Here is a 57,671-nt window from a genome sequence, read left to right as displayed (position 1 = left end):
TCTGTTCAAACCGATTATCAACCTCTTTAATGGCGAGTTGAGCAACGAAAAGCGTACTGAAAAAAATAGTGGTCAAACTGATAAAAGCCGTTATGAAACCAACTTGGTAAGGCGAATTGAAAAACACATTTTCACTAACTGAAAAACGGGCATTTTGTCCGCCAAAAACTCCGAAAGAAAAAATCAATAGTAGTACAACATAAAAACCCCATCTTTTGAAATACCCCTGAAGGTCGAACCGGAAAACTGTTTTCATAACACAAATGATTTTTGGTTAAGCGCAGTAAAATAAACATCTTCCAGCGTTGGATTTACTTTCAGAAAGTCAGCTGGCTGCTGCTCAGAAAACACGTGAATATTCATTTTTCCGGCCGTAAACTGGGAAGAAATCACAGAATATTCGCTTTTGTAATGAGTCAGCTCCTCTTTCTGGATCTGCTTTCTCCAGATTTTAGCTTCTAAAGATTGAATTAAATCTGTTGGATTACCGAGAAGAAGTACTTTACCTCCATCCATAATTGCCATTTTTGAACATAAATTACGGACATCTTCTACCAAATGCGTGGATAAAATAACAATCCGGTCTTCGCCTATTTCGCTTAAAAGACTGTTGAATCGGTTGCGTTCTTCCGGATCAAGACCTGCGGTTGGTTCATCCACGATAATGATTTTCGGATTCCCCAATAACGTCTGAGCCACACCAAACCGTTGACGCATACCGCCTGAGAAAGTGTGAACTTCTTTTTTTCGCTGGGAGAACAAATTCACTTTTTCAAGCAACGACAGTACTTGCTCTTTCCGCTCTTTTGAATCACTTACTCCTTTCAAAACCGCCAAATGATTCAACAAATCGTAGGCGGACACTTTAGGATAGACACCAAAATCCTGCGGTAAAAAACCCAATTGTTTCTTAATGAAGTCCGGACGCTCCAAAACATTGACATCATTGAAGAAAATCTCGCCGCTATCAGCAGATTGTAAACCGACAATAGTGCGCATCAATGATGATTTTCCTGCTCCGTTTGGGCCTAATAACCCAAACATTCCATTTCCGATTTCAAGCGAAATGCCTTCAATGGCTTTTACTCCGTTTCCATAGGTTTTTTGGAGATTTTTAATGATTAAACTGTTCATTTTTGATTGATTTTTTTCCGCTGCGCTCCAAACAGTTCGGCTGCGCCTCGGGTTTGATGATTACTGATTAATTTTCATGAATTCCAATTGGAAAAATTTGGGCAAAAAAATCCTTGTCGGTTAAAAAACCGATATTTTATATTTTACTAAAATGACTGAATTTATTCGCTGACGTATTCTAAAACATCCCCTGGCTGACAATCCAACGCTTTACAAATCGCTTCGAGGGTTTCAAACCGGATACCTTTCGCTTTTCCCGTTTTCAGGATTGACAAATTTGCCGGGGTAATACCCAGAATTTCCGCCAATTCCTTGGACTGCATTTTGCGCTTAGCCAGCATCACATCCACATTTACTATAATTGGCATACTTCTAAATATATAAATCCTGTTCGTTTTGAAGACTTACCCCCTGTTGAAAAATAGCAGCCATAAAAAAGATAAAGACTCCCATAATCGCATGAGCCACAATCATGGCAAAAAAAGGAAAATCTTCAATACTGATAACAGACCAAAGTACAGCAGCGATTGGATACAACAACAAATTGAACTGATAAAACTGCTTCAAGTTTTTCAATCCGTCTTTGGTAAACAAACGTTCCTGTTTAAAGGTTTTAAAAACATTGCCCAACACCCAAAAGAACAAACCATATAAAGCCAAACCTAAAACCATTTCCGAAACATATTCCAATGTAAATTCTGAACCTAAAAGAAAATGCTGATTGGTAAACGGAAAGTTTATTGCAAAACGATTTTCCTCCATTATTTCAAAAAACGGACCTCCAAAAACGCAATTAATCAAAGTATAAAACGCCGTTAACAAATAAGCAACAGCTACAATTTTTACCACTATATGCAAATAAGAAGCTATAATTCTAACTAATTTCATATATCCGAAATTTAAATTCTACAAAGCAAATGTAATAATTAATTATCGTTATACAATAATTTATTATCATATTTTTATAATTACAGGATCTTCATTATTTTCTGCATAAAAATTTTTTAGCAAAAAAGCTTGTGTATTCGAAAATCATTTCTATAACTTTGCATCAAACAAAAACACAAAATGAACAACATTTTAAACAATACTTGGTGGTGGATTAACTTACGTCGAAAATCGTGAGCGAATCCTCCTATCTGTATTTTTAAAAACTACATAGATAAAAGGCTTGTCAATCACGACAAGCCTTTTTTTATTCCCAAAACTGAAGCTTTATGAAAAAATATAAATTACATACTCACTACAAACAAATCCTTGCCGATACCATTACACCGGTGAGCGTTTATCTGAAAATCAGAGACAAATTTCCGAATAGCCTTTTGCTGGAAAGCAATGATTACCAAGGCAACAACAATAGTTTTTCGTATATCTGCTGCAACCCTATTTCCAGCATCAAAGTGGAAAGCGAGGAAATCACAATGACTTTTCCTGATGGCACATTAATCAATAAAAACATTGAAAATCAGAAAAATGTAATCGAAGGTATTGAAAAATTCGTATCATGCTTTGAGTCCGAAAAAAATGATTTCAAATTCATCACCAACGGATTATTCGGATTTACGAGCTATGATGCGGTACGTTATTTTGAAAAAGCAAGCATTGAAAAGAAAGCTGCTGATTTACAAATTCCCGACTTGTACTATGCGGTGTATCAAAATATCATCGCCATCAATCACTTTAAAAACGAAGCCTATATTTTCTGTCACAGTATTGAAAATCAAAACAATATTGCCGAAATCGAACAACTGATTCAGTCGAAAAATTTTACTTCCTATTCGTTTTCAAAAGAAGGTAATTCGGTTTCCAATCTATCCGATGACGATTTCAAAGCCAATGTAGTTTTAGCCAAAAAACACTGTTACCGTGGTGATGTGTTTCAATTGGTTTTGTCCAGACGGTTTACTCAGGGGTTCAAAGGAGACGAATTCAATGTTTATCGTGCTTTACGAAGCATCAATCCATCGCCTTATCTGTTCTTTTTCGATTACGGAAATTTCAAAATCATGGGTTCCTCTCCTGAAGCACAATTGGTTGTCAAGAACCGAAAAGCAGAAATCCATCCGATTGCCGGAACGTTCAAACGAACAGGCAATGATGAACAAGACGCGCTTTTGGCCAAACAATTATCTGAAGACCCAAAAGAAAATAGTGAACACGTGATGCTAGTGGATTTGGCGAGAAACGATTTAAGCAGAAACGGTTACAATGTTGAAGTTGAAAAATACAGGGAAGTTCAGTTTTTTTCGCATGTAATTCATCTGGTTTCGAAAGTTAGCGGACAAATGCACGAAAAGGCTTCCACCATGCAAGTTGTTAGCGATACATTTCCAGCCGGAACTTTGTCTGGCGCCCCGAAACACAAAGCCTTACAACTGATTGAAACCATTGAAAACACTAATCGGAATTTCTATGGAGGCGCCATTGGATTTATGGATTTTGATGGTAACTTTAACCACGCCATTATGATTCGGACATTTTTAAGCAAAAATCATCAGCTGCATTATCAGGCTGGGGCCGGAATTGTAGCAAATTCAGATGAAGAAAGCGAAATGCAGGAAGTCTACAATAAATTAGGAGCACTAAACAGAGCGTTAGATTTAGCCGAAAAAATATAGCTTTCAATCACAGTTAACAGAAAAACAAAACTTAGCAACTCAGGTGCTCAGCAACTTAGCAACTTTAAAAACATGAAAAAGATAGTAGTCATAGACAATTACGATAGTTTCACTTATAATTTAGTGCATTATCTGGAAGATTTAAATTGCAAAGTAACCGTTTTCCGAAATGATGAATTCTATATTGATGAGCTCAAAGACTTCGATAAAATCCTCCTTTCTCCTGGGCCAGGAATCCCTGATGAAGCCGGATTATTAAAAAAAGTCATCAAAACCTATGCGCCTACCAAAAGCATTCTCGGCGTTTGCCTTGGCCAACAAGCGATTGGGGAAGTTTTTGGAGGAAGCCTGACTAACCTTGAAAAAGTCTATCATGGTGTTTCCACCAAAGTTAAGATTACCGTTCCCGATGAGATTCTTTATCAAGGTTTACCTAATGAAATTGAAGTTGGACGCTACCATTCCTGGGTAGTAAATTCAGGCGATTTCCCTGATGTCCTTGAAGTCACTTCAACCGATGAAAACGGAGAAATCATGTCGCTCCGTCACAAAACCTACGATGTCCGTGGGGTACAATACCATCCGGAAAGCGTTCTTACTCCCGACGGAAAGAAGATTCTTGAGAATTGGGTGAATAGCTAACTAGCAACTCTTTTATCGAAAATATCAATCAGTTTTAAGTTGAAAAAACTTAAGACCTGGCACAACTCATACCTAATTCAGACACCATGAAAACAATACTAAACAGACTTATACAACACGAAACGCTTACCAAAGAAGAAGCTAAAACCGTACTCAAAAACATCTCCAATGGATTGTACAACCCTAGCCAGATTGCCAGTTTCCTGACCGTTTACATGATGCGAAGCATTACCATTGAGGAATTGTCCGGATTTCGAGAAGCCCTACTAGAACTCTGCGTCGCCATTGATTTAAGCGACTATGATACCATAGATTTATGCGGAACCGGTGGCGACGGAAAAAACACATTCAACATATCAACTTTGGCTTCGTTTGTAACTGCCGGAGCAGGAATTCAGGTTGCCAAACATGGTAATTATGGGGTTTCTTCCATTTCAGGATCGAGCAATGTCATGGAAAACTTAGGTGTGAAATTCAGTAATGAAGAGAACTTTTTAAAGAAATGTATCGAGGAAGCCGGAATCTGTGTGCTGCATGCCCCGCTCTTCCATCCCGCTATGAAAAATGTTGCACCGATTCGTAAGGAACTGGCCGTAAAAACGTTCTTTAACATGTTGGGCCCGATGGTAAATCCGAGTTTTCCTAAGCATCAGATGGTAGGCGTTTTCAGTCTGGAATTGGCACGAATGTATGCTTATTTGTATCAGAATACCGAAACAAACTTCACGATTCTGCACAGTCTGGATGGCTATGACGAAATCTCGCTAACAGGAAATACCAAAATCATTTCCAAAAACACAGAGCAAATCTTGAAACCTGAAGATTTTCAAACAAAAAAACTCTATGAAACCGAAATTATAGGCGGAATAACCGTTGAAAAATCGGCTGAAATCTTCCTAAACATATTAAAAGGAAGCGGAACGGAAGCCCAAAACAATGTAGTATGTGCCAATGCTGGAATGGCCATCGCTACAGTAAAATATTGTTCCATTTCAGAAGGATTTGAATTGGCTAAAGAAAGCTTACTGAGCGGAAAAGCACTAGAAAAACTCAAAAAACTACAGCTTTTGAGCAATTTATAATTCATAACTTATAATTCATAACTTATAATTCATAACTTATAATTCATAACTCAAATGACCATTCTAGATAAAATCATATCCGATAAAAAAAGAGAAGTCACACTCAAAAAACAACTTATTCCGGTTTCACAACTTGAGAATTCAGCTTTATTTGGAAGCCAAACCCATTCGTTAAGCAAGAATTTACGAAACAATTTGGTGGGAATCATAGCAGAACACAAACGTCGTTCCCCTTCTAAATCATTAATGAACAACAATTTTTCAGTTGAAGAAGTGGCAATTGGTTACCAAAATGCCGGAGTTTCAGGGATTTCTGTCTTGACCGATGGTAAATATTTCGGGGGGTCTCTGGATGATTTATTGTTTGCCAGAGCTTCCGTAAATATTCCATTGCTAAGAAAAGAATTCATCATCGACGAATACCAGATTCTGGAAGCCAAAGCCCACGGCGCCGATGTTATCTTACTGATTGCTGCTATTTTAACTCGTACAGAAATCAAACAGCTTTCAGAATTCGCACATTCCTTAGGCCTCGAAGTATTATTGGAAGTACATAATCGCAAAGAATTGGACAAAGCCGTTATGCCAAGCCTAGACATGATCGGCGTAAATAACCGCAACCTGAAAACCTTTGAAGTCGGTTTGGAATACAGCAAAGAGCTAGCACAACATATTCCGGATGAATTCATAAAAGTTTCCGAGAGCGGCATCAGTTCTACAGAAGCAATCATAGAATTGCAACAATTTGGTTATCAGGGATTTTTAATCGGCGAACATTTCATGAAAACTGAGAATCCGGGAATAGCTGCAAAATCTTTTATCAACGCTTTACTTATAAAACCATGAAAACAAAAATCTGCGGAATGAAATATTCGTCTAATATTGAGGAAGTTGCAAAATTACAACCTGATTACCTGGGCTTCATCTTCTATGAGAAATCACCAAGGTTTTTCAATAAAGAAATCCCGATCTTGCCCAAATCGACACAAAAAGTAGGCGTTTTTGTTGATGCTTATTTGGATGATATACTAGACAAAATACGACGATATAATTTACAGCTCGTTCAGTTACATGGCAATGAATCACCTGAATTCTGTTATCTGCTGAAACATATAAATATCAAAGTGATCAAGGCATTTTCAATTGATGACAACTTTGATTTTCAAACCATTACACCCTACGAAAATGTTTGTGATTATTTCTTATTCGATACTAAAGGGCAATATCATGGCGGCAACGGAACAACTTTTAACTGGCAGATTCTGAAAAACTATCCTTCTCAAAAGCCTTTCTTTTTAAGCGGAGGTATTGGTTTGGAAGAAGTTAAAACCATACAACAAATGAATTTACCCATTCACGCAATTGATGTCAACAGCAAATTTGAAATCGAACCCGGATTAAAAAACACACAACTTTTAAAACAATTACAACATGTCATATCAAGTTAACGAAAAAGGATTTTACGGCGAATTCGGAGGTGCATTTATCCCCGAAATGCTTTATCCGAACGTAGAAGCATTGCGTCAAAATTACCTTGAAATCATTCAGACAGAAAGCTTTCAAACCGAGTTCCAACAATTACTGAAAGATTATGTCGGACGCCCTACGCCGCTCTATTTTGCCGAGCGTTTGTCTCAAAAATATAATACCAAAATCTACCTAAAACGTGAAGATTTGTGTCATACTGGTGCGCATAAAATCAACAATACCATTGGGCAGATCCTATTGGCCAAACGATTGGGCAAAACCCGAATCATCGCCGAAACTGGTGCCGGCCAACATGGAGTAGCCACCGCAACGGTCTGTGCACTAATGGGCTTACAATGCATAGTGTATATGGGAGAAATCGACATCCAACGACAAGCGCCAAACGTGGCCCGAATGAAAATGCTCGGTGCAGAAGTTCGTTCAGCCAATTCAGGCTCGAAAACCCTGAAAGACGCTACCAATGAAGCGATTAGGGATTGGATCAATAACCCGATAGATACTTTCTACATCATCGGTTCTGTAGTGGGTCCGCATCCTTATCCGGACATGGTGTCACGTTTTCAAAGCATTATTTCTCAGGAGATTAAGAAGCAATTATCGGAAAAAGAAGGCCGTAAAAACCCTGATTATGTCATCGCTTGCGTTGGTGGCGGAAGTAACGCTGCCGGGGCATTTTATCATTTTCTGGAGGAAGAAAACGTGCAACTCATTGCAGTCGAAGCAGCCGGAAAGGGGCTTGATTCAGGAGAAAGTGCAGCTACTTCAGTATTGGGAAAAATAGGGATTATCCATGGAAGCAAGACCTTATTGATGCAATCGGAAGACGGTCAAATCACAGAGCCTTACTCGATTTCCGCGGGATTGGATTACCCAGGTGTCGGACCATTACATGCGCATCTGCATACATCAAAAAGGGCTGAATTTGCTGCTATTACAGACGATGAAGCAATGCAAGCTGGTCTAAATCTCTGTAAAACAGAAGGCATCATTCCGGCTATCGAAAGTTCGCATGCTTTGGCGGTTTTAGACCAGAAAACATTTGACAAAAACGACATCGTAATCATCAATTTATCGGGCCGGGGCGACAAGGATTTGAATACCTATATCGACTATTTTAACTATTAATTTGGGCGTTACCACAAGGGTCGGGCTGTACACTATATCTTTTTTGTGCCTGAAAAAGCCACAAAAAAGGATGTCGTTCCCATCCCTAACGCAGGTAAAAAACACTAAAAAATGAACAGAATAAACATCAAATTACAAGAGAAAAAGAAGCTGCTTTCCATCTATTTTACAGCCGGATTCCCTAACCTCAACGATACGGTTTCAATTATTGAGGAACTCGAAAAAAGTGGTGTGGACATGATTGAAATCGGCTTGCCTTTCAGTGATCCGTTGGCAGACGGACCGACAATTCAGGATAGTTCAACCATCGCTTTGGAGAACGGAATGACCACAAAATTGCTTTTCGAACAGCTCAAAAACATCCGAAAAACAGTCAAAATTCCGCTCCTTATTATGGGTTATTTCAACCCGATTTTGCAGTTTGGAGTAGAAGAATTTTGTCAAAAATGTGCCGAAATTGGCATCGACGGACTGATCATTCCAGACCTTCCTTTGGAGGTTTTCGAGGATGAATTTAAGGTGATTTTTGAGCACCATAATCTCAAAAACATCTTCTTGATCACACCTCAAACATCAGAAGAAAGGATACGGAAAATTGATAATTTGTCCGATAGTTTTATCTATATGGTAAGCAGTTCAAACACTACCGGAAGCCAAAATTCGTTTGGAAAAACACAGCAAAACTACTTCGATAAAGTCGCGAAAATGAACCTAAAAAATCCGCAAATTGTCGGCTTCGGAATCTCAAATAAAGAAACGTTTTCAGAGGCAACCAAGCATCAAAAAGGAGCCATTATCGGAAGCTCATTCGTAAATTACCTTAAAAACAACGAAATAAGAAGTATTGAAAAATATATTAAACCTTTAATTCAATAAAATTCACACAAACAACTGGTTATTAATAATTTAAATAATCACTATAGATTTTGTTTATATACAAAAAAACCACTTTTTAAAGGCTTAAAAAGTGGTTTTTCGTTCCCCACGATCTATTAAGATCATCAATTTTTCATTTGATAAAACTAAACAAATTATTGACTCAAAAAAGGATTCATACCACTTAATTTTCACTCGCCTACTCCATCTGAAAATCATCAAAAATCAATCAAATCCACATTGTTAAAAAAAATGTTAAAATTAATTTAAACAAACGTTTAATTTAAACAAGTGTTTAATTTTGCATCCGATTCCAAAATCAAATTAAAATGACTGATTTTAACGACAAGCAAATTGAAATTTTACAGGCGGCTGAAAAGCTTTTTGCCGAACAAGGTTTTGACGGAACTTCGGTACGCGATATTGCCAAAGTTGCTAACGTCAATATCGCGATGATCTCCTACTATTTCGGTTCTAAAGAAAAGTTGCTCGAAGCGTTAATTATTTACCGCATTTCGGATATGCGTCTGCAGATGGAAAATTTGTATCGCGAAGACCTCACCCCTTTAGAAAAAATTGATCGCTTAATCGAATTATACATCAAGCGCATCAATCGAAATAAAAGCATGTATCAGATTATCCACTTTGAAATTTCATCCGGAAAAAGAATCATCAATTGCGATGCTTTCAATGAAATAAAAAAACACAATCTGGAGATTTTGAAAAATATTATTGCTGAAGGTCAGGACAAAGGTTTTTTCCGGAAAGATGTCAATACCATTTTGATTCCTACTACCATCATGGGAACATATTTTCATTTCCAGATGAACAAACCCTATTTTAAAGACATTCTGAATTTAAATACGCCGGAAGATATCGACAACTACGTTAACACAGAACTTACACGTCATATCAAACAAACAATTAAAGCTCTACTTACCTATGAAAATTAACTTTATCAAGCTGGGAATTTTCTTCCTGCTTGGCATATCTTCAGCATTAGCGCAGGAGAAAAAAAACATGACTCTTGAAGAAGCTATTCAAATGGCGACAACACAGAGCACTGAAGCCAAGTTGTCAGACACCAAAGTGGCAACAAAAGAATTCGAAATGCAGACGGTTAAAAACAAGCAATATCCCGATGTAAAAATCAACGGGCAATACCAACGCCTTACCAATGCGGATGTGGATTTCAAATTAGGAAACCAATCGCAAGGCGGAAGTACTCCAGATGTGCACCAGCTTATTTTAGGCAACGCGATGGCAACTGTTCCGGTATTTGCCGGTTTTAAAATCCAAAACAGCATCAAAGCCTCACAAAGTCTGTATGAAGCGGAGCAATTCTATTCTAAACAAACTAAAGAAGATGTCGCGCTACAGGCTGTAAAACTTTACGTAACGTTATACAAAGCTCAGGAAAATGAAAAACTGATTCAGGAAAACATCAAAAGAGCCGAACAGCGTGTGGTCGATTTCAAAGCGATGGAAGAAAACGGACTGATTGCCCGAAACGACTTGTTGAGAGCACAATTACAGGTTTCCAATTATCAGATTGCCCTTGAAGAAGCCAGAAAAAATATGAGTACCATAAATTACCAATTGGCAACTCTTTTGAAATTACCCGAAGGAACGATCATAAATCCCGATTCTGACACTTTTAAGAAAGAAACTGGTTTTGATACGCCTTCAGACGATATTTCCGGCAGAAACGATTTAAATGCAATCCGTTTGCAGCAAAAGGCCGCGGAAACCAACGTAAAAATAGCAAAAGGGAACTACTACCCTGCTTTAACCCTTATGGGAGGTTACATTGGTTTTGATTTGCAGAACACTGTAACCGTTACCAATGCAATGAACTTTGGTGCGGGGCTTTCTTATGATTTGTCTTCCGTTTTCAAAAACGGAAAAGATGTCAAAGCCGCTAAAAGCAAAGCAAAAGAAACAGAACAATCATTGGACATAATGACCGATCAGGCAAAAATACAGATTCAGCAGGCCAATGAAAATTACGTTCTGGCCCAGAAGCAAAACAAAGTTTACGAAGAAGCCGTTGCACAGGCCGCTGAAAATTTCAGAATTGTAAAAGACAAACACGACAACGGTTTGGCCGACACAGACGAATTATTGGAAGCAGACGTACAGCAGTTGCTTTCAAAAATCAACGAATCCTCTTCAAGAGCCGATATCGTTGAGAAATATTATGAAATCTTAGCGGCTTCCGGCAAATTAACCTCATCAACAGTATTACCAACCAAAAACTAAATTAACATCACTCATCATGGAAAATAAACCAGCAAATAAAAAATTCATTCTAATAATTGGCTCTTTAGTTCTTCTGGGGGGTGTATACGGAACTTTCAAATACATGCACGGTCAGGCACACGAAGAAACCGATGACGCTCAGATCGAACAGAACATGAATCCGATCATCCCGCGTGTGGCAGGTTATGTATCAAAAGTTTACATCAAAGACAACGACTTCGTGAAAAAAGGCGATACGCTTTTGGTAATCGACGACAAGGACTTTTTAGTTAAAGTGGAGGAAGCAAAAGCAGCGTTGGCCGTAGCAGAAAATTCACTTGAAGTTTCAAAAGCCGATGTAGGAGCCACAGCCGCAAACATTTCAATTTCAGAAGCTACGATTCAGTCCAACCTGGGAAGCATCGAAGCAGCTAAAATACGTTTAGGAAGAGCTAACAACGATTTTGAACGCTATTCGAATCTCTATAAAAACCATTCCATTACAAAACAGCAATACGAGCAGGCTTTAGCAGCTAAACAAGAAGCTGAAAAACAGGTTGAAATTCTGCAACAGCAACGCAATGCAAGTTCTCACCAGCGTGAAGCCGTGGTTTCAAAAACTAATGTAGCCAGTAAGCAAATAGGCGTAGCAAATGCCAACATAAAACGTGCGCAATCTGTTTTAGATGCTGCTGTACTCAACTTAGGTTATACCGTTATTACAGCTTCTGTAGACGGTCAGGTTTCAAGTGTAGATGTACAGGCTGGCCAAATGATACAACCGGGACAGTCGTTATTTTATATTGTAAACAATGCAGACACTTGGGTAATCGCCAATTTCAAAGAGACACAATTGAACAAAATGCGCATAGGACAAAAAGTTACATTCAAAGTAGATGCTTACCCTGACACTGAATTCGAAGGTGAAGTAAACTCGTTCTCTCCAGCAACCGGATCACGTTTCTCTATCTTGCCTCCGGACAACGCAACGGGCAACTTTGTTAAAACGATTCAACGCCTACCGGTTAAAATAAAATTATCCGCAAATAATGATGCGGAAAAAGTAAAATTACTACGCCCGGGAATGAATGTGGAAGTAGATGTTCACGTAAAATAATATGACAACACAAGCAGAAGATTTAGTAGAATACGGCTTTCGCAGGGTCATCATCACAATTACGGCAGTACTTTGTGCACTGCTGGAAATTGTAGATACTACTATCGTAAACGTAGCCCTAAACGACATGAAAGGTAGTTTGGGAGCCACTCTGACCGATGTTGCCTGGGTAATTACCGCTTATGCCATTGCCAATGTAATCATCATTCCGATGACCAGTTGGCTCTCCCAACAATTCGGAAGAAGAAATTACTTTGCGGCTTCCATTATCATATTTACCGTTTCCTCTTTCCTTTGCGGAAATGCGTCCAACATTTGGGAATTGGTATTTTTCCGATTCATTCAGGGAATGGGCGGTGGTGCACTTTTGGTAACGGCTCAAACCATTATTACCGAAAGTTATCCGGCAGCCAAACGCGGAATGGCACAGGCAATTTACGGAATGGGAGTAATTGTGGGACCCACTTTAGGTCCGCCTCTTGGAGGATATCTTGTGGATAATTTCTCGTGGCCTTATATTTTCTACATCAATATCCCACTGGGAATAATTGCGACCATTTTGACGCTTTACTTTGTGAAGAGTCCGAAATACGGCGAAAAACTAAAAGCTAATCAGGTGGATTGGTGGGGAATCGTGTTTCTGGCGTCCTTTATCGGATCGCTGCAATTTGTTTTGGAGCACGGGCAACAGGACGACTGGTTTGAAGACATTACAATCATCATCCTTTCAGTTGTTTCGTTTTTTGGGTTAATTTTATTCATCTGGCGACAGCTCACTTATAAATACCCAATTGTAAACCTGCGCGTGCTTCAGGATCGAAATCTGCGCATCGGAACCATAATGTGTTTTATTTTGGGTTTCGGATTGTATGGCTCAACGTTCATTATCCCGATTTACACGCAGGCTATTTTGGGATGGACAGCCACTGATGCAGGATTATTGCTGATTCCGAGTTCAATCATGACTGGGATTATGATGCCGATTATCGGGAAAATGATTCAAAAAGGAGTTCCGCAAGCCTATCTGGTAGCTATCGGGTTTATGATTTTCTTCGGATTTACTTTTTGGATGTACAGCATAATGACTCCGGACACAGGAACGGAACATATGTTCTGGCCGTTAATTTTGCGCGGTATGGGACTCGGTCTCCTCTTTGTGCCTATTACCACTTTGGCCTTGTCAACGTTACATGGCAGACAAATTGGAGAAGGTGCCGCTTTTACAGGGATGATGCGACAATTGGGAGGTTCCTTCGGGATTGCCATTATTACAACATTTATTTCCCGTTTCACGCAAGGACACCGTGTTAACCTCATCGCCCATCTGGATTCAACAAAATTTGAAGTACAGCAACGCATTCAACAACTGCAAATGGGTTTCATGTCTAAAGGCTTCAGCGCAAGCGAATCGCTGGACAAAGCTCATAAAGCCATTGAAATGTCGGTAATGAAACAAAGTACTGTACTCTCGTACATGGATGTCTTTCTCTATTTAGGCATCATGTTCCTTATCTGTATCCCGTTTGTGCTCTTAATCAAACGAGGAGCCGGAAAAGTAGACATGTCGAATGTTCATTAATTTAAACATAGTAGTTATTTGATTAGGAAACTCTGAACAGTAATTGTTCAGAGTTTTTTTATTGTTTTTTCGCTTAGTCGTTTTTTTTTTCACTTAATCGATTTGCAAAAAAAATAACTATAATTTAAGCTAATTTTAAAACTCAATTAAAACTCATTTCGTTGTTATTCAGATAGTTACATATTATTAATCAAAACTACATTCATCATGGGCATCTTTACTAACGGAGACAGAAGAATTCTAAAAGAATTTTTAATGAAAAGTGAACATAATTGTCACGATATCGAGAAGGAAATTGATGAGTTTCTAGTAGACTTACAAGCGGAATATGATGAAAACAGTTATATAATGAATGAATTTTCTGAGTTCGTAAACGAACTTCGCGAAAAACTTCATCCTTCCGATGCGAATAAACTGATGGAATTCTCCTCAAGATTGACAAGAGTTAAACATTGTGCCCGCAAAGGTGTTGAAGCTCTACGTGAGATATCTCGCGATCAGCGCAAAATGACACGCGACACGTTCCGCGATTATGAAGAATATTTACATTTAGGATATTAACGCGTAAAAACCAGAGTATTGCCCTTGCTCAGGTTTTCGTCGAACTTATAACCCTCATAATTGAAATCCTTCAAATCCTGGAGGGTTTCTGCATTTGTATCAATAATGTAACGCACCATCATTCCTCTGGCCTTCTTGGCGAAGAAACTTATCATTTTAAGTTTTCCGTCTTTGTAATCTTTGAACTCAGGGGTAATTACAGGCACTTTCAATGCTTTTACATCTACAGCCGAAAAATACTCATTGCTGGCAAGATTAAGGAATAAATCTTCCTTTTTAAGCTCCTTATTCAGCTCTTTAGTGATTTTCGTTTTCCAGAATTCATAAAGGTTTTTGTTTTTACCGATTGGCATATGAGTACCCATTTCCAGACGGTAGGGCTGGATTAAATCCAATGGTTTCAGAAGGCCATACAAACCGGAGAGAATTCGTAGTTTATCCTGCAAAACGTCTAATTTTTCAACCGGTAGGTTATAAGCATCCAAACCGTGATAAACATCTCCATTAAATGCATAAACTGCAGGACGCGCATTTTCGGGAGTAAAAGGAGTAGCCCACTCCTGATTGCGCTGCCAGTTCAGATCGGCCAGCTTATCCGAAATATCCATTAATTCCATCAGCTGTTTGGGCTTCTTTTTCTTCAACACTTTATGGACCGAATTAGCCTCTTTTAAAAAGCAGGCTTCGGTAAATTGAGGTGTTGGCAGTTCTTTTTCAAAATCCAATGACTTAGCCGGGGAAATAACGATTTTCATTCTTTGTTTTTTAATGGTTTTCAAAAGTACAAATTCCAATCATAAATCCATATACGACTGAATTGATTGTACCGATTTGAATATTGATAAAAATGATTTCGTTTGTAAAACATCACATCCAATTCGCATATAACTCACTGAATTTATTTACAAAAAAATTCTTTTATTGCAAACATTAGTCGTAAATTTATAGGTTGATTGCAAACAAAATCAACAACGCAATAATGGACAAATTTTAGCACAAAAAATTATGACAACTATTCAAATCATAGGAATCATCTTTGTGATCCTCCTTCTTTCAGGATTTCGCATAGCACAGGAATATCAGCGAGGCATTGTTTTCAGGCTCGGGCGGTTTTATAAGGTAAAAGGCCCGGGACTATACTATAACATTCCTTTAATAGACTGGCAACAACGAGTTGACATCAGAACAAAAACCGTCGATCTTGAGCAACAGGAAACCATTACAAAAGACAGCGTAACCATAAAAGTAAACGCGGTGCTCTGGTTCAAAATCACCAATCCGGAAGATGCCATCATCAAAGTCGCCGATTTCAATAAAGCCGTTTATCAGTTTTCAGTAACTGCATTACGAAATATCATCGGACAACACTCGTTGGATGAAGTATTAAGGGAAAGGGAAAAAATAAACGGAACGCTGCAACGGATTGTGGATTCGGCAACGGAACCCTGGGGAATTAAAATTGAAATGGTGGAAATGAAAGACGTGGAAATCCCCGAAGGCATGCAAAGAGCCATGGCACGTGAAGCAGAAGCCATTCGGGAAAAAAGAGCCCGAATTGTCAAAGCCGAAGCCGAACTCGACGCTTCCATCAAACTCACGCAAGGAGCAACAAAAATGGCGGAAAGTCCCATAGCTCTGGAATTAAGAAGAATGCAGATGCTATCCGAAATCGGTATCGATAATAACACCACTACCATTGTTTTGATCCCTTCCGATTTTACCAATGCGGCGAAGAACTTTACGGAAGTCATCTCCAAAAAGAAATCAGAGGATAAAAAACGAAAAGGAAAATAGATTGTTTGGATTCCAATCCTAAATCTGCAGAACAGTATTAATGAAGAAGCTAGTTCCCGAATTCAATCTTTGAAAATTTTGATTTTAAGCACCGGTAATTCAATTTCCCTGATATTTTGATTGTTGATAGTATATTTTACTTCTTTTCGCAATTATAACCTAAGTTTAATTCTTAACTTTATTGGTTCAAAACGCAGTCTTTACAATAGATGCTACAAAACATAAACCCCATTTAATTAAACCATTCTTTGCCTGCAGATGCTACGAGTAATTATCAATTGTAAATCAATTATAATAACTGCTGAAAAACAAAGATGGAAAAATGAAAACAACACAAAAAATTGCTGCTTTGATACTGTTTTGCATCTGCAGCGTCGTTATGAATCTACAGGCACAGGATCATATGATGTCCGATCATATCATGGTAATGCCTAAAGATATTAAATGGACTGATGGCCCGGCCGGATTACCGCCAGGCAGTAAAATTGCCGTATTAGAAGGTGATCCAAGCGCTGTTGGCTTGTTCACAATACGCGTTAAATTACCATCTAATTATAAAATAAAACCACATACACATCCGGCAGATGAGCATATTACCGTCATCCAAGGAACTTTTAATATGGGTCTGGGTGCAACGTATGATGAAAAAGCCGCAAAAACAATGCCTGTGGGAGCATTTGCTGTAATGAAAGTTGGTACAGTTCACTATGCATTTACTAAAGGCGATGTCATTGTACAGATTCACGGCATGGGACCATGGGGAATAACCTATGTCAATCCTGCCGATGATCCGCGGTTAGCTAAGAAATAAACAAATACAAAAACCCTGAGTAAGTGCTCAGGGTTCTTTTTATATTAAAAACTGAAACAGTTTAAAATTATATACCGGCGATTTGCTTCAACTCCCCTACAAATCGTTCCGCTAAAACATCGGCAGCGTTTTGTGTCGGAGCTTCCGTGTAAATTCGGATAATCGGTTCAGTATTTGATTTTCTTAAATGAACCCATTCCGTTGGGAAATCGATTTTCACTCCGTCTATCGTTGAAATATTTTCCGAAGCGTATTTTTCAGTCATCGTTTTCAAAACTGCATCCACATCAATCTGCGGAGTCAACTCGATTTTGTTTTTACTCATGAAATACTGAGGATATGCCGCACGCATTTCGGCAACGGTTTGTGTCTGGTTAGCCAAATGAGTCAAGAACAAAGCTACACCAACTAAAGCATCGCGTCCGTAATGGATTTCCGGATAGATGATACCGCCATTCCCTTCTCCCCCGATAATCGCATTGGATGATTTCATCAGTTCCACCACATTCACCTCACCTACCGCACTCGCCTGATAGCTTCCGTTGTGTTTTTCGGTAATATCTCGTAAAGCTCGTGAAGAAGACATATTAGAAACCGTATTTCCCGGAGTTTTACTCAATACATAATCGGCAACAGCCACCAAAGTATATTCTTCCCCAAACATTTCGCCATCGTTTGAAATGAAGGCCAAACGGTCTACATCCGGATCTACTACAATTCCAAAATCGGCTTTTTCTTCCACAACCAATTTACAAATATCACCAAGATGTTCTTTCAAAGGTTCCGGATTGTGAGGGAAATGACCGTTTGGTTCGCAGTATAATTTTACTACTTCCACGCCCATTTGCTCCAATAGCTTCGGAATAATGATTCCTCCCGAAGAATTCACGCCGTCAACAACAACTTTGAATTTTCTTTTCGCTACAGCATCCACATCCACTAAAGGCAAATTCAACACCTCATCAATATGAATGTCCATATAAGCATCATTTTCAGTTACTGTTCCTAAACTGTCCACATCCGAAAAATCAAAAGCTTCAGCTTCGGCAATTTCAAGGATTTTAGTGCCATCAGCACCGCTTAAAAACTCACCTTTTGCGTTTAATAACTTCAAAGCATTCCACTGTTTCGGATTATGCGATGCCGTTAAAATAATTCCGCCATCAGCTTTTTCCAAAGGAACAGCCACTTCTACTGTCGGTGTTGTTGACAAACCTAAATCGATTACGTCAATCCCAAGCCCAACAAGCGTATTTACCACAAGATTGTGAATCATCGGTCCGGAAATACGGGCATCACGGCCAATAACCACGGTCAATCTCTCTTTATTTATATTTTGCTTCAGAAAAGTGCCGTAAGCCGATGCGAATTTAACGGCATCAACCGGCGTCAGATTATCGCCCACTTTACCACCGATGGTTCCGCGGATTCCAGAAATGGATTTTATTAAAGTCATATAAAGGGTTATTCTAAATTTTAAATGTTAAATTTTAAATGCAGTGACAAATATAGCGAATTGTGGTTTTGAGAAAATCAATTAAAATTTAAAAATCATCATTTAAAATTATTATATTAGTAATATGAACTTTTTAGCACATATCTATCTTTCCGGCGAAAACGATTTAATAAAAATCGGAAATTTCATGGCGGACGGTATTCGTGGGCATGACTATGAGCAGTTTCCACTGGATGTACAAAAAGGAATTTTACTGCACCGCGCCATTGACACATTTACAGATGCCCATCCTATTTTCAGGCAGAGTAAACACAGATTACATGATGCTTACGGACATTATTCCGGTGTGATTATGGATATTTTCTATGATCATTTCCTGGCAAAAAACTGGGCCCAATATTCCGATGAAAACCTGGAAGAGTACGCCAATCGTTTTTATAATTCGCTCAGGGAAAATTACGACTGGCTTACTTCAAAAACCCAAAGTATGATGCCGTCGATGATTGGCAGGAACTGGCTGGCAAGTTATGCCACTGTGGAAGGAATCGGAATGATCCTTTTTCAGATGGACCATCGCACCAAAAACCGGGTTTCCATGCAAAACGCCATAAAAGAACTTGAACAATACTATCCTCAATTCGAATCTGAATTCACTGCTTTTTTTGAAGATTTACGCGTTCATGTACAACAAAAACTATCCATTTTATAATGTATTTTGTTAGTGAACTCGAAACAGCTTTCCAACAAAATGCCTCAACTGAAACGGCGGGCCCAATGGAAGCTTACATGAAAAACAATTTCCCTTTCTTCGGAATCAAAACCAATCAGAGAAGAGAAATCCTGAAAGAACTCTGGAAAATCCATAAGGAAGAAGTCAATCAAAAAGCAAGAACTACCGGTTGGGAATTGTTCTCGAAAAAAGAACGGGAATTCCATTATTGTTCCATCGAAATTCTAATAAAAGAACTCAAAAAGAACTACGTCAAAGAAGACATACAGTTAATCGAAAAAATGATAACAACCCATTCCTGGTGGGACAGTGTGGACATAATTGCCAAGTACCTGCTGGGAAACTACTTCATTCAGTTTCCGGAAGAAACAAAAAAAGTTATTTCTAAATTTTCAAATTCCGATAACATGTGGCTCAACCGTTCTGCCATCCTTTTTCAATTGGATTACAAAGATAAAACAGATGCCCAGTTATTGTTTTCCCTCTCCGAACAACACAAAGATTCCAAAGAGTTTTTCATCCAGAAAGCCATCGGATGGGCTTTACGCGATTACAGTCGGTTTAACCCAAAAGGTGTTATGGACTTTGTAATGAAAACCAACTTAAAACCGCTCAGCAAAAGGGAAGCGCTCCGAAATTTATAATTTCATTTAAACAATGTTCTCACAGAAATGGCTTATTTTAGCATTTCATTCGTTTGAAAACACAAAAAAACCAATGCCCACCAAAAAAGTTTCACCGTTTATTTTGCTGTTACGCAAACAATTAAAGCGTTTTGAAGCTTTTTTGTTTTTACTGAAATCGATTTTATCCAACCGTCAGTTCTTGTACGTTTCCTGTGTCTTAGTTGGAATTTCTTCCGCTTTAGCCGTGATCGTACTGAAAACGTTTGCACACTCTGTTTTCCGGTTTGCGAACTATATTGACGGAATACTTCATCTGCCTTATTCCAACAGTATCCTGCCTATTTTTGGTATTTTACTGACTGCTTTTGTTGTTAAGAAATTCCTTGACGGAAGCATAGAAAAAGGCACCTCGCAAATCATGATTGCCGTAGCCAACAAATCAGGGATCATGCCCAAAAAGCAAATGTATGCGCAAATCGTAACCAGTTCCCTTACCGTTGGTTTGGGAGGTTCCGCCGGATTAGAGTCACCGATTACCATTACCGGTGCGGCTTTCGGGTCTAATTACGCTCAAAAATACCGCCTGAATTATAAAGACCGGACATTGTTACTGGCCTGTGGGGTAGCAGCTGGTATTGCAGCGGCTTTCAACGCTCCAATTGCCGGTGTTTTGTTTTCCATTGAAGTGATTTTGGCCGATATGAGCGTAACTGCCTTCATCCCAATTATGATTTCGGCAGCAACCGGCGCTTTGGTTTCTAAAGTGATTTTAAAAGAAGGCATCTTGCTGAGTTTTAAAAACCAGCTTACTTTCGACTACCACAACATCCCTTATTATATCATCCTGGGAATTTTAGCCGGATTGGTTTCGGTTTACCATGCGAGAAGTTTTCGAAAAGTCGAGCATTTTTTCGGCAAATCAAAATCAACCACCTACAAAAAAGCGCTCGTTGGGGCTACTGCTTTAGCCATTCTCATCTTCTTTTTCCCGACATTGTTCGGCGAAGGTTATGAGAGCATCAAAACGCTGTCGTCAGCAAATCCAGGAGTTTTACTAGAAAATACCATCCTCGATGAACACAAATCAAACCAATGGATCTTACTGTTTTTCATCGGTTTGACATTAATGATAAAATCGATAGCGACCGGACTGACATTAGGCAGCGGCGGTAATGGGGGTAACTTTGCCCCTTCCCTTTTTGTGGGGTCGTATCTTGGTTTTTTTGTGGCCCAATTTTTCAGGCTTACCGGAATCGACCGTGATTTACCCATCAGCAATTTTTCCGTTGTGGGTATGGCCGGTGTTTTAAGTGGTTTGTTCCATTCGCCTTTAACAGCCATCTTCCTCATTGCCGAAATTACGGGAGGCTATGGCTTGATGGTTCCGCTTTTAATTGTGTCTTCCATCAGTTTTGCCATCTCAAAAAACCTGGAAGGCCACTCAATGGACATTAAAAACCTTGCCAATACCGGAACCGTTTTCACCTCCGATAAAGACAAAAATATCCTTTCGTCCATCGAATTATCAAAACTCATCAGAACTGATTTTGTACCTATTAAATCCTCTTCAAAACTCGACGAGGTAGTGAAACTGCTTTCTGAAACAAAACTGTCTGTTTTCCCTGTGGTCAACGAACAGGATTCATTTGTAGGCGTCATTCATTTTGATTCCATCCGCCACATTATTTTCAATTCGTTTCAGGTGAAGTATTCTTTGCTCAGTGACATTATCGAAAGGCCGTCAGCAACCATTTCTTACGATGAAGTCATGGAAACAGTCATTGAAAAATTTGAAACCTCAAATGCCAAGCAGTTGTTTGTTTTAAAAGACAACAAATGTCTGGGCTATGTTACCAAAGTGGACATTCTGGATACTTATCGCGAAAAACTGAAATCGTTCCGAATAGAATAGCTTTATCTCTACTACTGCAAATTACTTTTAATAAAATAGCCCGTCACAAATTGACAGGCTATTTATAAATGTATTGTAGCTAAATATATAAAACTATCTTCCAATAAATCGTAATTTCACTATTCTTAAACCCTCATTCTCATCATATAGTTCCCAATAATGACCTTCGAAACGATCATCAAAAATGGGGTACCTTCCAGATGTTATAGTACCATTGTCCAGATTTATAGTTCTGCCTCTTGGTACAACTATAGAAAGTAATTGACTGCTCACACTTGCATACCTAGTACTTCCACTAACACGGAAGGTTAATTCACCGGCAGAACATACTTCATAGAAACCAGTGCCTCCGTCTGAATTATCACCATCGCAGGTAAAAATTCCTCCATTTGTTCCCACTAATTTTGCATAAATGCCATAGGCAGAAGTCCCGTCTTTATCAATATCCGAAGGTGGCAGTGTAAACTTTGCAGAGCCATCGGTAGCCAAATTATCAGATAACGCACTAAATGGATCACCTTTACCAAGCAGGATTTTCGGCCTTCCTTCTAAGGGAACAAAAATAGTATTCTGATATGTAATTGTACCAGGAGCAATACCTCCTTGTGGAAGCGAGGAGGGTATAGATCCTCCTTGTGGAATTCCGATAATGTTTAAATCGTAATAAGGAGGATCTGGTGGTGGGTCTCCCACAAGCGAATTTTCACTAACTATGGCTGTTGAATTTTCATCAGCTTCTGATGCAACAGCATCTTCTTTTGTACAGCTAATCACACCTAGCATTGCTGCCAGTGCAACAACTGCTAACAATTTAATGTTTCTCATAAATATCTTAATTTGGTTAATAATTCGAAAAAAGCGAATAGGCAGTCGGAGAAAAATACAACCTAATTTGTTTTTCGTGGATTAGTTAAGACAAATTTGAACACAAAACTTCGAAGCAAAAAAAAAATATGATTAACGGTATTAAAAATCGTTAACACGTGATAATAAAATAGTTAAAAAGAGAAAAAAGCAAAAAAAGATATGTTATTAATTGCTTTTCTTGATAATCATAACAATTTATTATTTGAAACAATATTGGAGCTGCATCAAAACAAAACCTTTCCCATTCCACTCTTCAATTTCACTTCAAAATCGTACCTTTGCGTTTTGCACAATTACAAAATAAATTATGCTAAATACCGAGGATACTATTGAAGTTATCGGCGCCCGCGCTCATAACCTGAAAAATATTGATGTTGTCATTCCGCGTGAAAAACTTGTGGTGATTACGGGGCTTTCGGGTTCCGGTAAATCGTCATTGGCTTTTGATACCATTTACGCCGAAGGTCAACGCCGTTACATTGAGACGTTTTCCGCCTACGCCCGCCAGTTCTTGGGCGGTCTGGAACGGCCGGACGTCGACAAGATAGACGGACTTTCCCCGGTAATTGCAATTGAGCAGAAAACGACAAGCAAAAGTCCGCGTTCCACCGTGGGAACCATCACCGAAATTTACGATTTCCTCCGATTGTTATTCGCCAGAGCAGGAGAAGCTTACAGTTACAACACTGGTGAGAAAATGGTTTCCTACTCCGATGATCAGATTAAGGAACTTATTTTTGAAAACTTCAACGGAAAACGCATCAACATATTAGCACCGATAATCCGTTCGCGTAAAGGACATTATCGTGAATTGTTTGAACAAATCTCCAAACAGGGCTTTGTAAAAGTGCGTGTCGACGGAGAAATCCGCGATTTGGAATACGGAATGAAAGTCGACCGCTACAAAACCCACGATATCGAAACGGTTATCGACAGAATGGCAATTGATTCAACGGAAGAAGTAGACAAACGTCTGACGGAAAGCATCAAAACGGCCATGTACCACGGAGACGGCATCATGATGGTTATCGAGCAGGAAAGTCAGGAAGTTCGTTATTTCAGTAGAAATTTAATGTGCCCTACCACAGGAATCTCCTATCCGAATCCGGAGCCGAACAACTTCTCGTTCAACTCCCCAAAAGGAGCCTGCCCGCATTGTAACGGACTGGGATCCGTAAATGAAATCAATCAGAACAAGATTATCCCTAACACGAAACTATCCATCAAACAAGGTGGTTTTGCACCGTTGGGCGAACAGAAAAGTACATGGATTTTCAAGCAATTGGAATTTATTGGTGAAAAATTCGGTTTTAAACTGACCGACCCCATCGAATCCATTCCAGCTGAGGCCATGGACATGATTTTAAATGGTGGAAACGAGAAATTCTCAGTGGTTTCCAAAGTGATGGGCATTACAAAAGATTATAAAATCGATTTTGAAGGGATTTCTAATTTCATCAAAAATCAATATGAGGAAAGCGATTCGGCTTCCATAAAACGCTGGGCCAAAGAATTCATGGATGAAATCGAATGTCCGGAATGTCATGGAACCCGCTTGAGAAAAGAATCCTTATATTTTAAAATAAACGAAAAAAACATTGGCGATTTATCGTCTATGGATATTGATGAACTGAGCGGATGGTTTAAAAATCTGGACGCTCATTTATCAGAAAAACAAAAAGCCATTGCAGTCGAAGTGGTTAAAGAAATTAAAGCCCGCCTTCAGTTTTTGGTGGATGTGGGACTTAATTATCTGGCATTGCACCGAAGTTCAAAATCTCTTTCCGGCGGTGAAGCTCAACGTATTAGATTAGCAACTCAGATTGGTTCGCAATTAGTTGGTGTGCTTTACATTCTGGATGAGCCGAGTATCGGTTTGCATCAGCGCGATAATGAAAAACTGATCCATTCGTTAGAGCAATTACGCGATATCGGGAATTCGGTTATCGTGGTAGAACATGACAAAGACATGATTGAACGTGCTGATTATGTAATTGACATTGGTCCGAAAGCCGGACGTTTTGGAGGAGAAATTATTAGCATAGGGACACCAGCCGAGTTACTCAAAGAAGACACCATCACAGCACAGTTCCTGAATGGTAAAATGGAAATTGCTGTTCCGAAAACACGTCGAGAAGGCAATGGAAAAGTCTTGAAATTATCGGGCGCCACAGGAAACAACCTGAAAAATGTTACGGTAGAATTACCGTTAGGCAAGCTTATTTGCGTTACGGGGGTTTCAGGAAGCGGAAAATCGACATTGATTAATGAAACGCTTTATCCGATCCTGAATACCCATTTCTTCAACGCCGTAAAAAAACCGCAGCCTTATAAAAAAATTGAAGGGCTTGAACATATCGACAAGGTAATCGACATCGATCAAAGTCCGATCGGACGTACACCACGCTCCAATCCGGCCACATATACCGATGTTTTCTCCGAAATCAGAAGTTTATATACCCAAACTCCTGAAGCGATGATCCGTGGCTACAAACCGGGACGTTTCAGTTTTAATGTTTCGGGCGGGCGTTGTGAAACCTGCGAAGGCTCGGGCGTTAGAACCATTGAAATGAGTTTCCTTCCGGATGTTTATGTGGAATGCGAAACTTGTCAGGGCAAGCGTTTTAACAGGGAGACACTGGAAATCCGTTATAAAGGAAAATCGATTTCGGATGTATTGGAAATGACTGTGGATGAAGCGGTTCCGTTCTTTGAAAACATTCCGAAAATCTATCGTAAAATCAAAACGATACAAGATGTTGGATTGGGGTATATCACACTGGGACAGCAAAGTACAACACTTTCGGGAGGCGAAGCCCAGAGAATCAAACTGGCAACCGAATTATCCAAAAAAGATACCGGAAACACCTTTTACATCCTTGATGAACCTACAACCGGATTGCACTTTGAAGATATTCGCGTATTGATGGACGTAATCAATAAACTCGTTGACAAAGGAAATACCGTTTTGATTATCGAACACAACATGGACGTAATTAAACTTGCCGATTACATAATCGATATCGGATATGAAGGAGGAAAAGGCGGAGGTGAATTAATTGCCAAGGGAACACCTGAAGAAATCATTAAAAATAAACGTAGTTACACCGCACAATTCCTGAAAAAAGAGTTATCTTAGTAAGACTAAAGACTAACTTTTACTTAATGGAAAAGATGATGAAAGATGATTATTTAAATGACGAAGACAGAATTCATGATAAATTTAAAAGAAAAACCTGGAACGAGATTCGTGCTAACGACTCGTGGGCTATCTTTAAAATTATGTCGGAATTCGTTAATGGTTATGAATCCATGGGGAGAATTGGTCCCTGCGTTACCATATTTGGATCCGCAAGAACACAGCCGGATAATAAATATTACATTTTGGCAGAAAAGATTGCCTATAAACTCAGTCAGTCGGGTTATGGTGTAATTACCGGTGGAGGTCCCGGGATCATGGAAGCCGGAAACAAAGGAGCCCATTTAGGCAACGGAATTTCGGTGGGTTTAAATATTGATTTACCCTTTGAGCAACATCACAACCCGTATATTGACAAAGACAAGAACCTTAATTTCGATTATTTCTTCGTTCGTAAAGTAATGTTCGTGAAATATTCTCAGGGCTTTGTAGTTATGCCGGGAGGTTTTGGAACTTTAGACGAATTTTTTGAAGCAGTTACCCTTATCCAAACCAAGAAAATAGGCAAATTCCCTATCATATTGGTTGGAAGGAGTTTTTGGTCCGGATTATTGGAATGGATCAAAAACGTACTGATTGACGAAGAAAAAAATGCAGATATTGAAGACATGAACCTGATTAAGGTTGTAGATACCGAAGATGAAGTGCTCGAAGTGCTTGATACATTCTATAAAAAATACAATCTCAGTCCGAACTTCTAAAAGTCACAAGCCTCATTTTGGAGGCTTTTTTATTTAAAATCAGACAGATAAATCGGAATCGAAAAATAAGAAAAGTACTTCTTTAAAAAAATTTTCATAACTTTATTTACGGTAAACATCATTTCAACCATGAGTAAAGGTGCACTTCGTGAAGACAAATACTGTTTAAACTGCGGTACTTATGTTCAAGGCCGCTTTTGTCCTCTTTGCGGGCAGGAAAACACAGAAACGCGAAAGTCTTTCCATTACCTTTTTACGCATACCGCTGAAGACCTTGTCCATTATGACAGTGGTTTTTGGACAACCATAAAATACCTGCTCTTCCACCCCGCCCGACTCACTCGGGAATATCTTTCCGGAAGAAGAAAAGCTTATGTTGTACCTGTTAAACTGTATATTTTTATAAGTTTTATTACCTTCTTCATCACGAGTTTCTTTATCAATCTGGACGACATGACTGTTAATGATAAGAGTGATCCGGTTGCCATTAATGAAACAGCTCCAAAAGAATTTCAAAAAAAGAAAGGAATCAATATCAACTATTCCACAGAAAGCCCTGTTGATGAAAAAGTAATTTCAAACAGCGGCGAAAAAGTAATTTCAAACAGTGCTGAAAAAATAATTTCAAAAAATGATGAATACGGGTGGGTTCCCGGCTGTGAATCAGTACGCGAACTCGATTCTGTTCAGAATTCACTTCCGGAAAACAAACGGATGTCGAAACTGCAATACTGGTTTACCAAAAGGCTGGTTATGATTGCCGAACACAATACCATGCAGGAAGCCTTCCGAAAATCGGTTGAACTTTTTATCCGTAATCTTCCAAAACTTCTCTTTTTCTACATGCCTTTTTTTGCTTTTTGGCTGTGGCTGGTCCATGGAAAAAAACGCTGGTATTATTTTGATCACGGAATCTTCACGCTCCACTATTTTTCATTCCTTCTTTTACTGACAAGTATCTTTATGATATTGGCGTGGTTATTAAATATGAGCGACTGGCTTGCAATGGATATCATTCTGGGCCTTTTATTTACCGTTTACATGTTCTGGCCTATAATTTATTTTTATAAGGCCCATAAAAGACTTTACGGTGAAAGTAAAATAATATCATTTTTGAAAAGTTCTGCTTTATTTTTAATAAATTTCACCACATTTTGGATCATTCTTGCCTTGTATAGTTTATACACTTTCATGAGCATTCATTAAATACTGTACTTTTTTTGAAACAAAATGTACTTTTTAGCTACTAATTTGAGAAACACATCATCCATGAAAAAGATACTCATTCTAAGTTTTGCAGTTTCGCTAAGTTTTTTAAGCTGTACCTCACAGCAGAAACTGGCGGAACCCACTAAAAATTCACGTGATACTTATATAACTTCAATAAGTTCCGAAAACTTAAAGAAAAACCTTTTTGTTATTGCTTCAGATGAAATGGAAGGCAGAAATACCGGAGAACCTGGTCAGAAAAAAGCCGGGGAATATATCATCAGTCAGTACAAAAAAATGGGAATCTCTTATCCGAAAGGAGCTGACAGCTACTACCAAAAAGTACCTTCCGAATTCATGAAAAAAGGATTTGCTCCGAAATTAAATGATTCTGAAAACATTTGGGCATTTATCGAAGGTTCTGAAAAACCCGAAGAAGTATTGATTATTTCCGCTCATTATGACCACGTGGGAATGAAAAACGGAGAAGTTTACAACGGTGCCGATGATGACGGATCGGGAACAGTTGGGGTTATGGAAATTGCTAAAGCATTTATGGAAGCTAAAAAAGCAGGACACGGACCAAAACGTTCCATTTTATTTCTTCATGTTACTGGAGAAGAACACGGGCTTCATGGTTCGAGATATTATTCAGAGAATCCGTTATTCCCTATTGCCAATACCATAGCCGATATCAATATTGACATGATCGGGCGTCGCGACAACATAAATCCGAACGATAACAATTATATTTATGTGATCGGATCGGATCGTTTAAGTTCTGATTTGCACCGAATGAACGAAGAAGCAAATAAAGAGACCGTAAACCTGCGTTTGGACTACAAATACAACGACAGAAACGATCCTGAACAGATTTACTATCGTTCAGACCATTACAACTTTGCAAAAAAAGGAATTCCGGCTATTTTCTTTTTCAACGGAATTCACGACGATTATCATAAATCTACCGACACTCCGGATAAAATCGAATATGATTTGCTAGCCAAACGAGCTAAACTGGCTTTTGCATTAGCCTGGAAACTGGCCAACAGCGAAAATCGACCGGTAGTTGACAAAGACGGTAAATAATAAAAAAAGCTCCAAATTAACTTGGAGCTTTTTTTATTTTATTGCTGTTTCTATAAATCTTCTTTTACACCTGCCTCAGCTGCATTTTTCTTAACCGATTCGATGCCATTTTCACGAGCTGACTCCGATTCGTACATTTCGCTGTTTCCGATGATCTGTCCGTTTGATGCTTTCAGATTAAAATAAGGCTTTCCGTTTTTTGATTCCAATCTCTCAAATCGGCCATCATCCTGAGAATTTTTCTTAACCGATTCGATGCCGTTTTCACAGGCCGCTTTTGTTGTATACCCTTCACTAGCCAAAATAACCTGACCATTTCCTGCTTTTAAAACAAACTGAAACTCACCATTTGCTCTTTTTGTAATTAAAAATGAACCCATAATTTATCTTTTATTGATTAGTAATTGATTTACCACTAAAATAGTAAGATTATGGTTAACTTTTCAAAAATTGAAGAAATTTAATATCAGTATGCTAAAGTCGTTTCACATAACATTTGGGTTCCGGCCTTGTATAAACCCCTTGACAACACGAATGTTTCGCCTGAGCACTCTCTTTTGTTATTCCGATTACAATTGCAAACTATAATATGGCTGTTTTCGAAGCTAATTTGAATTTGCAATTTTAAAACAATCGTCAGTTTGTCGGCTTGAATATTAACAACGTAGGTACTTTTCCGGCAGCTTCATTTGTAATTATCATGGTACCATCACTCAAAAACGTTATTCCTTCCGCTTTAGCGAATAAATCGTCATTGAGACGTTCCATATTACGTATTTCACCTTGCTCATTAATCACTAACAGCAACTTATCCGCTGCTGATATGATATAAATATCTGAAGTTTGCGGATGGACCGCCAGACTTGCGGGACGAAAATTAAACGGCCTTAGCTTTCCGGACTCTGTCCTGTTTTGCTGAACGATTTTAAACTCTTTAGCGGCAGCCTCCAGTTCAATCGTATTTATACTGTAAGCAGGGCTTTTATTCAACTTTTTTTGGTTCAAATCAAACTCATAAATAAATCTTTCCGATTTATAGTCATGATTAATCGGTTTGCTTTTCGCTGCAATTAGGAGACGGTTTTTTTTGCTGTCAAAGCAAAGTCCCTCATTATTTGTCGTTTGAAGCGGCAGCATTGTATGTAAAACTTTTCCAGACCCCGTTTTTGGACTAAAATTTTCCCATTCAGTCAATCGTCCGTCACTTCTCAGGACAAAGAGGGATTTACCGGTGAAAGTCAGCCCTTCAAAATCACCAACGCTGTCAAATTTATGCCTGACTACAATCGAATCTATCAGAAAGTTATAAATGAACACCATCCCAATCTCATCCTGAACACAGGCTACATGAGCCGAATCAATATCTGTCAGTCCTGATATTTCTTCGAGAATAGCAGGTAAATGATACTTTTTGTTTGGTGTACTAAGGTTGTACGGTATCGCAGAACGGGAACTGTATGTTGGAGCCGAAATACTATTCTGAATTTTAAAATCGTTTTTTGGTTTTCTGTTTGTCTGTGATTCACAATTGGAAACAAATAAACAAACCATAAATAGCTTAAAAAATCTGTTCATAGCAAAAGGATATTTAACAATGTTACATTTAACTTTTAAACAACTGAGACTTATTTTTTTAAATGATTTTTTGATAGACGATTCCGAATTCAGTTTCAATTTTCACAAAATACACACCGTCGCTAAGTTCTTTTAAGCAGATTTATCGCAGTAACAAATATACGAAAGAAATTTCAGCCGAAATAGCTGTGAAAAAACTTTAAAACAAGCTTCTTAAAAACAATTAAGCCTAAAAATCAACAACTTATACAAATATAAAGTGGCCGGCCTTATAATTACAAAGCTTGCTACTCTAGACTAAAAAGGATAGAAATACCGGTTTATAATTTCTCTTTCAATAGTAACATTCTTCATAAAAAAACATTTTTTTTCTTCAATAAAACAATGTATATCCCTAATGCTCAATAACATAACAAAAATATAACTAACTTTACAAGAAATTTTAGTATAGATACTCTTAACAAAATTGAGATAGAAAAACAAAGGAACGGTTAAAACAAAATTTCGAATTTCAGGGAGAGAGATTTTAGTTTTTGATGGCAAAAAATAAAATGATGAGCATATTTAGGCAAAATAGTTAAAACCAAAAGGGTTCATATTTTATTCAATCGATTTAAGTTTCAACTTAAACTAAAAAACAATGAGAAAATCAATATTTGTCCTGGCCATATCAAATTTTGTGGCAGGAATTCTCGGAACAAGTTGTAAATCGGATGCAGATTCAGAAATGACTACTGAAGAAGCTCGGATAGAGCAAGAAGCGACTGAACACAGGAAAATGGAAATGGAAGAGGAAGAGTTGATAGATTCTATCAATACGATAAATATCGCCAAAAATGACAGCATAGAATGGAACGCCTATAAAAAAGAAGTTAAGACTGAGATAGAAATCAACAAAAAACTCATCAAAAATTTGAAAACGCAAGCTAAAAAGTCCGATCAGGCACTTTTAGAAAATGTCAATCAGATTGAAAAGACAAATGCCGATATACTCGTGAAAGTAGACAGTTACACAATTAGTAGCGAAAATGATTGGGAAGATTTTAAACGAGAACTTGAAAAACAGTTGGAAGAACTTGACAAATCAATCGACAAAGTAGCTAGCATCAAGAAAAAATAAAAAAGCTCCGAGTTTCCTCGAAGCTTTTCAGTAGTAAGGGTGAAAGACGGGTCTCGAACCCGCGACCTTCGGAACCACAATCCGACGCTCTAACCAACTGAGCTACAATCACCATTTGATTACGGGTGCAAATATAGTGCATTTATCGGCTTTCGCAAATAAAATTTTGAAAAAATTATCGTAAATCACCTAAACTATTGACAGCCAAATATCTTTCAACAGTAAATCCTTCGCCAAAATCAGTTCCAATGAGCCTTCCAAGATCCTGAGCACGATAAATTAGACTGTCTTTAAAGTTTTTTGTGGCTATTGGGGTAATTGGCTCGGTAGAATTTGGCTCATAAAATTGCGAACTGTAAGCCATAATTGCTTCGACCTTTTTATCCATAAACCCGGTTACATCAACAACAAAATCAGGTTCGATGTTTCTCCACTGAATGTAATGGTATACTAAATTCGGCCTATATGCTTCTTGTTGCTCTCCATCCAACTCGGTCTCGATTCTGCGTAACCCGGAAAGAAAACAAGCATCGGAAACCAGCTTACTTCCCTTAGCGTGGTCGATATGACGATCGTCTACCGCATTGCACAAAACTATTTCCGGTTTATATTTTCGAATCATTTTGATAATTTCCAGTTGATGCTGTTCGTCGTTCACAAAAAATCCGTCACGGAATTTCAGGTTTTCACGAACAGCAACACCCAGTATTTTTGCTGCAAGCACCGACTCTTCATCGCGAATATCTGCAGTACCGCGCGTACCTAATTCGCCACGCGTCAAATCAATGATGCCTACTTTCTTTTCTAATGAGATTTCTTTGGCAATTGTCGCTCCGCAGCCTAATTCAACATCATCGGGATGCGCCCCGAAAGCGAGTATATCTAATTTCATATATTAATTCAGAATTTTTTTCATCGTCATTGATTTGTTGACAGTTTCCAGGAATTCCTGTTCCGGATCGCTGTCTTTGGTTATACCGCACCCAACAAACAAATGTGCTTTTTTATCTTTTATTTTCATGCATCGTAAATTGACAAACAAATCGGAATTTTCACTTCTTCCGGTAGCAAAATCCATATTCAGTTCACCTAAAAAACCGGCATAGTATTCACGGTCGTATCCTTCATTCTGCAAAATAAAATCTTTGGCCAACAATTTCGGATAACCACAAACAGCGGGCGTTGGGTGCAAGATTTTCAATACCGGTTTTAAACTGTTGGCATCATTCATTTTTGCGGAAATATCGGTTTTGATATGCAGTAAATTACCGGCATAAGCCGTGTACGGACTGGAAACTGTCTGCTCCGAAACATGATTCTTAAGATTTTCCAATATAAAATCGGTCACCAATTGCTGTTCATCTTTTTCTTTCTGCTTCCAAACCACTTCTTCTTTCCCTTTATTTATTTTGGTTCCAGCAAGTGCCACGGTGTGAATTTCAAAATCTTTCACTTTTAAAAGCTGTTCTGGAGTTGCTCCCATCCACATGCCTATTTTCGGATGAAAAAAACAGTATTTAAAGGCCTGAGGGTAATTACTTAGAAGTTTCTGAAAAAAGTCTACTACATCAAAGTGGTCAAGATTTACAATTTCTTCTCTCGAAAGCACTACTTTTTTAAAATACCCGGAATGAATTTCGTCTACCGCTTTCGCAACCAGATGTTCAAAATCATGTTTGGCTTTTTCGTCCATTTCGTAAAAAACCGCCGGAAGATCATCGGCAGGAACACTTTTAAAAGGCTCTACGATAACATCCAGATGATTTTCCGGCAAAAGAACATAATTTTCCCCGTCGAAAGGTGCAAACACAAATCCGTTCTCCTCAAATGATTCCACAAAATACAAATGATCATTTCGCTGAAACAGTCCTACAATCTCTTTTGCGTTCGGTTTGCAATATAAAACAAAAGGAAGCTGTTGTTCCTGATGCGTTTTTACTTTTAAAAATATATCAGTCATGTTTCTTTTTTCTTGGCAGCACCATCGTTGTGAGTTTGCATAATGAAACCAGTTTTTCCTGTTCGTCAACAATCCTGATTTCCCACAAATGAATACTGGCGCCTTTGTGAATAATTTTGGCGGTGGCCGTAACCACGCCTTCCCTTTTACTTCTTAAATGATTGGCCGAAATTTCAATCCCGCGCACTTCCTGTTTTTCCCCATTAACAAACATCATAGACGCTGCACTCCCCACGCTTTCAGCAAGAGCAACGGAAGCACCACCGTGCAAGAGACCCATCGGCTGATGTACACGCGGGTTAACAGGCATAGTGGCCGTTAAAAAATCTTCACCGGCATCGGTAAATTGAATTTCCAATGTTTCCATTAAAGTATTTTTACCATATGAATTGCAGCGTTGCAGTACTTTATCTTTATCAAATGACATATTTTTTTCTTTAGAAATGTAAATTTATAAAATGTGACGAAAGTTAAACACCCCAATCTAAACTAATTTGTTTTAAAAAGCGTTCTAAAGTATAGGATAATCTTCTCAAAATTTAAAAAAAATCAATACTTTTACCAAAATAAGCTTTTTATGCGTCATTACATTTATATACTTTTTATTGGATTTATACTGACACTTACTTCCTGCCGACAGGATTTTGAATTTGAACCAAGCACAGGCGGATTGCAATTTTCGAAACAAACGGTATATCTTGACACTGTTTTCACTAATATCGGTTCGAGTACTTACACCCTTAAAGTTTACAACAACAGCGACAAAGACATTAAAATTCCGACTCTCAAACTGGCACAAGGAGAAAATTCAAAATACCGTTTAATGGTAGACGGAATCCCGGGTAAAGTCTTTAACAACGTAGAATTACTGGCCAAGGACAGTATGTTCATTTTCATAGAAACCACGATTGATTACAGCGAATATGCCAATCCGGATTCTGAATACCTGTACACTGATAAAATTGAGTTTAGTAATATAAGCGGCGCTCCACAAACGGTTGATTTGGTTACTTTGGTAAGAGATGCCTATTTTTTATATCCGAAACGTTTTTCCGACGGAACGTATGAAACACTCCCTATCGGAGAGGATGAAGTCTACGGTTTCTTTTTAGACCACAACGACCCTGTAAATGGAGACGAATATAACTGGACCAACGAAAAACCTTATGTAGTTTATGGTTATGGCGCTGTACCAACAGGTGAAACCTTAAATATTAGACCGGGCGCAAAAATTCACTTCCATGCCGATTCCGGTTTGATTATCGGAAACGGAGCAACTATCAGTGCACTCGGTGATTATTCCACTTACGATTCTGAAGGGAATATTTTAGTCGATAATGAAATCACTTTTGAAAGCGATCGTCTTGAACCTGATTTCTCAGATATCGCCGGACAATGGGGGACCATTTGGATGACCGAAGGAAGTGCCGGAAGTTTTAAAAATGTTACCATTAAAAACGCTACTGTTGGCTTATTGATTGAACATAATCCAAGCGTAATTAACATGAGGGATGTTCAGATTTACAATTGTTCGAATTTCGGAATCCTAGCCAGAACAGCCACAATCAACGGACAAAACGTGGTAATCAACAACTGCGGTCAGGCCGGATTAGCCTGTTCATTAGGGGGCGATTATAATTTTACACACTGTACGTTTGCTAATTACTGGCCAAGACCGAATCAGGTTCCGGTTTATATTGATAACGGTACGCTGGAAAACCCGTTCGCCCTCATCAATGCTAACTTTACAAATTGTATCATTTACGGTTCAAGCAGCTATGGAATTTCTTTGAAAAATGAAGGCAATACTGATTTTAATTACAATTTCAGAAACTGTCTGATTAAGTTTATTGATTTCGGGCAATTCGAGGAGGACCCTTTGTATCCGATAGCCAATACCGCAAATTATCCGGGCTGCATTATCGCAAGAAATACAAATACCAATAAACCTGATTTCAAAAATTCGTCGGAAAATAAGCTAATCATTGGCGATAATTCGGCAGCAAAAGGAACCGCAGATCCGGCATTTTCAACATTTGAAGATATTTTAAATAATTCAAGAAACAGTCCAACAACAGACATGGGCGCTTATAATCACATTGTTTTTCCAAATTAATTATTAACCAAAACCAAAATAATTATGAACAAAACAATTTTAACTCTGGCAATTGCATCTTTAAGTTTGATTGCCTGCAAAAAAGAAGAAGAGAAAAAAGCAGAAACCCCTGAAACAACAACGGAAACTCCTGCCGCAGAGCCTGAAACAGCTGCAGCAATACCGGATTCGGCAACAATTAACAAAGCTTGGACAGAATATGCCGCTGTTGGTGAGGCTCAAAAATTGATGGCCATGGAAGACGGAAAGTGGACCGGTGAAATGACCATGTGGATGGATGCCAATGCCAAACCAACGAAGAGCACAACCACTGCCGAATACAAAATGGTATTGGGCGGACGTTATCAGGAAGGAACCTATAAAGGAAACTTCATGGGAATGCCTTTTGAAGGGAAAGGTACTCTAGCCTACGACAATGCCACTCAGGAATACATTTCTACCTGGATTGACAACATGGGTACCGGAATCATGATTATGAAAGGAAAATACGACCCTGCAACAAAAATGTTCAGTTTTGAAGGCGATGCTGTGGACCCAGTAACAAAAAAGACCAGAAAAATGAGAGAAACGATAACCATAGTTGATGACAATACCCGTAAAATGGAAATGTATGACACCGGTTATGATGGGAAAGAATTCAAAAACATGGAAATCATTTCGACCAGAAAGAAATAAATCGTGTATGAATAATACTGTAAAAGCACAAGGTAAATCTTGTGCTTTTTTTATGAAAACAAACTTTGTCAACTGACTTTTTTAGAATAAATTTGCACTTTAAAAACAACAACACACCCGAGGCGAGCCTAACTATTTGGAGCGTAGCGGAATAAAACAAATTAACATGATTCATTTCTTCGGAAACCAAACGAACACTGTTTTTGCAGTCCAAACGCAAAACGAATTATCGACTGAAGACATCTCAAAATTAAACTGGCTTTTCGGCAACGCACATAAAATAGAGAAATCCGTACTTGCGGATTTTTTTGTTGGACCTCGTGCCGCCATGGTAACACCTTGGAGTACCAATGCTGTTGAAATTACTCAGAATATGGGTATTTCGGGAATTATCAGAATTGAAGAATTTGAAAAAGTTTCGGCTGATTTCAATACTTTCGACCCGATGATTTCACAAAAATATGCAGAATTAAATCAAGATATTTTCACCATCAACATTGAGCCGGAAGCAATTCTGGATATTGATGATATCGCTACATACAACAAACAGGAAGGTTTAGCTTTAAGTGATGAAGAAGTAGACTATCTGAATAATTTAGCAACCAAACTTGGAAGAAAACTAACGGATTCTGAAGTTTTTGCTTTCTCTCAAGCCAATTCTGAACACTGTCGTCACAAAATCTTCAATGGAACTTTTGTTGTGGATGGTGAAGAAAAACCGACTTCCTTATTCAAATTAATCAAGAAAACATCGGAGACAAATCCTAACGATATTGTTTCGGCGTATAAAGATAACGTCGCTTTTGTTAAAGGACCAAAAGTGACACAATTCGCACCAAAAAGTGCTGACAAACCTGATTTTTACCAGGAAAAAGAATTTGATTCAGTACTTTCCCTAAAAGCAGAAACACACAACTTCCCTACTACGGTTGAGCCATTCAGTGGAGCAGCAACAGGTTCAGGAGGAGAAATTCGTGACCGTTTGGCAGGTGGACAAGGTTCATTGCCATTAGCGGGAACAGCCGTTTACATGACTTCTTATTCTCGTCTAGAAAACGGCAGAAATTGGGAAGAAGCTATGAACGAAAGACCTTGGTTATACCAAACACCAATGGATATCCTAATCAAAGCTTCCAATGGAGCTTCTGATTTCGGTAATAAATTCGGTCAACCGTTAATTACAGGTTCTATTTTAACTTTCGAGCATGAGGAAAACAACCGTAAAATAGGTTACGACAAAGTAATCATGCAGGCTGGTGGAATCGGTTACGGAAAATTAGATCAAGCGATTAAAAAGAAACCACAGGAAGGCGATAAAATCGTAATCTTAGGTGGTGAAAATTATAGAATTGGAATGGGTGGCGCTGCGGTTTCTTCTGCAGATACCGGAGCTTTCGGTTCAGGAATTGAATTGAATGCGATCCAACGTTCCAACCCAGAAATGCAAAAACGTGCTGCCAACGCCATTCGTGGTTTGGTGGAAAGCGATAACAACCCAATCGTATCTATTCACGATCACGGAGCTGGAGGACATTTGAACTGTCTTTCTGAACTAGTGGAAGATACAGGAGGTTTAATCGATTTAGATAAATTACCGGTGGGTGACCCTACCCTTTCTGCTAAAGAAATCATCGGAAACGAATCTCAGGAAAGAATGGGATTGGTTATTGGAGAAGAAAACATTGGCACTCTTCAGAAAATTGCAGACAGAGAGCGTTCGCCTATGTATCAGGTGGGTGATGTAACTTCGGATCACCGTTTTACGTTCGAATCAAAAACAACTGGTGCTAAGCCGATGGATTATGCTTTGGAAGATTTCTTCGGAAGTTCACCAAAAACTATCATGACCGACAAAACAGTTGCTGCTAATTATTCGGATTTAAATTATACAACTGAGAATATACCAACCTATTTAAACCAAGTATTACAGTTAGAAGCTGTTGCTTGTAAAGACTGGTTAACCAACAAAGTTGACCGTTGTGTGGGTGGACGCGTAGCAAAACAGCAATGTGCCGGACCATTACAATTGCCATTGAACAATGTTGGGGTTATGGCCTTGGATTTCAAAGGAAAAGAAGGAATTGCTACAACTATCGGACACTCGCCAGTTTCGGCATTGGTTGATCCGGTTGCAGGTTCCAGAAACGCAATTGGAGAAGCGCTAAGTAATCTTGTTTGGGCGCCATTAAAAGATAATTTAAAATCGGTTTCCCTTTCTGCAAACTGGATGTGGGCTTGTAAAAACGAAGGCGAAGACGCAAGATTATACGAAGCAGTTAAAGGTTGTTCGGATTTTGCTATCGAATTAGGAATCAACATTCCAACCGGAAAAGATTCACTTTCAATGAAACAGAAATATCCAAATGAAGAAGTAATCGCGCCGGGAACGGTTATTATTTCGGCAGCCGGAAACTGTTCGAACATTACTAAAGTTGTGGAACCTGTTTTGAAAAGAAACGGCGGAAACATCTACTATATCAATTTATCGCAGGATACTTTCAAATTAGGAGGTTCTTCCTTTGCTCAGGTTTTAAACAAAGTAGGTTCTGAAGTGCCGACCGTTACCAATGCGGAATTCTTCAAAAAAGCCTTCAACGTTTTACAAGACTTAATTAAGGATCGTAAAATAAATGCCGGACACGACGTAGGAAGCGGTGGTTTAATCACTACTTTATTGGAAATGTGTTTTGCAGATGTGAATTTAGGAGCTTCTTTCAACTTGACTTCTCTTGGCGAAAAAGACACCGTAAAAGCATTATTCAACGAGAACATCGGAGTGGTTTTCCAGGCAGATTCATCTGTTGAAGCTATTTTTGCTCAGAACAGCATCGAAATTTTCAACATCGGTTCAGTAGCGGAAGGAAATTCAGTTACCATTAAAAACAACGCAGATTCGTTCACATTCAATGTATCGGATTTAAGAGATACCTGGTACAAAACATCTTTCCTTTTAGATTCAAAACAATCTAAAAACGGAACCGCTTTAGAGCGTTACAACAACTATAAAAACCAACCGCTTATTTACACTTTCCCATCTCATTTTGATGGAAAAGCACCGATTATAGACAATAGTAAGCCAAGACCAAAAGCAGCTATCATCCGTGAAAAAGGAAGTAACTCCGAGCGTGAAATGGCAAACTCCATGTACTTGGCAGGATTCGATGTAAAAGACGTTCACATGACGGATTTGATTTCGGGTCGCGAAACGTTGGAAGACATTCAGTTCATCGGAGCTGTTGGAGGTTTCTCGAATTCGGACGTATTAGGTTCTGCTAAAGGTTGGGCCGGAGCATTCTTATACAACGAAAAAGCAAAAACCGCTTTAGAGAATTTCTTCAAACGCGAAGACACTTTATCAGTAGGTATCTGTAACGGTTGTCAGTTGTTCATGGAATTGGAATTGATTAACCCGGAACATGAAGTACACGGAAAAATGCTTCACAACAATTCACACAAACACGAAAGCGGCTTTACTTCGGTAACGGTTCAGAAAAACAATTCGGTAATGCTTTCTTCTTTGGAAGGTGCTACTTTAGGAGTTTGGATTTCTCACGGTGAAGGTAAATTCAAGTTACCGTATTCTGAAGACAAATACAACATCGTTGGAAAATACGCTTACGAAGGTTATCCGGCGAATCCAAACGGTTCTGCTTTCAACACAGCTATGATGTGCGACAAAACAGGACGTCATTTGGTAACCATGCCACACATTGAGCGTTCTACTTTCCCTTGGAACTGGGCACATTACCCGGAAAACGGAGAGAAAAACGAAGTAACTCCATGGCACGAAGCTTTTGTGAATGCCAGAAAATGGATTGAAGCAAAGAACAAATAAGATTTTAAAATAAATTTTGAAAGAAAGCACTCTGATTTTAGGGTGCTTTTTTTTGTGTTATTGTAAGAAATTATCTTGCTTTAATATGCATCATACCAATTGCTTAAACTGTGACACTTCTTTATCGGGTAAATTTTGTTCGAATTGCGGACAAAAAACAGATACACATCGAATCACGTTCAAACATTTCATCATGCATGATGTTTTGCATGGTGTGTGGCATTTTGAATCGGATATATTAAATATCAATCGTAAAATTGATATTGTTTCAAAAGGTTAATAGAACTTTTCTATTCACAATAAAAGCTGATTGTCTTGTACAATTCTTCAACATCTACCGGTTTACTTAAAACCTTTTTGATTTTTGAAGCTGAAAACAATTCCTTATTAACATCTTCCGAAATAGCTGTTAAAGCTACAATCGGGATATCCGGTTTGAACTTTGAAATATAATCCGATGCTTCAAAACCATCCATAATCGGCATCATAATATCCATTAAAACCAAAGAATAATTGGCCAGCCCAACCATATTACAGGCTTCAAATCCGTTATCGGCAACATCACATATATAGCCTTTCTTCGTAATGATTCTTTTTGTGATGAGTTGATTGGTTTTATTGTCTTCCACCAGTAAAATCCTTATTTCTGAAGGTTCTTTTATTCGTTTTGATTTTGACAATTCAGGCTCATCCGATTCCATATAATTTTCAAAATCCAGTGAAAAAGAAATAGTTGTACCTAAGTTGGGCTCCGAATCTATTGTGATGGTTTTATCAAATAAATCCAGCGTTTTTTTAACTAAGGTCAATCCCAGCCCGGTTCCTCCATATTCATAATTGATTTTATCAGAACCCTGAAAAAACAAATCGTATATTTTATCCCTGATTTCGGGAGCTATCCCAATGCCGGTATCGCTAATTATAAATTTAATCTGTGTTTTTTCTTCTGTTTCAGATACTTTTTTTACTTCAACAACAATACTTCCGTTTTTTGTAAATTTAAAAGCATTATCAATCAGACTAAATAATACCTGATACAATTTTGCTTCGTCGAATATCAATTTTTCTGGTATCATTTCATCAAACAACAATGAGCCGCTATTGCTGTTGTTTCTACTTTTTTTCACCGAAGTAAGCATTTTCGAGAGCAATTCTTGCAATGAAACCACATCCTTCTTAGGTATGTAATCGTTATCAAAACTGTCCAACACATTAATCTCGATGATATTTCCAGACAAATTATAGAGGTTTTGAACGGAAGCTTGTAACTGGTCTATATTTTTCTCCAAATTAGTTTTGTCCTCTTTCATCAGATGAAGGAGTCCGTTTAAAGTATAAATTGGTGTTCGCAATTCATGGGAAATTGTATCCAATAACTTCTTTCTGATGTTTAAAGCCGCTTCCAGATCAGAATTGGCTTTATGAAGCAGCTCGTTCTTTTCATTTAGGAGCTGGTTTGTAGAACTTTTAAATTTGGCATTCCAGTATTGAATATACAGCAGTACCAATAAACTGATTATGGTTATGAAACAGAGAATAAGCAAGTAATTTTTATACTTGACATTTTCACTTTTAAGTAGATTTTGCTTTATGACAGACTGAAATTCAATATTCTTTACTTCTAGTTCCCTTTTTTGATTTAACGAATGATTCGTTTTTTCCACTCGGTAAACCAATCTTTTTTTATAATAGTCATTTGCAATTTTTAAATTGTCTGCCGCCAGTTTATATTGGTTTTGTTTTTCATACAACTGACCTTGTATAGAATGATATCTGGATTTTAATAAAAAATCATCATCGTGGTTTAAAAAGATATCTGAGTTTTTTACTTTTTCCAAATACTGAGAAGCCTTATCAAACTGATTCTGATGCAGATAACTTTCGGCAACCAATAAATTCATTTCAGGCTGATCCGGGTCGCCTCCGGTTTCTTCGTTTATCTTTAAAAACTTAAGGGAATTGATCAGCATCTTATTCCAATCTTCCCTTTTTAAATACAAAAGGGTGAGATTATAGTACATGTCAACCTGCTTTATTTTCGGAGCATATTTGGTCAGATACTTTTCAGATAAAAGCGTATATTTTTCATCGAGAACCCTATTTCCCTGAGCATTATAAAACACCGCCAAATGCTCATAATATTCTCCGCGAATGCTGTTATTGTTATGTTTTTGCAATAACTTGCCCGCTTTATCCAGTATTTTTTTACTGGAGTTATAATCATATTGCCTTAAATGAAAATAGGAGATTTTTAAATATAAGTATAAGAGCTGATCATAGTCTTTTTTGGTGATTAACTTATTTTCTAAATCGTTTAAGATTTGAGTTCCCTGCTGATACAATTCATAATTGTTCTGGGAGATTAACTTTTTGGCTTTTTCTAATTCTTTTAAATAAGCAGTATCTATGGATGACTGTTGTGAAAATATGGACGATGAAATTAGAAGAAAAAAGAGCAAATACCCTAAACACCATAGCGAAGATTTTAAACCTGCGTTTATAAGTAAACCATCTCCTGCTCTATTGATGTGTTTCACAATTCAGTCAATTAGTTTTTATTGAATTTACGACAATAATCACTTTTAATCAAATATATCCGACCAACACAACTATATCCGGTTAAATTTCAAGACCTCAAACAATGAAATCATGATTGTTTTTTTGTTGAATCAGGAATAACTTTGGCTTGATCTTTCAGAAGAAGGCATAAAAAAGCCATTTTTGAAATCAAAAACGGCTTTTTTCTATTACCTAATTAAGGATTCTTATTTTGTTTCCTTCTCTTTTCTGCTTTTATAACTATGTAAATAATCTCCTTTAGGCTTGCCCAGATCGAATGAACTCCATTTGGTTAGGAAACGAGTAGAGGTTCTTGCTTCATCCCTATCCATTCCTTCATATTCAATACGATACAATGCCGAGTACATTTCCGCGCGACCAACACCATGATAACAGTGGATTAAAACAGGATAGTTTTTCTGATCATCCATAATTTTAAAAAACGTGTCCAAATTATGTTGCTGCGGAACCTGATCAGAACCGTTGTTAAAATAATTCACTCCAGGGATTTTAGCTATAGCTTCTCTTTCCGCAATCAATTCAGCAGGAATTTCAGGATTATTTACATCATCGCCCGTACCCGGAAAACGTAAATCCACGATACTTTTAATATGATACTTGTTTACATACTCCTCTATTTCATCTGGAGGGATCACACCACTTTTATACACTTTTCCTTCTGTGATGGTTTCGAAGTTGTGGTTGATGTTCATATCGTAAACATATTTCCCCACTCCGGCCAAAACTATTAAAAGGACTAATAATCCAATTTTCTTTTTCATATATGTATAATTTATTTTTTATAATATAATTTCTGATCAATAATTCTTTCGAAGTAATCCTGAATAATTGCTTTACAAGCTTCAGCGTTTTCCAACATCTCTTTGTTGGGTTTAGCTATTAAATTTCGCTCAAGCGCTTTATCATTTATATCATAATATCCGACTATTTCCTTACCGTCGAAAGTACAAATATAATTACCACGCTGAAACTGATACAGGTTTCCGTTAAAGTTAATTGTATACGGCTTTATCTTTTTGTCTCCGATTAAACTTCTTCCCCAGCTTCTGAATGGTTTGTCATAACCCACAATATCTAAGATGGTCGGATAAATATCTATTTGTTGTGCCAATTCTTTATTGACACCTTTCAGGCTTCCGTCAGGTTTATAAATGAGAATCGGAGTAGCCGTTCGGTTGACCACTTTTTCATATTCATTATAATACGTTTGGTTTCCGTGATCGGCCGTGATAATAAAAATGGTATTTTTAAACCAAGGCTGTTTTTTAGCTTCCTCGAAGAATTTTTTAAACGAATAATCGGTGTATCCAACACATTGGTGCATTGGCACATGCCCTTTAGGAAACTTGTTCCTATATTTTTCAGGAACAATATAAGGCTCGTGTGAGGAAACCGTAAATATCGTACTGAAGAACGGTTTTTGCTTTTTATCCAACGTCTGTTTCATGAACTGCAGGAAAGGTTCATCCCAGATTCCCCACACGCCGTCAAACTCAGCATCGTTATTAAATTCCGTTTTACCGTAATAATGATCAAAACCCAAGATATTTCCGAAACCGAGAAAGCCCATTGATCCGTTTGGCGCTCCGTGGAAAAATGAAGTATCATATCCCATCTCTTTCAGGCAGGAAACCAAAGATTGTATTTTCTGTTTCGGATACGGAGAGGATGTAAATGCATCCCTGAACGAAGGAACACCCGCTATAATCGATGACATTCCATGAATTGACTTGCTTCCGTTGGCAAAGCCGTTGGTATAAATCATACTGTGTTGCGCCAAAGAATCCAAAAACGGCGTATAGCCAACATAATCTGGGATTTTCATATCCTTATTGAAAGATCCCCAATATTCCCTTCCAAAACTTTCAGTGATGATCAGCACCACATTCGGAGTAGATTTCGGATTGTTATCGTAGTGTTTAATCGGCTGAAAATTAGCTTCTACTACATTTTCATCTACCAGATTTATTTTTTTGAAACTTGTTGTTCCAGCAGTCCTTATAATAGCAAACGGAGTATTTAAAACGATATCGGCATGTTGCGGTTGCCCTACATACCTATTAGCATCTATTAAATTTATAGGACGCGTACTCTTTTTAAAATCACCTCGTATACCTCCAACAGTTAAAAAAGCAACCGCCAATAAACCGATGACGGAAAAAGGAAAATACTTCATTTTACTGTGAGTAACCGGTTCATGATCGACCCTTACTTTTTTATACAGGTAAATCCACAACGCAGCCAAAAGAAAAAACAGCATATAAACGTGCCAGTAGCTTATCAGGAAACGGAACATCATAGAACCTTTATCTTTTTCATGCTCCAGGGAATCCCAAACGGCAATTGTGGTACGGGCGTAGATGAATTTGTAATAAATCAGATCAATGAAATTCGTTGCGTACGCTATCAGATTAGTAACGAAATACAGATAAAATAAGAATTTCTGATAACCCGCTTTGGTATTAACCCAAAACGGTAAAACCGAAAACAGGATAAATAAGCCGTTGATATAAAGAATCGCAGTAGTGTCAAATGTTAATCCGTGATAAGCCAGCCTGAAAAATTCACCCACAGAATTGACTTTCAGCAAACTGTAATTGTAAACAAAAAATAAGGCTCGGGCAATGAAATAAAAGAAATATACCAGCAACAATCTATACAACAGCGCTTTATATTCGCTTATACGGAAGAAATTTTTCATATTAAACCAATGAAAATCATTTTTTTTAGCGCCCAAAATTACAAAATACGGAGGACAAAAACCCTTCATTGTGAAAACATTAGTAAACTCTTAAATTCATAAATTAAATTCTTTGTCAACGACAAAAAATACTATGAAAGCATACTATTTTACTTTTCAAAATCATATTTCGATTCACACCCCTTCCATTTTCATAACAAATGACATCGAAAAACAGGGCAAATCAGAGAGATTCAGAACAAAAATGGTATTCACCGTAAAACCCAAAGCTATATATATCAACGAGTTATTCATTATTTTTCACAAAAACACATCGAAATCCAAAAACCATCCATGTAATTTTCTTTTTTTTTGCAATAAAATTTAATTTTTCCTATTTTGCAGTAATAAAATTTGAGAAAATGAATCAAATAACACGTCTTTTTGATTTCCCATATTATCAGTTGGAAAAATACAATTTGTCCGATGCTTTGGTAACCAAACAAAACGGAGAATGGGTCAAAACTTCCACAAAAGAATATGTAGACAAGGCGAATACCATTTCGCGTGGGTTGCTTCGAATGGGAGTTCAGAAAAATGACAAGATAGCCATTATATCTTCCAACAACAGAACCGAGTGGAATATTACAGATATAGGCGTTTTACAAACAGGCGCACAAACGGTACCTATTTATCCGACCATTTCGGCCGAAGATTACGAATACATACTAAGACACTCTGAATCCAAGTACTGCTTCGTTTCAGACAGTGAAGTTTTTGCCAAAATAAATTCGATTAAACATAATGTTCCTTCACTAAAGGAAATTTATTCCTATAATGATATTTCCGGCAGCAAAAGCTGGAAAGAAGTACTGCAATTAGGAACAGACGAAAGCAATCAAAACGAAGTTGAAGACAGAAAAAACAGCATTACGACAAATGATCTGGCTACAATAATCTACACTTCCGGAACTACAGGGCGTCCTAAAGGCGTCATGCTGAGTCATAACAATATAGTATCCGACGTATTGATGAGCGCTCCACGTGTACCATTAAGAGCAGGTGATTGCCGTGGATTAAGCTTTTTACCTGTTTGTCACATTTTCGAAAGAATGATTTTGTACCTCTACCAATATTATGGTATTTCAATCTACTTCGCGGAAAGTATCGAGAAAATGAGCGATAACCTGAAAGAAGTAAAACCGAATGTAATGACTGCGGTTCCAAGACTTTTGGAAAAAGTATACGATAAGATATACGCCAAGGGAGCTGATTTAACCGGAATCAAAAAGAAACTTTTCTTTTGGGCTATTGAATTAGGCCTGAAATATGAACCTTATGAAGCTAACGGCTGGTGGTATGAATTTCAATTAAAGATTGCCCGTAAACTTATTTTCAGCAAATGGAAAGAAGGACTTGGCGGACAATTGGAATTGATGGTTTCCGGAAGCGCTGCCTTACAACCAAGACTTACCCGAGTGTTTGCCGCAGCCGGTATCCCGATTATGGAAGGTTATGGCTTAACAGAAACATCCCCTGTAATTTCGGTAAACGACCAAAACAACAGAGGATTTAAAATAGGAACCGTGGGACGCGTATTGGAAGGTGTTGAAGTTAAAATTGCTGAAGACGGCGAAATCCTTTGCAAAGGTCCGAATATTATGATGGGCTATTACAAAGACGAAACTCAGACAGAGGAAGCGCTTAGAGGAGGATATTTCCATACTGGAGACATCGGCGAGGTGGACGCTGACGGCTTCTTAAAAATAACCGATCGCAAAAAAGAAATGTTCAAAACTTCTGGTGGAAAATATGTAGCACCTCAAGTACTGGAAAACACCTTTAAGCAATCGCGCTTCATCGAACAGATTATGGTTGTTGGCGATGGCGAAAAAATGCCAGGCGCATTCATCCAGCCTAATTTTGATTTTATAAAAGAGTGGGCAAAATTAAAAGGCATAAATATCGGAACAACTACAGCTGAAATTTCATCCAATCCGGAAGTAAAACAGCGTATAGACGAAGAAATAGAAGGATTGAACAAAAAATTCGGAAGTTGGGAACAGGTTAAAAGATTTGAACTTACCCCTGATATCTGGTCAATTGACGGAGGACATTTAACACCAACAATGAAATTAAAACGCAAAATCATAAAAGAAAAATATCAACATCTTTATGATAAAATCTATAATAACGCATAGAAAAGACTCAAACTCCTCTCACTTGAGGAGTTTTTTTTTAACAAACTTAAAAATAATATAATTTTATTATGCATGCATAATAAATATTTGTATATTTGAATTCCTTTTAAACAAAATATGAAAGACAAAACCATAGATTATGTTTTAAGAGCCACCTGGCAGGCAGTAGCAAGAATGTATAATGAAGAAGCCACAAAATATGGCGCTACAATGGCTACAGGATTTGCCCTGCTGAGTATCGACAAGGAAAAAGGAACGCCTTCAACGGCAATTGGAACCAGAATGGGAATGGAAGCAACAAGTCTGACCCGTACTTTAAAGTCGATGGAAGAAAAGGGATTGATTCAGCGAAAAAAAAATCCGACAGACGGTCGTGGTGTTATTATTCATCTGACCAGACTCGGAAAAGAAAAGAGAGAATTGTCAAAATCAACCGTATTAAAATTTAATGAAACCGTAAAAAATCATATAACCGATGAACAATTGAACAGTTTCATGGAAGTGGCGGAAATTATAAATGAATTGATTGCTGATAAAAACATATTCCATACAGAAAACAACGAATAGAAAAACTAACAATCTTAAACGAATGGATACAACCTTTGCTTCACCCGTAGACCAAAATCAAAGATTTGAGCCCCTTTCAATAAACAACAAACTCAAACAGATGAAACGACTTATCAAAAAAGTAGCGGTGGTAGGATCCGGAATTATGGGATCCGGAATTGCTTGTCACTTTGCCAATATCGGTGTTGAAGTACTTCTTCTCGATATTGTTCCGCGAGAGCTTACCGAAATGGAACAAAAGAAGGGTCTGACTTTGGAAAGTAAAGCAGTTCGCAACCGAATTGTAAACGATCATTTAACCAATGCTCTAAAATCGAAGCCCTCTCCTATTTACGATCAGAAATTTGCAAGTCGTATCACAACAGGAAACACTACTGACGATTTAGAAAAAATCAAAGACTGTGATTGGATCATCGAAGTTGTTGTTGAACGATTAGACATCAAAAAATCTGTTTTCGAACAGATTGAAAAATACAGAAAACCGGGAACACTGATTACTTCCAACACTTCCGGTATTCCGATTCATTTTATGAGCGAAGGAAGAAGCGAGGATTTCCAGAAACATTTCTGCGGAACACACTTCTTTAACCCTGCACGTTATTTAAAATTATTCGAAATCATACCAGGTCCTCAAACATCAACAGAAGTACTGGATTTCTTAAATGAATATGGCGAAAAATTCCTTGGAAAAACTTCAGTTGTTGCCAAAGATACGCCTGCTTTCATCGGAAATCGAATCGGAATCTTCGGCATTATGAGTTTGTTCCATCTGGTAAAAGAAATGGGATTAACCATTGAAGAAGTCGATAAACTAACCGGACCGGTAATAGGCCGACCAAAATCAGCGACTTTCAGAACCGTGGATGTTGTTGGTCTGGATACTTTGGTCCACGTTGCCAATGGTTTATACGAAAACTGCCTGGACGACGAAGCACACGAATTGTTCAAACTTCCTGATTTTATTAAAATAATGTTGGAAAACAACTGGTTCGGAAGCAAAACAGGACAAGGATTCTACAAAAAAGTTGATAAAGACATACTTTCCTTAGATTTAGATACTTTAGAATACAGAGCGGCTAAAAAAGCATCTTTTGCCACTTTGGAAATGACCAAAACGATTGACAAACCTATTGATCGTTTCAAAGTATTAGTAAAAGGGACCGACAAAGCAGGTGAATTCTACAGAAAGAATTTCACTGCCATGTTCGCTTACGTTTCAAACAGAGTTCCTGAGATCACCGATGATTTCTACAAAATTGACGATGCCATGAAAGCTGGTTTCGGTTGGGAAAACGGTCCGTTCGAAATCTGGGATGCCATCGGGGTGGAAAAAGGAATCGAACTGATGAAAGCGGAAGGACTGGTTCCTTCAGCCTGGGTAATCGATATGCTTGCTTCCGGAAACAAATCATTCTATACGGTTAAGGAAGGTGCTACTCACTATTATGATATTGCTTCAAAATCTCAGGTAAAAGTTCCGGGACAAGACGCATTTATCATCTTAAATAACATCCGCGAAAGCAAAAAAGTGTGGAGCAACAGCGAAGCCGTTATTCAGGATTTGGGAGATGGAATTTTGAATTTAGAATTCCAGTCCAAAATGAATACTATTGGTGGAGGTGTAATTCAAGGTATTAACAAAGCCGTCGATTTAGCCGAAAAAGATTTTCAGGGCTTGGTTATCGGAAATCAGGCAGCCAATTTCTCGGTTGGAGCCAATATAGGCATGATTTTCATGATGGCGGTTGAACAAGAATATGACGAATTAAACATGGCCATCAAAATGTTCCAGGACACCATGATGCGTTTACGATATTCAGCAATCCCAGTAATTGCAGCGCCTCACGGAATGACGTTAGGAGGTGGTTGTGAGCTAACCATGCACGCAGATAAAGCCGTGGTGGCAGCCGAAACCTACATTGGTTTAGTTGAATTTGGCGTCGGTGTAATTCCGGGCGGTGGTGGCTCAAAAGAAATGGCGCTTCGTGCTTCGGATACCTTCCGAAAAAACGACGTCGAATTAAACGTGTTGCAGGAATATTTCCTTTCGATTGGTATGGCGAAAGTGGCTACATCGGCTTATGAAGGCTTTGATATAGGAGTACTTCAAAAAGGCAGGGATATTGTCGTGGTTAACAAAGACCGCCAGATTGCTGAAGCTAAAAAACACGCGCTGCTAATGGCAGAAGCCGGCTACACACAACCCGTGAAACGCAAAGACATTAAAGTTTTAGGAAAACAGGCATTAGGAATGTTCCTGGTTGGAACAGACAGTATGGTTGCCGGTCAGTATATATCTGAGCACGACCAGAAAATTGCCAATAAACTGGCTTATGTAATGGCTGGAGGTGATTTATCCGAACCAACATTAGTAACCGAACAATATTTATTGGATTTAGAACGGGAAGCTTTCTTATCGCTTTGTACCGAAAGAAAAACACTGGAAAGAATCCAATTTATGTTAACCAAAGGAAAACCACTTCGCAATTAATTACGTACATAATAGGTTGAATTATTCGCGTTGATTTTTGATAAAACAACTAAAAATCAATACAAATGATTTAAAATTTAAAATCTAAAATAATGAAAACAGCGTATATAGTAAAAGCATACAGAACCGCCGTTGGTAAAGCGCCAAAAGGAGTGTTCCGCTTTAAAAGACCTGATGAACTGGCAGCCGAAACCATCGAGCACATGATGAACGAACTGCCAGATTTCGACAAAACCCGAATCGATGATGTGATGGTTGGAAATGCCATGCCGGAAGCCGAACAAGGTTTAAACATGGGTCGATTAATCTCTTTGATGGGATTAAAAATCGATGATGTTCCGGGCGTGACCGTAAACCGTTATTGTGCATCAGGAATTGAAACAATCGGGATGGCGACTGCTAAAATCCAGGCCGGAATGGCGAATTGTATCATTGCCGGTGGGGCCGAAAGCATGAGTTATATTCCGATGGGAGGTTACAAACCCACTCCGGATTATAAAGCCGCAGCTGCAGGACATGAAGATTACTACTGGGGAATGGGACTGACAGCCGAAGCGGTTGCCAAACAATTCAATGTTTCCCGCGATGATCAGGATGAGTTTGCGTACAACTCGCACCAAAAAGCGCTTAAAGCCCAAGCAGAAGGCAAGTTCGATAAACAAATCGCACCAATTACCGTTGAACAGGTTTATATCGATGAGAATGGTAAAAAAGCAGCCAAATCTTATGTTGTCACTAAAGATGAAGGTCCGAGAGCGGATACAAATAAAGATGCATTATCAAAATTGAAACCTGTTTTTGCTGCCGATGGTTCGGTTACAGCAGGAAACTCTTCACAAATGAGCGACGGTGCGGCATTCGTACTGGTAATGTCGGAAGAATTAGTAAAAGAATTAAACCTTGAACCGATTGCAAGATTAGTCAACTTCGCTTCTTCTGGTGTAGAGCCAAGAATTATGGGAATCGGCCCTGTAAAAGCCATTCCGAAAGCCGTAAAACAGGCCGGCATGCAATTAAAAGACATCGAATTAATCGAACTTAACGAAGCATTTGCATCGCAATCTTTAGCCGTTATCCGTGAATTGGGATTAAATCCCGATATCGTAAACGTAAACGGTGGCGCTATTGCCTTAGGGCATCCTCTGGGTTGTACCGGCGCTAAACTTTCTGTTCAGTTATTCGACGAAATGAAACGCCGCGGTAACAAATATGGAATGGTAACCATGTGTGTGGGAACAGGACAAGGAACTGCTGGAATTTACGAGTTATTATAATAAACGCTTCTTCTTTCTGTCTTTCTGACGAAAGGGGACTCCAGGATAAAGCAATCTGATAAAGTAAAACTATTGTATAACGTGATTTCTCTTTCGTCGAAATGACAAGTTTGAGAAAAAAAAATTAAAAACTATGGAAGATATTCTAATACAAAACAAAAAAACCATGGAAGATATCACCAGAGGAGGTCAATTCCTTGTCAAAGAAACAAAATGTGAAACTGTTTTCACGCCGGAAGATTTCACAGAAGATCAGATTATGATGCGGGACTCGGTAAAAGAGTTTGTTGATAAAGAACTTTGGGCCCATAAAGATAAATTTGAACAAAAAGATTATGCCTATACCGAAGAGTGCATGAAGAAAGCCGGAGAACTAGGTTTTCTGAGTATAGCCGTTCCGGAAGAATACGGTGGATTAGGCATGGGATTCACCAATACGGTATTGGTTTGTGATTATATCTCCGGTGCAACAGGTTCGTTCTCGACCGCTTTTGGAGCACATACCGGGATTGGTACATTGCCTATTACTTTATATGGAACCGAAGAGCAAAAACAAAAATATATTCCGAAATTAGCCAGCGGGGAATGGTTTGGTTCCTACTGTCTGACAGAGCCGGATGCCGGTTCGGATGCTAATTCCGGAAAAACGAGAGCAGAACTTTCAGCCGATGGTAAAAGCTATAAAATCAACGGACAGAAAATGTGGATTTCCAATGCCGGTTTCTGTCGCCTGATGATTGTTTTTGCACGCATCGAACACGACAAAAACATTACTGGTTTCATAGTGGAATACGATCCTGCCAATCCAAACGGGATTACCCTTGGCGAGGAAGAGCACAAACTGGGAATCCGTTCCTCTTCTACCCGTCAGGTATTTTTCAGTGACACGGTAGTTCCTGTTGAGAATATGTTGGCCGGTCGCGGAGAAGGTTTCAAAATTGCCATGAACGCCTTAAACGTTGGTCGTATTAAATTGGCTGCCGCTTGTTTGGATGCACAGCGCCGAACTATATCCGGAGCTGTTAAATACGCTAACGAAAGACTGCAGTTTAATACTCCTATTGCTAATTTCGGAGCGATCCGTTCTAAAATTGCAGAGATGTCTGCTTCATGTTATGCCGGCGAAAGTGCAACATACCGCGCCACTGGCAGTATCGAAGAAAGAATCAATGCACGTGAAGCCGAAGGAAATTCACATCAGGAAGCCGAATTAAAAGGAGTTGAAGAATTTGCTATAGAATGTTCCATCCTTAAAGTTGCTGTTTCTGAAGATATTCAAAACTGTACCGACGAAGGTATCCAAGTATTTGGAGGAATGGGATTCTCTGAAGACACTCCGATGGAAGCTGCCTGGAGAGATGCGCGTATTGCCCGTATTTATGAGGGTACCAACGAAATTAACCGCATGCTTTCGGTGGGGATGTTAATTAAAAAAGCAATGAAAGGACATGTTGATTTATTAGGCCCTGCGATGAAAGTGGCTGAGGAATTAATGGGAATCCCTTCTTTCGACATGCCTGATCATTCCGAATTATTTGCGGAAGAAAAAGAAATGATCAGAAAACTGAAAAAAGCCTTTTTAATGGTTGCAGGTTCTGCAGTTCAGAAATATGGCCCTGATTTAGAAGCACACCAACAACTGCTGCTGGCTGCTGCCGATATGCTGATCGAAATCTACATGGCGGAAAGTACCGTTCTGAGAACCGAAAAATTAGCAAAATCAAAAGGTGCTGAAAACGTAAAAGAACAAATTGCAATGGCGCAATTGTATTTATATCATGCTGTAGACATCATCACTCAAAAAGGAAAAGAAGGTATCGCCTCTTTTGCTGAAGGCGATGAACAACGAATGATGTTAATGGGATTACGCCGATTCACAAAATACACAAACATGCCAAACGTAGCGGCTTTACGAGAAACTATCGCTGCCAAAGTTGTGGCTGAAAACACTTACTGCTTTTAACCCAAAGGGTTATCTGACTTGAAAATTGGTTTAGTTTGTTTAAAAACCGCTTTTTGCATTTTGCAGGGCGGTTTTTTTTATGTTTTTTCAAATCGAAACAAGTTTTAAATCAAGATCATACTTAAACAAAACCATTTAAAAAACAAACACCTAAAAATCAACGAAATAAAATTACACATTAACGTAAAAAAGAAAGTGATTCTCTAAAAAAAGGTATCTTTAAGATCCAATTCAGAATTCCCCTACCTACATTTTTCATTATCATTAGTAATTACTGCATAAGCAAATAGCCATTTGGCCATAAGTAACATTAAACTATTAGGATTATGAAACAAATCAAGATTATTTTTTTTATTGGTTTTGCTTTAATGAGTCTGACCAATTTGGCGCAAAAAAAACAATTGCCTCCCATTATTGACAGAGAGTTGTTTTTTGGGGATCCTGAAATTACCGGAGCGCAATTGTCACCCGACGGTAAATTTATTTCTTTCATTAAAACCTATAAAGGAACGAGGAACATTTGGGTAAAAAAAACTAATGAGGACTTCAAAAAAGCCAAACCAGTCTCAGCTGATACCCTGCGTCCTATTTCCAATTACTTCTGGTCGAGAAATGGGAAGTATATCCTGTATTCTCAAGATAAAGGAGGTGATGAAAATTTCAACCTTTATGCGATCGACCCAAATGAAGCCTTAAAAAAAGGACAAGATGTGCCAACAAGTAAAGACTTAACAAACTTAAAAGGTGTCAGGGTTTATATTTATGAACTTCCATTAAATGATCCCGATATAATTTACATAGGATTAAACGACCGCGATAAAGCATGGCATGATCTTTATAAATTAAAAATTTCCACAGGAGAAAAAACCTTAATTTATAAAAACTTGGAAACCGACAGAATTACCGGCTGGATTTTTGACTGGGACGGTAACTTACGATTAGCCACACGTTCCAATCAGGACGGAAGTAATGATATATTAAGGGTTGAAAAGAATGGCTTCGAAAAAATATACAGTACCAACTCATTTGAGTCGTCCGATCCATACATTTTTGACAAAGACAACAAGAAAATTTATATCGTAACCAACAAAGGTGATGATATAAACTTCTCACAATTAATCTTATTAGATCCCATAACCAAAAAAGAAGAGTTTGTAGAAAAAGATCCTCTAAACAAAGTTGATTTAAATAGTCTTAATTTTTCCGAAAAAACAAAATCAATCATTTCAACAATTTACAATGACAGCAGACGAAGAATCTACTGGAAAGACAAGAGATTTGAAAATGATTATAAAATGATTCAAAAATCATTTCCTAATGATGATATCTCATTCTTTTCTTCCAACTTTGATGAAAATCTCTGGCTTTTCAATGTTTCAAGTGATATCAACCCTGGCAGTGTGTATCTCTTCGACAGAACAACGAAAAAAACAACTTTTCAATATTCACCCAGACCAAAAATCCCAATCAAAAATTTAGCGAAAATGAATTCCATTTCCTATAAATCTTCAGATGGAATGGAAATACCGGCCTTTTTGGTTTTACCTAAAGGTGTTGACAAAAAAAATCTTCCATTAATTGTGGTTCCTCACGGTGGTCCATGGTCGAGAATTTATTGGGGGTATGGTGGGCTTCCTCAATTTTTAGCCAATAGAGGTTATGCAGTTCTACTCCCAAATTTCAGAGGTTCGAGCGGCTACGGCAAAAAATTCATTGATGCCGGGAATAATGAATGGGGGCAAAAAATGCAGGACGACATCACTTGGGGAGTCAAATACCTGGTTAATCAAGGTATTGCGGACCCTAAAAGAGTCGGCATAATGGGCGGCTCTTACGGGGGGTATGCAACATTAGCCGGTGTAACATTCACGCCAGACACTTATGCCGCAGCCGTTTCCATCGTAGGACCTTCCAATCTGAACACGTTACTTAACTCCATCCCTCCTTATTGGGAATCAATTCGAAAAGTGTTTTATTTGAGAATGGGAGACCCAACCACCCCTGAAGGCAAAGAACAGCTAGTACGACAATCACCTTTGACCCATGCCAATAAAATTAAAACACCTCTCATGGTAGTACAAGGAGCGAATGACCCAAGAGTGAACAAAGCAGAATCAGATCAAATAGTTGTTGCATTACGCGACAGAGGATTTCCTGTCTCCTATATTTTAGCACCCGATGAGGGACATGGTTTTGCAAGACCTGTCAATAATATGGCGATGTATGCCGAAGCAGAAAAATTCCTTGCCAAACATTTAAACGGCCGTTACCAAGCTAGCATGACACCGGAAGTTGAAAAGCGATTAAAAGAAATAACCGTTGATGTGAGCACTGTCACTTTGAAATAGAGTTATTAATCAATAAAATAATAACCGCTGCGTAAATCTGTCTTTTTACAAAGCGGTTTTTTCATTTTATAAAAAAGCCTGAAAAGTCATCCAACAATTCAGGCTTATTAAGTAATCTTTGAAAACAAACTTATTCGTTATGCAAAAATGCTTGTCTGTTTAACAACGTTTCTTCGTCTTCCACATGATTATCATCCGGAACACAACAATCTACCGGACAAACGGCAGCACATTGCGGCTCTTCATGGAATCCTTTACATTCCGTACATTTTCCTGGAACAATGAAGTAAATGTCATCAGAAATAGGCGTTTGCGGAGCGTCTGCATCCACTTCAGTTCCATCCGGAAGAACGATTTTACCTCTCAAACTTGTTCCGTCTTTGTATCTCCAGTCGTCTGCTCCTTCATAAATTGCAGTATTTGGACACTCCGGTTCACATGCCCCGCAGTTGATACATTCGTCTGTTATTATGATTGCCATAGCGTATATTAATTATTAAGCGTAAATTTGCACAAAATTACAATCAAAACCTATCATAAACAAATTATATGGACCTTAATCAGAAAAAATCAGCTTTCATAGAATTAGGCAAATTTTTAAGCCAGTTTTCATTGGATAACTCTGCTAAAAAAGTAGGCGTCTTATACAATGATTTGTTCTTTGATAAGTTTATCGATCTGATTCAGTTATCGCAAAGTCATAATGGTTGGTTTACACCGGAACAAGTGCATTATGCAATAGATTCATGGGCAGAAGCATTAACCGATGAAAACTTGAATGAATGGCTTTCTGCTTATGATTTTTCAAATGTTCAGCCAAAAACTGTCGGATTAATTCTTGCCGGCAACATTCCGCTGGTGGGTTTCCATGATTTTTTAAGCGTATTGATTTCCGGTCATAACGTATTGGTAAAAATGTCTTCCAGCGATCAGAAGCTACTTCCCTTCTTAGCCGATTACCTCATCGCTGTAGCTCCGGAAATGGCTGACAACATCACGTTTATTGAAGGGAAACTGGAAAATTTTGACGCGGTAATTGCCACCGGAAGCAACAATACGGCGCGATACTTTGATTATTATTTTAAAGATGTGCCAAACATCATCCGCAAAAACAGAAATTCTGTTGCGGTTCTTAACGGAAAAGAATCCAAAGAAGATTTAGAAGCATTAGGAGAAGATATTTTCAGGTATTTTGGTTTGGGATGCCGAAATGTTTCCAAGCTTTTTGTTCCCAGAGGATACGATTTCAAAATGTTTTTTGAATCTATATATAAATATGGAGACATTATTCATTATGAAAAGTATGCCAACAATTACGATTACAACAAAGCAGTATTCTTAATGAGCCTTTTTAAGCTTTTGGATAACGAATTTTTGACTTTAAAAGAAGATCCGGGATATGCTTCCCCTATTTCTTCTGTCTTTTATG

General features: G+C 38.3%; 48 protein-coding genes and 1 tRNA gene (2 of these 49 cut by a window edge). 32 read left to right on the top strand and 17 right to left on the bottom strand.

The features are described 5' to 3' along the window. From FEDK69T_RS00705 to FEDK69T_RS00690, 4 genes are all read right to left on the bottom strand, one after another. Nucleotides 1-256: the 5' portion of an ABC transporter permease/M1 family aminopeptidase gene (locus tag FEDK69T_RS00705; protein WP_051385040.1), read on the bottom strand. It extends 2,939 nt beyond the left edge of the window; only the first 256 of its 3,195 coding nucleotides appear in the window; its start codon is at nt 254-256; its stop codon lies beyond the left edge, outside the window. Further along, on the bottom strand, nt 253-1,134 hold the full coding sequence (locus tag FEDK69T_RS00700; RefSeq protein ID WP_023572206.1) for an ABC transporter ATP-binding protein: 882 nt from the start codon (nt 1,132-1,134) through the stop codon (nt 253-255). Before FEDK69T_RS00700 ends, FEDK69T_RS00705 begins: the two co-directional genes overlap by 4 nt. A 161-nt stretch (nt 1,135-1,295) precedes the next feature. Further along, nucleotides 1,296-1,502 carry a helix-turn-helix domain-containing protein gene (locus tag FEDK69T_RS00695; protein ID WP_023572205.1) on the bottom strand — a complete coding sequence of 69 codons (207 nt, stop codon included), beginning with the start codon at nt 1,500-1,502 and terminating at the stop codon, nt 1,296-1,298. Between the two features lie 4 nt (nt 1,503-1,506). After that, nucleotides 1,507-2,022, bottom strand: a complete 516-nt coding sequence (locus FEDK69T_RS00690) for a DUF2975 domain-containing protein (protein WP_023572204.1) — start codon at nt 2,020-2,022, stop codon at nt 1,507-1,509. Between the two features lie 329 nt (nt 2,023-2,351). Here FEDK69T_RS00690 and FEDK69T_RS00685 point away from each other — a divergent pair, with 329 nt between their 5' ends. From FEDK69T_RS00685 to FEDK69T_RS00630, 12 genes are all read left to right on the top strand, one after another. Continuing rightward, nucleotides 2,352-3,752, top strand: a complete 1,401-nt coding sequence (locus tag FEDK69T_RS00685) for an anthranilate synthase component I family protein (protein WP_023572203.1) — start codon at nt 2,352-2,354, stop codon at nt 3,750-3,752. A 72-nt stretch (nt 3,753-3,824) separates the two neighbouring features. After that, the gene (locus FEDK69T_RS00680; RefSeq protein ID WP_023572202.1) at nt 3,825-4,394 is read left to right on the top strand and encodes an anthranilate synthase component II; all 570 of its coding nucleotides are present in this window, start codon (nt 3,825-3,827) and stop codon (nt 4,392-4,394) included. Between the two features lie 86 nt (nt 4,395-4,480). Continuing rightward, nucleotides 4,481-5,476: an anthranilate phosphoribosyltransferase gene (gene trpD / locus FEDK69T_RS00675; RefSeq protein ID WP_023572201.1), complete on the top strand. Its 996-nt coding sequence runs from the start codon at nt 4,481-4,483 to the stop codon at nt 5,474-5,476. Nucleotides 5,477-5,530: 54 nt separating this feature from the next. After that, a complete protein-coding gene (gene trpC / locus FEDK69T_RS00670; RefSeq protein WP_023572200.1) occupies nt 5,531-6,322 on the top strand; it encodes an indole-3-glycerol phosphate synthase TrpC in 792 nt (263 codons plus the stop codon). Continuing rightward, the gene (locus FEDK69T_RS00665) at nt 6,319-6,924 is read left to right on the top strand and encodes a phosphoribosylanthranilate isomerase (RefSeq protein WP_035629890.1); all 606 of its coding nucleotides are present in this window, start codon (nt 6,319-6,321) and stop codon (nt 6,922-6,924) included. Before trpC ends, FEDK69T_RS00665 begins: the two co-directional genes overlap by 4 nt. Then, nucleotides 6,908-8,089, top strand: a complete 1,182-nt coding sequence (gene trpB, locus FEDK69T_RS00660; protein WP_035629891.1) for a tryptophan synthase subunit beta — start codon at nt 6,908-6,910, stop codon at nt 8,087-8,089. The genes FEDK69T_RS00665 and trpB overlap by 17 nt, the downstream gene beginning before the upstream one ends. A gap of 111 nt (nt 8,090-8,200) precedes the next feature. After that, on the top strand, nt 8,201-8,965 hold the full coding sequence (gene trpA, locus FEDK69T_RS00655; RefSeq protein ID WP_023572197.1) for a tryptophan synthase subunit alpha: 765 nt from the start codon (nt 8,201-8,203) through the stop codon (nt 8,963-8,965). A 329-nt stretch (nt 8,966-9,294) separates the two neighbouring features. Beyond that, entirely contained in the window at nt 9,295-9,918 is a 624-nt protein-coding gene (locus FEDK69T_RS00650; protein WP_023572196.1) for a TetR/AcrR family transcriptional regulator, read from the top strand. Next, on the top strand, nt 9,908-11,227 hold the full coding sequence (locus FEDK69T_RS00645; RefSeq protein WP_035629892.1) for a TolC family protein: 1,320 nt from the start codon (nt 9,908-9,910) through the stop codon (nt 11,225-11,227). The genes FEDK69T_RS00650 and FEDK69T_RS00645 overlap by 11 nt, the downstream gene beginning before the upstream one ends. Nucleotides 11,228-11,243: 16 nt before the next feature. Further along, nucleotides 11,244-12,323 (top strand): HlyD family secretion protein, encoded by a 1,080-nt coding sequence (locus FEDK69T_RS00640; RefSeq protein WP_023572194.1) that lies wholly within the window; start codon nt 11,244-11,246, stop codon nt 12,321-12,323. 1 nt (nt 12,324) lies between these two features. After that, nucleotides 12,325-13,902, top strand: coding sequence for a DHA2 family efflux MFS transporter permease subunit (locus FEDK69T_RS00635; protein WP_023572193.1), 1,578 nt, complete (start codon nt 12,325-12,327; stop codon nt 13,900-13,902). Between the two features lie 207 nt (nt 13,903-14,109). Continuing rightward, complete coding sequence (locus FEDK69T_RS00630; RefSeq protein WP_035629893.1) at nt 14,110-14,463, top strand: hypothetical protein; 354 nt, start codon at nt 14,110-14,112, stop codon at nt 14,461-14,463. On the opposite strand, the gene yaaA is transcribed toward FEDK69T_RS00630, so the two are convergent. Next, a complete protein-coding gene (yaaA, locus tag FEDK69T_RS00625; protein ID WP_023572191.1) occupies nt 14,460-15,218 on the bottom strand; it encodes a peroxide stress protein YaaA in 759 nt (252 codons plus the stop codon). The two genes, FEDK69T_RS00630 and yaaA, sit on opposite strands and share 4 nt — an antisense overlap. Before the next feature lie 250 nt (nt 15,219-15,468). Here yaaA and FEDK69T_RS00620 point away from each other — a divergent pair, with 250 nt between their 5' ends. Then, on the top strand, nt 15,469-16,257 hold the full coding sequence (locus FEDK69T_RS00620) for a slipin family protein (protein ID WP_023572190.1): 789 nt from the start codon (nt 15,469-15,471) through the stop codon (nt 16,255-16,257). Between the two features lie 349 nt (nt 16,258-16,606). Further along, nucleotides 16,607-17,068 (top strand): cupin domain-containing protein, encoded by a 462-nt coding sequence (locus FEDK69T_RS00615; RefSeq protein WP_205622822.1) that lies wholly within the window; start codon nt 16,607-16,609, stop codon nt 17,066-17,068. Between the two features lie 67 nt (nt 17,069-17,135). Here FEDK69T_RS00615 and glmM read toward each other — a convergent pair whose 3' ends face one another. Further along, the gene (glmM, locus tag FEDK69T_RS00610; protein WP_023572188.1) at nt 17,136-18,524 is read right to left on the bottom strand and encodes a phosphoglucosamine mutase; all 1,389 of its coding nucleotides are present in this window, start codon (nt 18,522-18,524) and stop codon (nt 17,136-17,138) included. Nucleotides 18,525-18,648: 124 nt separating this feature from the next. Here glmM and FEDK69T_RS00605 point away from each other — a divergent pair, with 124 nt between their 5' ends. The 3 genes from FEDK69T_RS00605 (at nt 18,649) to FEDK69T_RS00595 (ending at nt 21,792) form a co-directional block, all read left to right on the top strand. Further along, nucleotides 18,649-19,233 carry an acyl carrier protein phosphodiesterase gene (locus FEDK69T_RS00605; protein WP_023572187.1) on the top strand — a complete coding sequence of 195 codons (585 nt, stop codon included), beginning with the start codon at nt 18,649-18,651 and terminating at the stop codon, nt 19,231-19,233. Further along, complete coding sequence (locus FEDK69T_RS00600) at nt 19,233-19,898, top strand: DNA alkylation repair protein (protein ID WP_035629894.1); 666 nt, start codon at nt 19,233-19,235, stop codon at nt 19,896-19,898. The genes FEDK69T_RS00605 and FEDK69T_RS00600 overlap by 1 nt, the downstream gene beginning before the upstream one ends. A 73-nt stretch (nt 19,899-19,971) precedes the next feature. Next, nucleotides 19,972-21,792 (top strand): chloride channel protein, encoded by a 1,821-nt coding sequence (locus tag FEDK69T_RS00595; RefSeq protein WP_081711682.1) that lies wholly within the window; start codon nt 19,972-19,974, stop codon nt 21,790-21,792. A gap of 93 nt (nt 21,793-21,885) precedes the next feature. Here the strand turns inward: FEDK69T_RS00595 and FEDK69T_RS00590 are convergent, their stop codons facing one another. Continuing rightward, entirely contained in the window at nt 21,886-22,566 is a 681-nt protein-coding gene (locus FEDK69T_RS00590; RefSeq protein WP_131494742.1) for a hypothetical protein, read from the bottom strand. Between the two features lie 400 nt (nt 22,567-22,966). Here FEDK69T_RS00590 and uvrA point away from each other — a divergent pair, with 400 nt between their 5' ends. From uvrA to FEDK69T_RS00570, 4 genes are all read left to right on the top strand, one after another. Beyond that, nucleotides 22,967-25,798, top strand: a complete 2,832-nt coding sequence (uvrA, locus tag FEDK69T_RS00585; protein WP_023572183.1) for an excinuclease ABC subunit UvrA — start codon at nt 22,967-22,969, stop codon at nt 25,796-25,798. A 35-nt stretch (nt 25,799-25,833) separates the two neighbouring features. Then, complete coding sequence (locus FEDK69T_RS00580) at nt 25,834-26,559, top strand: LOG family protein (protein WP_035629947.1); 726 nt, start codon at nt 25,834-25,836, stop codon at nt 26,557-26,559. 129 nt (nt 26,560-26,688) lie between these two features. After that, a complete protein-coding gene (locus FEDK69T_RS00575) occupies nt 26,689-27,765 on the top strand; it encodes a DUF3667 domain-containing protein (protein WP_023572181.1) in 1,077 nt (358 codons plus the stop codon). Nucleotides 27,766-27,828: 63 nt separating this feature from the next. Then, nucleotides 27,829-28,857, top strand: coding sequence for a M28 family metallopeptidase (locus FEDK69T_RS00570; RefSeq protein ID WP_023572180.1), 1,029 nt, complete (start codon nt 27,829-27,831; stop codon nt 28,855-28,857). Nucleotides 28,858-28,907: 50 nt separating this feature from the next. Here FEDK69T_RS00570 and FEDK69T_RS00565 read toward each other — a convergent pair whose 3' ends face one another. Next, entirely contained in the window at nt 28,908-29,237 is a 330-nt protein-coding gene (locus FEDK69T_RS00565; RefSeq protein WP_023572179.1) for a YegP family protein, read from the bottom strand. Between the two features lie 256 nt (nt 29,238-29,493). Then, nucleotides 29,494-30,432: an SdiA-regulated domain-containing protein gene (locus tag FEDK69T_RS00560; RefSeq protein ID WP_131494743.1), complete on the bottom strand. Its 939-nt coding sequence runs from the start codon at nt 30,430-30,432 to the stop codon at nt 29,494-29,496. Between the two features lie 640 nt (nt 30,433-31,072). Between FEDK69T_RS00560 and FEDK69T_RS00550 the strand changes: the two genes are divergently transcribed. Next, nucleotides 31,073-31,552 (top strand): hypothetical protein, encoded by a 480-nt coding sequence (locus tag FEDK69T_RS00550; RefSeq protein ID WP_023572176.1) that lies wholly within the window; start codon nt 31,073-31,075, stop codon nt 31,550-31,552. A gap of 37 nt (nt 31,553-31,589) precedes the next feature. On the opposite strand, the gene FEDK69T_RS00545 is transcribed toward FEDK69T_RS00550, so the two are convergent. The 4 genes from FEDK69T_RS00545 to FEDK69T_RS00530 all read right to left on the bottom strand — a co-directional run bounded on the left by FEDK69T_RS00545 (nt 31,590) and on the right by FEDK69T_RS00530 (nt 33,939). After that, nucleotides 31,590-31,665 (bottom strand) — tRNA-His (locus tag FEDK69T_RS00545). A gap of 62 nt (nt 31,666-31,727) precedes the next feature. Further along, entirely contained in the window at nt 31,728-32,444 is a 717-nt protein-coding gene (bshB1, locus tag FEDK69T_RS00540; RefSeq protein WP_023572175.1) for a bacillithiol biosynthesis deacetylase BshB1, read from the bottom strand. A gap of 3 nt (nt 32,445-32,447) precedes the next feature. Then, entirely contained in the window at nt 32,448-33,512 is a 1,065-nt protein-coding gene (locus tag FEDK69T_RS00535; RefSeq protein ID WP_035629896.1) for an isochorismate synthase, read from the bottom strand. After that, entirely contained in the window at nt 33,505-33,939 is a 435-nt protein-coding gene (locus FEDK69T_RS00530; protein WP_035629897.1) for a PaaI family thioesterase, read from the bottom strand. The genes FEDK69T_RS00535 and FEDK69T_RS00530 overlap by 8 nt, the downstream gene beginning before the upstream one ends. Nucleotides 33,940-34,089: 150 nt before the next feature. Between FEDK69T_RS00530 and FEDK69T_RS00525 the strand changes: the two genes are divergently transcribed. From FEDK69T_RS00525 to purL, 3 genes are all read left to right on the top strand, one after another. Continuing rightward, entirely contained in the window at nt 34,090-35,628 is a 1,539-nt protein-coding gene (locus tag FEDK69T_RS00525; RefSeq protein WP_023572172.1) for a right-handed parallel beta-helix repeat-containing protein, read from the top strand. A 24-nt stretch (nt 35,629-35,652) separates the two neighbouring features. Beyond that, a complete protein-coding gene (locus FEDK69T_RS00520) occupies nt 35,653-36,303 on the top strand; it encodes a DUF1579 domain-containing protein (protein ID WP_023572171.1) in 651 nt (216 codons plus the stop codon). A 166-nt stretch (nt 36,304-36,469) separates the two neighbouring features. Then, entirely contained in the window at nt 36,470-40,138 is a 3,669-nt protein-coding gene (gene purL, locus FEDK69T_RS00515; RefSeq protein ID WP_023572170.1) for a phosphoribosylformylglycinamidine synthase, read from the top strand. A 290-nt stretch (nt 40,139-40,428) separates the two neighbouring features. Here purL and FEDK69T_RS00505 read toward each other — a convergent pair whose 3' ends face one another. From FEDK69T_RS00505 to FEDK69T_RS00495, 3 genes are all read right to left on the bottom strand, one after another. Further along, complete coding sequence (locus FEDK69T_RS00505; RefSeq protein WP_023572168.1) at nt 40,429-42,675, bottom strand: ATP-binding protein; 2,247 nt, start codon at nt 42,673-42,675, stop codon at nt 40,429-40,431. Nucleotides 42,676-42,903: 228 nt separating this feature from the next. Beyond that, a complete protein-coding gene (locus FEDK69T_RS00500; RefSeq protein ID WP_023572167.1) occupies nt 42,904-43,479 on the bottom strand; it encodes a dual specificity protein phosphatase family protein in 576 nt (191 codons plus the stop codon). 11 nt (nt 43,480-43,490) lie between these two features. Beyond that, nucleotides 43,491-45,419 carry an LTA synthase family protein gene (locus FEDK69T_RS00495; RefSeq protein ID WP_035629948.1) on the bottom strand — a complete coding sequence of 643 codons (1,929 nt, stop codon included), beginning with the start codon at nt 45,417-45,419 and terminating at the stop codon, nt 43,491-43,493. Nucleotides 45,420-45,820: 401 nt separating this feature from the next. Between FEDK69T_RS00495 and FEDK69T_RS00485 the strand changes: the two genes are divergently transcribed. The 6 genes from FEDK69T_RS00485 (at nt 45,821) to FEDK69T_RS00460 (ending at nt 56,242) form a co-directional block, all read left to right on the top strand. Further along, the gene (locus FEDK69T_RS00485) at nt 45,821-47,599 is read left to right on the top strand and encodes an AMP-dependent synthetase/ligase (RefSeq protein WP_023572164.1); all 1,779 of its coding nucleotides are present in this window, start codon (nt 45,821-45,823) and stop codon (nt 47,597-47,599) included. Between the two features lie 117 nt (nt 47,600-47,716). Further along, the gene (locus tag FEDK69T_RS00480) at nt 47,717-48,166 is read left to right on the top strand and encodes a MarR family winged helix-turn-helix transcriptional regulator (RefSeq protein ID WP_023572163.1); all 450 of its coding nucleotides are present in this window, start codon (nt 47,717-47,719) and stop codon (nt 48,164-48,166) included. Nucleotides 48,167-48,266: 100 nt separating this feature from the next. Beyond that, a complete protein-coding gene (locus FEDK69T_RS00475; RefSeq protein WP_023572162.1) occupies nt 48,267-50,657 on the top strand; it encodes a 3-hydroxyacyl-CoA dehydrogenase/enoyl-CoA hydratase family protein in 2,391 nt (796 codons plus the stop codon). 92 nt (nt 50,658-50,749) lie between these two features. After that, nucleotides 50,750-51,931, top strand: a complete 1,182-nt coding sequence (locus tag FEDK69T_RS00470) for an acetyl-CoA C-acyltransferase (protein WP_023572161.1) — start codon at nt 50,750-50,752, stop codon at nt 51,929-51,931. Nucleotides 51,932-52,097: 166 nt separating this feature from the next. Continuing rightward, entirely contained in the window at nt 52,098-53,894 is a 1,797-nt protein-coding gene (locus FEDK69T_RS00465) for an acyl-CoA dehydrogenase family protein (RefSeq protein WP_035629949.1), read from the top strand. Between the two features lie 326 nt (nt 53,895-54,220). Then, on the top strand, nt 54,221-56,242 hold the full coding sequence (locus FEDK69T_RS00460; protein WP_023572159.1) for a S9 family peptidase: 2,022 nt from the start codon (nt 54,221-54,223) through the stop codon (nt 56,240-56,242). A 130-nt stretch (nt 56,243-56,372) separates the two neighbouring features. On the opposite strand, the gene FEDK69T_RS00455 is transcribed toward FEDK69T_RS00460, so the two are convergent. Next, nucleotides 56,373-56,723, bottom strand: coding sequence for a 4Fe-4S binding protein (locus tag FEDK69T_RS00455; protein WP_023572158.1), 351 nt, complete (start codon nt 56,721-56,723; stop codon nt 56,373-56,375). A 68-nt stretch (nt 56,724-56,791) separates the two neighbouring features. Between FEDK69T_RS00455 and FEDK69T_RS00450 the strand changes: the two genes are divergently transcribed. Further along, a protein-coding gene (locus FEDK69T_RS00450) for an acyl-CoA reductase (RefSeq protein ID WP_023572157.1) crosses the window boundary here: on the top strand, nt 56,792-57,671 show its 5' portion. Its footprint extends 179 nt past the window's final position; the window shows 880 of its 1,059 coding nt (coding positions 1-880); its start codon is at nt 56,792-56,794; its stop codon lies beyond the right edge, outside the window.

Origin of the sequence: Flavobacterium enshiense DK69, from assembly GCF_000498495.1 — a bacterium.
GTDB lineage: Bacteria > Bacteroidota > Bacteroidia > Flavobacteriales > Flavobacteriaceae > Flavobacterium > Flavobacterium enshiense.
This window is presented reverse-complemented; position numbering and strand designations above follow the sequence as displayed.

Coding starts and splice junctions, on each gene's coding strand:
- FEDK69T_RS00700 (WP_023572206.1), bottom strand. CDS start 1,134: ATGAACAGTTTAATCATTAAAAATCTCCAAAAAACCTATGGAAACGGA.
- FEDK69T_RS00695 (WP_023572205.1), bottom strand. CDS start 1,502: ATGCCAATTATAGTAAATGTGGATGTGATGCTGGCTAAGCGCAAAATG.
- FEDK69T_RS00690 (WP_023572204.1), bottom strand. CDS start 2,022: ATGAAATTAGTTAGAATTATAGCTTCTTATTTGCATATAGTGGTAAAA.
- FEDK69T_RS00685 (WP_023572203.1), top strand. CDS start 2,352: ATGAAAAAATATAAATTACATACTCACTACAAACAAATCCTTGCCGAT.
- FEDK69T_RS00680 (WP_023572202.1), top strand. CDS start 3,825: ATGAAAAAGATAGTAGTCATAGACAATTACGATAGTTTCACTTATAAT.
- trpD (WP_023572201.1), top strand. CDS start 4,481: ATGAAAACAATACTAAACAGACTTATACAACACGAAACGCTTACCAAA.
- trpC (WP_023572200.1), top strand. CDS start 5,531: ATGACCATTCTAGATAAAATCATATCCGATAAAAAAAGAGAAGTCACA.
- FEDK69T_RS00665 (WP_035629890.1), top strand. CDS start 6,319: ATGAAAACAAAAATCTGCGGAATGAAATATTCGTCTAATATTGAGGAA.
- trpB (WP_035629891.1), top strand. CDS start 6,908: ATGTCATATCAAGTTAACGAAAAAGGATTTTACGGCGAATTCGGAGGT.
- trpA (WP_023572197.1), top strand. CDS start 8,201: ATGAACAGAATAAACATCAAATTACAAGAGAAAAAGAAGCTGCTTTCC.
- FEDK69T_RS00650 (WP_023572196.1), top strand. CDS start 9,295: ATGACTGATTTTAACGACAAGCAAATTGAAATTTTACAGGCGGCTGAA.
- FEDK69T_RS00645 (WP_035629892.1), top strand. CDS start 9,908: ATGAAAATTAACTTTATCAAGCTGGGAATTTTCTTCCTGCTTGGCATA.
- FEDK69T_RS00640 (WP_023572194.1), top strand. CDS start 11,244: ATGGAAAATAAACCAGCAAATAAAAAATTCATTCTAATAATTGGCTCT.
- FEDK69T_RS00635 (WP_023572193.1), top strand. CDS start 12,325: ATGACAACACAAGCAGAAGATTTAGTAGAATACGGCTTTCGCAGGGTC.
- FEDK69T_RS00630 (WP_035629893.1), top strand. CDS start 14,110: ATGGGCATCTTTACTAACGGAGACAGAAGAATTCTAAAAGAATTTTTA.
- yaaA (WP_023572191.1), bottom strand. CDS start 15,218: ATGAAAATCGTTATTTCCCCGGCTAAGTCATTGGATTTTGAAAAAGAA.
- FEDK69T_RS00620 (WP_023572190.1), top strand. CDS start 15,469: ATGACAACTATTCAAATCATAGGAATCATCTTTGTGATCCTCCTTCTT.
- glmM (WP_023572188.1), bottom strand. CDS start 18,524: ATGACTTTAATAAAATCCATTTCTGGAATCCGCGGAACCATCGGTGGT.
- FEDK69T_RS00605 (WP_023572187.1), top strand. CDS start 18,649: ATGAACTTTTTAGCACATATCTATCTTTCCGGCGAAAACGATTTAATA.
- FEDK69T_RS00600 (WP_035629894.1), top strand. CDS start 19,233: ATGTATTTTGTTAGTGAACTCGAAACAGCTTTCCAACAAAATGCCTCA.
- FEDK69T_RS00595 (WP_081711682.1), top strand. CDS start 19,972: ATGCCCACCAAAAAAGTTTCACCGTTTATTTTGCTGTTACGCAAACAA.
- uvrA (WP_023572183.1), top strand. CDS start 22,967: ATGCTAAATACCGAGGATACTATTGAAGTTATCGGCGCCCGCGCTCAT.
- FEDK69T_RS00580 (WP_035629947.1), top strand. CDS start 25,834: ATGATGAAAGATGATTATTTAAATGACGAAGACAGAATTCATGATAAA.
- FEDK69T_RS00575 (WP_023572181.1), top strand. CDS start 26,689: ATGAGTAAAGGTGCACTTCGTGAAGACAAATACTGTTTAAACTGCGGT.
- FEDK69T_RS00570 (WP_023572180.1), top strand. CDS start 27,829: ATGAAAAAGATACTCATTCTAAGTTTTGCAGTTTCGCTAAGTTTTTTA.
- FEDK69T_RS00565 (WP_023572179.1), bottom strand. CDS start 29,237: ATGGGTTCATTTTTAATTACAAAAAGAGCAAATGGTGAGTTTCAGTTT.
- FEDK69T_RS00560 (WP_131494743.1), bottom strand. CDS start 30,432: ATGAACAGATTTTTTAAGCTATTTATGGTTTGTTTATTTGTTTCCAAT.
- FEDK69T_RS00550 (WP_023572176.1), top strand. CDS start 31,073: ATGAGAAAATCAATATTTGTCCTGGCCATATCAAATTTTGTGGCAGGA.
- bshB1 (WP_023572175.1), bottom strand. CDS start 32,444: ATGAAATTAGATATACTCGCTTTCGGGGCGCATCCCGATGATGTTGAA.
- FEDK69T_RS00535 (WP_035629896.1), bottom strand. CDS start 33,512: ATGACTGATATATTTTTAAAAGTAAAAACGCATCAGGAACAACAGCTT.
- FEDK69T_RS00530 (WP_035629897.1), bottom strand. CDS start 33,939: ATGTCATTTGATAAAGATAAAGTACTGCAACGCTGCAATTCATATGGT.
- FEDK69T_RS00525 (WP_023572172.1), top strand. CDS start 34,090: ATGCGTCATTACATTTATATACTTTTTATTGGATTTATACTGACACTT.
- FEDK69T_RS00520 (WP_023572171.1), top strand. CDS start 35,653: ATGAACAAAACAATTTTAACTCTGGCAATTGCATCTTTAAGTTTGATT.
- purL (WP_023572170.1), top strand. CDS start 36,470: ATGATTCATTTCTTCGGAAACCAAACGAACACTGTTTTTGCAGTCCAA.
- FEDK69T_RS00500 (WP_023572167.1), bottom strand. CDS start 43,479: ATGAAAAAGAAAATTGGATTATTAGTCCTTTTAATAGTTTTGGCCGGA.
- FEDK69T_RS00495 (WP_035629948.1), bottom strand. CDS start 45,419: ATGAAAAATTTCTTCCGTATAAGCGAATATAAAGCGCTGTTGTATAGA.
- FEDK69T_RS00485 (WP_023572164.1), top strand. CDS start 45,821: ATGAATCAAATAACACGTCTTTTTGATTTCCCATATTATCAGTTGGAA.
- FEDK69T_RS00480 (WP_023572163.1), top strand. CDS start 47,717: ATGAAAGACAAAACCATAGATTATGTTTTAAGAGCCACCTGGCAGGCA.
- FEDK69T_RS00475 (WP_023572162.1), top strand. CDS start 48,267: ATGAAACGACTTATCAAAAAAGTAGCGGTGGTAGGATCCGGAATTATG.
- FEDK69T_RS00470 (WP_023572161.1), top strand. CDS start 50,750: ATGAAAACAGCGTATATAGTAAAAGCATACAGAACCGCCGTTGGTAAA.
- FEDK69T_RS00465 (WP_035629949.1), top strand. CDS start 52,098: ATGGAAGATATCACCAGAGGAGGTCAATTCCTTGTCAAAGAAACAAAA.
- FEDK69T_RS00460 (WP_023572159.1), top strand. CDS start 54,221: ATGAAACAAATCAAGATTATTTTTTTTATTGGTTTTGCTTTAATGAGT.
- FEDK69T_RS00455 (WP_023572158.1), bottom strand. CDS start 56,723: ATGGCAATCATAATAACAGACGAATGTATCAACTGCGGGGCATGTGAA.